We start from the raw sequence: 57671 nt of genomic DNA, 5'->3' as shown, positions 1-57671 counted from the left end.
CTGAGGCTTATCCGTCACGAGAAGCGAGAGCTCCGCATCCCACTTCTCTTCTCTCATGCGTTTGGCAATGGCCTCGAAGTTCGATCCGTTTCCTGAAGCAAATACCGCAAACTTTTTCATGAAAGAGCCGCACCGCCGAAAGAAATGCCTTCGCCCCGCTTGACCCGGCCGATCAAATAAGCCTTCTCGCCCTGAGCTTCAAGCGTGTCGATAACGTCTGTCAAGTCCTCTTCTTTAACGGCAAGGACAAAACCGATGCCCATATTAAAGACATTGAACATTTCTTCTTCTTTCAGCTTGCCGTGCTCCTGCAGAAACGGAAAAATCGGCGGGATCGGCCATGATCCGTGATCAATTTCCGCGCTCAATCCGTCCGGCAGCATCCGCGGGATGTTCTCGATGAATCCTCCGCCTGTCACATGCGCCATGCCGTCCACCTTACCGCTTTTCACCGCCTTGAGCACCGGCTTCACATATATTCTCGTCGGTTCCAGCAATTCTTCTCCGAGAGGACGCGCAAACGGTTCATAGACAGTATCCAAATCAAGTCCGCCGTCATCAAGAAGCACTTTTCTCACTAGGGAAAATCCGTTGCTGTGAAGGCCGCTTGAAGTAAGTCCGATTAAGAGATGCCCCTCTTCAATATGTTCACCGGTGACGATTTCGTCTTTTTCCGCGACGCCGACTGAAAAGCCCGCAATATCGTATTCATCAGCCGTATACAGCCCCGGCATTTCCGCCGTCTCACCGCCGATAAGCGCTGATCCTGACTGCTCGCATCCGTCCGCCACGCCCTGAACGATCTGCTCAATTTTCACCGGATCAGCCTTGCCGACCGCCAAATAATCAAGGAAAAACAGCGGCTCCGCTCCTTGGGCAAGCACATCGTTTACACACATCGCGACCGCATCGACGCCGATCGTGTCATGCTTATCCATTGAAAATGCGAGTTTCAATTTGGTGCCGACACCGTCTGTTCCGGAAATTAAAACAGGCTTTTGATACGGAAGCTCTGACAGATCAAACATTCCGCCAAAACCGCCCAGGCTTCCCATAACGCCGAGCCTTTTCGTGCGCTCCACGTGTTTTTTCATTCGTTTGACGGCTTCGTATCCGGCTTCGATGTCAACTCCGGCATTTTTATAAGCATCAGACATCCCTATCACTCCTTGTCAATTCGTTTCTCCTTAAAAGGCAGAAAGAGAAAGGCAGCCTGAATTCCCGCTGCCTTTATGTCATTTTCACATTTTATTTTGTCAGCACCGCTTCTTTTACGTGAGGAAGCACTGTATCCTGATAAATTTCCGTCGGATATTTGCCCGTAAAACAAGCGAGGCATTGTCCGCAATTGGTGTCTTCAAATTTTCGGCCGACTCCTTTTAACAATCCGTCTACACTTAAGAAAGAAAGCGTGTCAGCACCGATGATCTGGCGGATTTCTTCCACAGAATGAGAGGAAGCGATCAGCTCCTCATGGGTTGATGTGTCGATGCCGTAGAAGCACGGATGAGCGATCGGCGGTGAACTGATCTTGACGTGCACCTCTGTCGCTCCCGCTTCTCTGAGCATTGTGACAATCCGGCGGCTTGTCGTCCCGCGCACGATGGAATCATCAACCATGACGACCCGTTTTCCTTCGACAACACCGCGGACGGCGGACAGCTTCATTCTGACACCTTGCTCACGGAGAGCCTGTGACGGCTGGATAAACGTTCTGCCGACATAACGATTTTTAATGAGACCGAGTTCGTACGGGATGCCCGTTGCCTCGGCATAGCCGATGGCTGCAGAAATACTGGAATCCGGCACGCCTGTGACGACATCCGCTTCAACCGCGGACTCCTGGGCAAGCATTTTTCCGAGGTTTTTCCGGGCGCTGTGCACGTTAATGCCGTCGATATTGCTGTCAGGTCTTGAGAAATAAATGTACTCCATGCTGCAGATGGAACGGTTGATATTCATGGAGAAACGCTCTGATTTCATGCCTTCATCATTGATGATCAGCATTTCGCCCGGCTCTACCTCGCGAAGGTATGTCGCACCGACCACATCGAATGCGCACGTTTCTGAAGCGACGACGTAAGCATCACCCAACATGCCGATTGACAGCGGTCTGAGTCCGTTCGGGTCAAGCGCTACGATCATTTCTGTTTCAGTCATGATTAAAAAGGCATAAGCGCCTTTCAGCATGGACAGCGAATTTTTGATTTGATCCTTCAGCGAAAAGTGTCCGCTGCGTTTAATCAGATGAGCCAGCACCTCCGTATCGGAGGAAGTCTGAAAGATGCTCCCTTGGTTTTCAAGCTGCTGCTTCAACTGTGTGGCGTTGACCAAGTTGCCGTTATGGGCGAGCGCGAGGCTGCCGTTGTTTTGCGAACGGAACAGGAGCGGCTGAACATTTTCATATCCGCCTCCGCCAGCCGTCGCATAACGGACGTGCCCGATCGCGCCTTTTCCCTTCACTTTGCTCAGTTCGCCGTTTTGAAAAACCTCGGTAATAAGCCCCTGTCCTTTATGCGCCGTCAGTTTTTCACCGTCAGTTGCGACAATTCCCGCGCCTTCCTGTCCCCTGTGCTGGAGGCTGTGCAGGCCGTAATACGTGATCTGCGGAGCTTCTTCATGTCCCCAGATGCCAAACACACCGCATTCTTCATTCAGGCCTTTGATTTCAGCAAGCATGGAATAGCTCCTTTCCACGCGCGCTCAAGTTCTTTCGTTTGCGCGTGAACCAATTGTTGTCCGTCCTGGTTTTGAATCGCCAGAAGTCCGTCAGCCGTTACCTCGCCGATATGAACCGCATCGGCCGCAGCCGCTTCAAACGCCGCTTGGTGTTCTTTTTTCACCGAAACGACGAAGCGGGATTGAGATTCAGAGAATAATAATGCCGCTTCCCCTTCTACAGTCACGTTGGCGCCAAGGTTTTCCGTCGTCATGACGCTTTCTGCAATCGCTACGCCTAAGCCGCCTTCTGATACGTCATGCGCTGATTGAACGAAGCCTTTTTTAATCGCGTCAAGCAATGCTTTTTGGCGTGACAGCTCTATATCAAGATCGATTTGCGGCGCTTTGCCGTAAATGCGGCCTTCTGTCATTTTTTGCAGTTCGCTTCCGGCAAACTCAGGTTTTGTTTCGCCGATCACGTATACAAGATCCCCCGCTTGTTTGAAATGCTGTGTCGTAATATGAGCGGTATCTTCAATTAAGCCGACCATGCCGATAACAGGCGTCGGGTAGATCGCCGTTCCGTTCGATTCATTATAAAGTGATACGTTTCCGCCGATGACGGGTGTGCTGAGAACATTGCACGCCTCGCTGATGCCGTCGGCCGCTTTTTCGATCTGCCAGAAAATTTCAGGTTTTTCCGGGTTTCCGAAATTCAGATTATCCGTGACCGCAAGCGGTTCGGCGCCGGAGCATACGATGTTGCGCGCCGCTTCGGCAACGGCGATTTTTCCGCCTTCTTCTGGATCAAGATATAAATAACGGGCGTTACAATCCGTCGTCATCGCCAGCGCTTTTTTCGTGCCGCGGATTCTGAGCACTCCCGCGTCAGAGCCCGGAGCGACCACCGTATTTGTGCGCACCATGTAGTCATATTGATCGTACACCCACTCTTTGCTGGCGATTGTCGGCTGCTGCAGCAGGGCAAAAAGCGTCTCTGTCGCATCTTTTACTTCAGGCGCGGGAACTTCCGTTTCCTGAAACTCGCGGTAGTACGCGGGTTCTGCTGACGGCTTGTGGTATACAGGTGCTTCTTCCGCCAGCGCGTCGACCGGAAGCTCGCAAACAACCTCTCCGTTATGGCGGAGGCGGAGCATTTTATCATCCGTAACATGACCTACGGAAACCGCTTCAAGATCATATTTATCAAAAATATCGACAATTTCCTGTTCACGTCCGCGTTCAATGACGAGAAGCATGCGTTCCTGAGACTCAGAAAGCATCATTTCGTAAGCGGTCATACCTGTTTCCCGCTGTGGAATGAGATCAAGGTTCATTTCAATGCCTGAGCCGGCTTTGCTTGCCATTTCAGCACTCGAACTTGTCAGACCGGCCGCCCCCATATCCTGAATGCCGACTAAGGCGTCGCATTGGATGACTTCAAGGCATGCTTCCAAGAGAAGTTTTTCCATGAAAGGATCGCCGACCTGCACCGCGGAACGTTTTTCTTCAGATGAATCTGACATTTCTTCCGATGCGAAAGTAGCGCCGTGTATGCCGTCGCGGCCCGTTTTAGCGCCGACGTACATGACCGTGTTGCCGACACCTTTCGCCTGGCCTTTTTTAATATCTTTATGATCAATTAAGCCGACGCACATTGCATTGACAAGCGGATTGCCCTCATAGCTTGCGTCAAACTGCACTTCTCCGCCGACCGTCGGAATTCCGATACAGTTTCCGTATCCCGCGATTCCCGCCACTACTTCTTCAAACAAGTACTTCACACGAGGTGAAGTGAGCTCACCAAATCGAAGAGAGTTTAATACAGCTATCGGACGGGCGCCCATTGAGAAAACGTCACGGATGATGCCGCCCACTCCCGTCGCAGCACCTTGGTATGGCTCAATCGCTGACGGATGGTTATGAGATTCAATTTTGAACACGACCGCCTGATTGTCACCGATGTCAACGATTCCCGCGCCTTCTCCGGGACCCTGCAGCACGCGTTCGCCGCTAGTCGGGAATTTACGTAAAACCGGTTTTGAGTTTTTATAGCTGCAGTGCTCTGACCACATGACGGAAAAAATCCCGATTTCCGTGTAGTTCGGCAATCTTCCGATAATAGATTCAATGAGTGCGAACTCGTCATCACTGACACCCATTTGCTGATAGAGTTTCTCTTCTTTTATTTGTTCTTTACTTGGTTCAAGCAGTAGCGACATGAGTTTCCCTCCAATTTTTCACGATAGACCGGAACAATGTAAGACCGTCTGCGCTGCCGAGCAGTTCATCGACTGCGCGCTCAGGGTGAGGCATCATGCCTAATACGTTGCCTTTCTCATTCACGACGCCGGCAATGCCGCTGACGCTTCCGTTAATATCGCCGCCGTATGTGAAGGCGATTTGATTGTTTTCTTTTAATCTTTCAAGCGTTTCGTCATCACAGTAGAAATTGCCTTCGCCGTGGGCAACCGGAATCGTAATCGATTGTCCTTTTTCATAGGAAGATGTGAATAACGTGCCGCCGTTCTGCACGATTAATTCAACCGGTCGGCAGATGAACTTTAAATCTTTGTTGCGTCTCATCGCGCCGGGCAGAAGTCCGAGCTCCTGCAGAATCTGGAATCCGTTGCAGACGCCGAGAACCGGTTTTCCTTCGGCAGCCGCTTTTTTCACAGCCGGCATGATGTTTGCGAATCTGGCGATGGCGCCGCATCTCAAGTAGTCGCCGTATGAAAACCCGCCGGGGATGAGCACGCCGTCAAATCCGTCAAGGCTTGTTTCCTCGTGCCAGACATACTCGACTTCTTCGCCGAGTTCGTCTTTTACGGCGTGGAACATATCAATATCACAGTTGGAGCCGGGTAACACAATCACCGCAAATTTCACTGTGCGACAACCTCCTCAACTTCATATCGGTAGTCTTCAATGACTGTATTGGCAAGAAGCTTTTCACACATTTCTTTCACGAGCGCGTCAAGATCGCGGTCAGATTTTTCAATCGTCAGCTCCATGTATTTTCCGATGCGCACATCCTGCACTTCATTGTAGGTCATACTGTGCAATGCATGCTGCACCGCGCTTCCTTGAGGATCGAGCACACTTTCTTTTAAGCTGACATAAACTTTCACTTTATACATTATGAAATGCCTCCCAGTCTTTTGAAAATCTCTTCATATGCGTCGGTTAAGCTTCCCAGGTTCCGTCTGAACAAATCTTTATCGAGCTTTTCGTTTGTGTCTTTGTCCCACAGACGGCACGTGTCAGGAGAAATTTCATCCGCTAAAAGAACCCGTCCCTCTGCGTCTAAGCCGAATTCCAGCTTAAAATCTATTAATCTGACGCCGCAGTCTTCAAAAATATGCTGCAGCTCTTGATTCACCTGTTTTGTAATCGATTTGATCGTTTCCACCTGCTCAGGAGCCGCCGCTTTTAAAAGCCAGATATGATCTTCTGTGATGAGCGGATCGCCCAGTGCGTCATCTTTATAGTAAAATTCGATAATCGGCTGCGGAAGCTTAGTTCCTTCCGGGATGCCGAGACGTTTCGACATGCTTCCGGCGGCAACGTTTCTGACCACGACTTCAAGCGGAATGATGCTCACTTTTTTGATAAGCTGCTCTGATTCTGAAACACGCTCCACAAAGTGGTTGTCAATTCCTTCGGCGTGCAGATGTTTGAAAATCAGGCTTGAAATTTCATTGTTCAGACGGCCCTTTCCGCTGATCTCCGCTTTTTTCTCACCGTTAAAGGCTGTTGCGGAATCCTTGTAGACCACGCAGAGAATCTGTTCGTCTTCAGTTTGATAAATCCGTTTCGCTTTTCCTTCATAAAGAAGATTATTGTTCACAATATTCACGGAAGGCCTCCTAACCCGAATGTTGGGAATATTCAATCTATGGCGGCTGAAGAAGCCGCCTCCGGCTGGCTTCTTCTATAAACCTAAACGCTCAAAGATCAAGTCGACGTTTTTCAAATGATAATTGTAGTCAAAGCAATCGGCAATCTGTTCCGGTGTGAGACGGGACGTGATTTTTTCCTCCGCTTCGACAAGCTGGCGGAACGGCACTTGTTTTTCCCACGCTTCCATCGCTTTCGGCTGAACCGTGTCATATGCTTCTTCACGAGGCAGACCCGTGTCGATTAAAGCAAGCAGCACGCGCTGAGAATAGATCAAACCGAGTGTGCGGTCCATGTTGCGTTTCATATTTTCCGGGAATACCGTTAAGTTTTTGACGATATTGCTGAATCGGTTCAGCATGTAATTCAGCGCGATTGTCGCGTCAGGAAGAATGATGCGCTCAGCTGATGAATGAGAAATATCACGCTCATGCCATAACGGTACATTTTCGTATGCCGTCAGCATGTACCCGCGGATCACGCGCGCCATGCCCGTCATATTTTCCGACCCGATCGGATTCCGTTTATGAGGCATAGCCGATGAGCCTTTTTGTCCTTTTGCAAAAAACTCTTCCACTTCACGTGTTTCACTCTTTTGCAGACCGCGGATTTCCACTGCGAATTTTTCAATGCTCGTCGCGATCAAAGCCAGTGCCGCCATGTAATCCGCATGACGGTCGCGCTGTAATGTCTGAGTGGAAATCGGCGCCGCTTTCAGGCCGAGTTTTTCACAGACATACTGCTCTACGAACGGATCAATATTTGCATATGTGCCGACCGCGCCGGAAAGCTTCCCGACTTCGATCCCTTCTTTTGCCTGCTTGAAACGTTCAAGGTTGCGTTTCATTTCTTCGTGCCAAAGCGCGAGTTTCAGGCCGAATGTCGTCGGTTCCGCGTGTACGCCATGCGTGCGGCCCATCATGACCGTGTATTTATGTTCTTTCGCTTTTTCTTTTATAATGTCAACAAATCTCTCAATGTCCTTGAGCAAGATCTCATTCGCCTGTTTTAATAGATAGGAAAGAGCGGTATCCACGACATCTGTTGACGTCAGGCCGTAGTGAACCCATTTTCTTTCTTCGCCTAATGATTCTGAAACCGCGCGGGTGAATGCAACGACGTCATGGCGCGTATCCTGCTCGATTTCCAAAATGCGGTTGATGTCGAAAGACGCGTTTTCGCGCATGACTTTGACGTCTTCTTTCGGAATGACGCCAAGCTCAGCCCAGGCTTCACAGGCTAAAATCTCGACTTCCAGCCATGCCTGGTATCTGTTTTCGTCCGTCCAGATCGCGGACATTTCAGGTCTTGAATAACGTTCGATCATTATGCTCGTCCTCCGTCTCTTTTCATCCATATGTTCGTGATGTCCTGAATCCATGTTTCATCAGGCTTCCGCAAAAATGTCATATGCCCCATTTTGCGGCCTTTTTTAATCTCATGTTTTCCGTACAGGTACAGTTTGGCTTCCTTTAAAAGCTCCGTATGCTCCTCCGCAAGCTTCACTTCATCACCGAGCAGATTCACCATCATTCCCGGTTTGAGAAGATCGGTTCTGCCGAGAGGAAGTCCGCAGACCGCTCTGATGTGCTGTTCGAATTGGCTCGTTTCACAAAGGTCGAGCGTATAATGCCCTGAATTGTGAGGACGCGGCGCCAGTTCATTAATCAAAAGGTCTCCGTCTTCCGTGACGAACATTTCCACCGCAAGCGGCCCGACAAGTTCCAATTTCTCCGCGAGCTGAACGGCAAGCGCCTCTGCCCGCTTCTGAACCGTTTCCTCCGCTCTCGCGGGCACGATGCTTTGGAACAGAATATTATTTTTGTGGATATTTTCAGCAGCCGGAAAGGTTGAAATCTCACCGTGCACCGATCTCGTCACGATAACGGAAAGCTCCATCCGGAACGATACCCAGCTTTCAAGTATGCACGTGCCGTTTTCTAACAGCGCAGCCGCTTCATCTGTCTGTCCTTCTTCCTTAATGACAAATTGGCCTTTGCCGTCATATCCGCCGCGGCATGTTTTCAGCACCGCCGGGAGCCCCAGTGCCTGAACGGCTTCCTCAAGCTCCCGTCCGCTGTTTACGATACGATAAGGCGCGACTTGACAGCCTGCTGACTGGATCGCCTTTTTTTCCGTTTCCCTGTTCTGGGTGATGAGCAGCAGCTCGCTTCCCTGGGGAAGATATGCATGTTCTTTGAGCCAGTTAAGCGCCTCGTAATCGATATTTTCAAATTCGTAGGTAATGATGTCACTGACTCCGGCCAATTTATGAATCGCTTCACGGTCGTTGTACTGGGCGGTAATCTCAATATCGGCGATCTGTCCGCATGGCGAGTCTTTCACGGGATCGACGACAGCGACTTTATAGCCCATCTGTTTTGCGGCGACAGCCATCATTTTTCCGAGCTGTCCGCCTCCGATAATGCCGATGACGGCGCCGGGAAAAATCGTTTTTTTATCAGACAAGCTGATCACTGCTTTCCAGCACCGTTTGTTTTGTCGCATTTCTTCTCGCCTCTAGTTTATCCGCAATGTCATCGTCAAATGCCGACAAAATTTGCGCGGCTAACAGACCCGCGTTCACTGCGCCCGCTTTCCCGATCGCCGTCGTCGCGACCGGCACGCCGCCTGGCATCTGTACGATAGACAGAAGAGAATCAAGCCCGTTAAGCGATTTTGTCTGAACCGGTACGCCGATCACCGGCAGCGTCGTTTTGGCCGCCGTCATTCCCGGCAGATGCGCCGCTCCCCCGGCTCCGGCAATAATGACTTTTAAGCCCCTGTCTCTGGCGCTTTCTGCATATTCAAACATCAAATCAGGCGTCCGGTGCGCGGATACCACCTGTTTTTCATAAGGAATGTGAAGTTCGTCAAGTATGTCGCATGCATGTTTCATTGTCTCCCAATCGGAGGTGCTTCCCATGATGATTCCTGCTAGCGGCTGCATTCTGTTCCCACCTTCTCATGCTTTGTTTTTCAGAAAAAAAAGCCCGGCTTATATTGCAACTATGAGGAAGCAATACAAACCGGGCATGGCGCGCGTATCGTCAGTCGTTCGCTTCTGCGATATCCATGTCAGCTGTTTATCACTTTCCTGCATAGTCCGGCCGTTTACGGCAGCCGGGTAGAAACTTATGGGCCATATTCCCAAGATTATATGAGGTCGTGTTTTGATTTCATGTTTATCTTAACAACGGACTTGGATAATGTCAACGACATTATCGAACGATATAAAAATTCTTTCTTTTAATGTTCGTGTTTAGATCAATTTCCCTTCAAATACGATTTTTTTCCCGCAAGGAACGACTTGAATTGATCCATTTTCTTTCTTTTCTGTAAAGATCGGCTCTTCCATCCGCCGGACGGGCATATAACCCTCTTCCTTCATTAAAGTGAGAATGGTGTCAATCGTTTCATCTTCCGTTACTTCAAACCGTTTCTTTTTTGGCTTTGTCATTCCTTAATTCTCCTCTTCTTCACTGCTTTCACCCAGAATCCGCCGTGGATCGTTTTCGGCTCAAAGGCGATGATAAACGCTTTTTCATCAAGCGTTTTAATCGTATCATAAAGCTGAAGCTCATATTTGCGCGGCGTCAGAATCTGCATGGCGGTCCGGTCTCCTTCAAGTCCGCCCGCAACCCAGCTTGTAACCCCGTATCCTTTTTCCCGGAGCTGTTTCGGCAGGTCCAGATCGAGCTCCTTCGTAATGACGTTGACTGTAATATAGCCGAGCGCCAGTTTTTCCTCAATTTTCATTCCCACTATGACGCCGAGGCCGTAGCCGAGCGCATAGGCAATGACGTTTTGAATTTGATTCAGATTGCCAAGCACGAGACTCAGGCCGGTCACATACACAAGGATTTCAATCGTACTGATGCCTGCGGCGAAATAGCGCTGTCCCTTTAATGTCAGAATCATCCTGATCGTAAAGAAAGAGACATATATAATGTTAATGATGAGAATAATGAGAACCATACCTATACTGTTGGATAAAATCGTCTGCATCACTGATTCCCCTCCTCTGATACTTTGAAAAGCATCAATCCTTCAATTAAGGATAGTTTACCCTCTTTTCATCATTTTCAAAAGAAAAAAAAGCCCGCCCCGCAAGGCAGACTTTCAAGCTCTTATCAGTGAAGCTCGGCTTTTTTCAATCGTTTGACGGCTTCATATTCCTTCTCAAGTTCACTCAGCGTGTACCCGGACAGTTCCTGAACATGGTCTTGATAAAACCCTGAGCGGATCAGTTTTGTCCTCAGGTGCTGTTTTTTCCGATTAATGGCTTCTCGCAACAACGGGGCCATCTTCATCATCCCTTTCCGAATCATAAAGAGTAGTGCCGCTTTCGAATTGCTGTTGCTCTCATCATATCTCGGCCGGGTCCTCAAAACAATACGCTTCATTAGAAAAATTTGTAAACATTGTGAAAGACAAATTTCGACTTATAAAGGGATCAGCGAAGCAGTAAAGTACTCTGAAATAAGCGGCCATGTCACAGCCGTAAAAACGAGCATGATGATAACCGCCGCGGAAATACAGTACATCACGTCAGCCGCAGGCTTTTCAGCCGATTTGTATAGAATCTGCACAAACTGCACCATCGCCGAGGCGGCCAGAAACAAGGTCAGCGCCGTAAACACCACGGTGATGACCGGCAGATTCAATATCGCGAAAATCATCCACACGATAGAGCTGGCGACAGCCGGAACCAAAAGCGATCCGACCCCCGCGGCCGCATCCCGCATCGTGATTTTCTGTTTCATCATATAACGTGATACAAGCCAGACCGCGCCGGCCGCAGCGGCAAAAAAGACGAGCGTATACACGAGAACGACGGTAAAGCCGTCAAAAAACGTATGATGCCGCTCCCCGTATCCGAGAGGCCTTTGCTGGCTTGCCCTCAGCTGAAACCAATTTCCGATTGAGAAAAAGATACTGAATACAAGCATTGAAATAAGAGCATATTTAAAGCGGGAAAAGCCGTCTTCCCCAACGACCTTCACCGGTGATGTCAAAATGCGCAGCGCGAAACGGCAATAACGTTTGACCGCGGCCCATGCAGAAGCGAGTTTTTCCGTAAAAGCCGGAGCCGGGCGCCGTTCTTTTTCTTTTTTCTTTTGCTTTTGATAACGTCCCGCATTTCTGGACATTCTCGACAGCGGCTCTTCATCAGTCCCCTGATGCTGTTTTTCTTCTTCCAACGTTTCTTTTCTTTCTTCCGTCATGTCAGCAACTCCTATCAAAAAAATACGGCGGAATTTGTTAAACAAGAAAATAAAACACTTATATAAGGTACCGAAGCGTCCTTAAACAGTCAAGCGGTTTTCTTCACCCGGACACCCACATGACGTTTTATAGTATGTATTGGTTTTACGGAATAGGACAAAAACAAAAAACCGGCTTAACTCAGCCGGTTTTTCCGTTATTTCAAGAAGATGAAATACAGGATAAAGATGACGAACAGCCCGTACATAATCGGGTGAACGCTTTTTCCTTTTCCTTTGCAGATCATTGTAATCGGGTAGAATATAAAACCGATCGCAATCCCCGTCGCAATGCTGTACGTCAGCGGCATCATAATCATTGTTAAAAATGCCGGAACAGCCACCTCGAATTTATCCCAGGCGATCTTACCGAGCGGCGCCACCATCAGCGCGCCGACAATAATTAAAGCCGGAGCCGTCACATTCGTGGTGACAACTGACAGAAGCGGCGAGAAAAACATCGCCAGCAAAAAGAGAATGCCCGTCACAACAGCCGCGAAGCCGGAGCGCGCCCCCGCCGCAACGCCTGAGCTGGATTCAACATAAGAAGTCGTTGTAGACGTACCGAGTACGGCTCCGATAACGATTGATGTTGAATCCGCCAGAAGCGCTCTTCCCGCACGCGGAAGTTTGTTTTCCTTCATCAGCCCGGCCTGTGTCGCTACAGCCACCAGCGTTCCGGCCGTATCGAAAAACCCGACGAACAGGAACGTTAAAATGACAATCAGCATTTGGACGGAGAAGATATCCGGAAGATGCATCCACGCCTGTCCGAAAGTCGGCGCAAGACTCGGCACGCTGCCGACAATGTGCGTCGGAACCGGAATCAGTCCGCAGACCATGCCGGCAACCGCCGTCAGAAGCATTCCGATAAATACGCCGCCGTTTACGCGAAGCACCATCAGAATGACCGTCACAATAACACCGAAAACCGTCAGCAGCACAGGGCCGCTGTGAATATTGCCGATAGACACCAAAGTCGATGAGTTCGCTTCAATAATGCCCGAACCCTGCAAACCGACAAATGTGATAAACAAACCGATACCCGCGCCGACCGCCAATTTCAGCTCAGGCGGAATCGCATTAATGATTTTTTCCCGCAGTCCCGTCAGCGAAAGCGCCACGAAGATAATTCCGGAAATCAAGACGCCGGAAAGCGCAGCCTGCCATGAAATCCCCATGCCGAGTACGACAGAGAAAGCAAAAAACGCATTTAATCCCATACCCGGCGCAATCGCGATCGGATACTTTGCAATGAGCCCCATTAAAATACAGCCGGCCGCAGACGCCAAGGCTGTAGCGGTGAACACCGCGCCCTGATCAATTTTTAATGCTTCGGGAAATCCTTTCACACCGTTTAAAGACAATGTCAGCGGATTGACGAACAGAATGTACGCCATTGACAAAAAGGTCGTTAAACCGCCGATGATTTCATTACGATAGCTTGTCCCCAGCTCATCAAACTGAAAAAATTGCTTCAAGCCAATTGCCTCCTTCATTCTCTCCCATTTATTCTGCCCGTTATCCGCCAAATAAAAAACGCCCCAAATACATTTGGGACGCTTGACTACATACGTTCAGTCTGAATAAATAAGAATGGATTATTTATATCAAACGATTGAGATTGATCCGTAGTCAAGCCATTTACGGTAGCTTGGTAGAAACTTGCGGGCCATATCCCCGCCATTATACGATATCTGCATATTTGATTTCTGAGTCTATTGTATCAATTCAATTTTGAAAACTCAATAAAAAAAACGAACAATCCCGTTAAAAAAATTTGGTTTATTCGTTAATTGACCAAAAATGGAAGACGGCAAAAGCCGCCTTCCCTACATCATTTTCCGTCTGCAGGCCGGACCGGCACCGAGAATGTAATCTTGCCGTCACCTGCTAAAGTGTTCATGAACGTTCGATTGACATACAAAGCGTATGAATCGAATGAGAAATCGCGCAATGAATAGTCTTTATCTGATGAATCATCTAATTCAAAAACAGATTCCATTTCACCCGTTTTAAGGTTCGTGACTTTCGCCTTATTCCCTTTCAGATAATAGCCTTTTTCATACTCATTAAGCGATGGCCAGGTTTTCATTTTTTTCGTATTGCCGAGACCGATTGACTCACCGACATTCATCAACTGATCTTTATCTGCTTTGCTATAATTAATTCCTGTGAATTGATAATCGACGATCACCCGTCTGCCTTGCTGTTTGATCTTTTTGATGGTGATGCCGACATGATGATGTTTCGTTTTATAACTGACGGGCAGTTTTGTTTTCAGAGGCACGATTTCTCCAGGCTCTGATTCTGATTTTACATCGCCCGTTATGAAAAGTGTTTTCGCTTTCGGGTCTATCGGTTTGCTGAATTGTGTTTGGCCGCGTACTCTTTTCCCGCCGCCGGGAAGGTTCTTCCTGTTGCCAAGTTCAATAGCCGCTAACGTCATTTCATAATGGTTTCCTGCATCATCCGTTGCTTCGTCAATCGAGATGGCATCATTTTTAGCTGCATTTTGAAAGTCGACTGAATACAGGAGAGCCGATCCCGTCGTTCCGTTTTCCGCCCGGATATCGAAAAAGCGGTATAACCCGTTTACATTCACAGCTTTCGTTCCTTCAAGAGAAACGGACTTTTGTTTTTTAATCGGGAGTGTAAAGCGCCAGTTTCCGGGAATATCCTTGATTTGTGTAATGACAAGCGGAAGCTTATCACCGTCTTTCATCTTTGGGTCGTCCGCAAAAAAGCGAAGCTGCCCCCCGTACTGCCCGTCTTTCATTTTTTTCATGCCCTGACTGTCATAATCCAAAGATAATATATTCCGACTGTCTTTATAATCTACTTCAAAAGGAATATCCTCCTCATCAGATTTCAAATTGTCAACGGTAAAATTGTAAACGAGCTGTCCGCTGTCGTAATACACACTTTTCACTGTCACCGTGATTCCGCGCGATTCCGCTTTCTCGTTCAGTTTTGTCACCAAATTGCTTTTAAACAGCGCAGAACCTGCCTTATCCTGAAATACCCTGTAAATCTGCCCGGCAACAGGGATGTTTCCCATAGCCGTATTAACGGAGGGCATGAATAAGCCTGAGGACAGATACAGAATAAACAAAGCAGCAGCAACCACGAGTCCGTTTATCACTTTTCGTCCCCATCTCCGTCTGACGGCGCCTTCTTTTCCGGCACGGACAGCGGCGCTATGTATCACGTTTTTCAATTCAGCTTTCGGCACGTCAATGTCCTGATACAATTGCTTCATTTGATGCTTTTCCATATATGTTTATCCTCCTTTTCCAGCTCCTGCTTCAATGCTTTTCTCGCCCTGTGCAGATGCGTTTTTACAGTGCCTTCCGCCATACCGGTCTGTTCAGCGATCATAGCAATCGAGAAATCTTGAAAATAATAAAGCTGAATGGTCAGCTGTATATGTTCGTCAAGGGTTTCCATGGCATTCCGAAGATCTATGTATTCTTCAATGTTCTTATTCTCCGCGCGCGTATCGTGTTGCGGCTCAAACGGAATGACGTCTCCGTGCTTTTTCCTCATCGCAAAAATCGTATGAAGCAAAATCCGGATCAGCCACGTTTTAAAATATTTCGGCTCCTTCAGCTGCGCGATATGAAGAAAAGCCTTGTAAGCCGTTTCCTGAACAGCGTCCAGTGTATCTTCCTTGTGATGCAAATAGAGATAAGCTGTTTTATATAAAGTCTCCTGATGAGCTGTGATCAGTTTTTCAAAGGCTGCGGCATCACCTTTTTTCGCCTTTTTGATCAATCGTTCTTCTTTCACCTTATCCACCTCCTATGCTGTTAGATATGAATCGGGGCAAAACGGTTTCAAAAAGATGAAAAAAAACGCCTCTTTTTTAAAAGAGACGTTTTTTTATCTTCATTTATTCCCACTCAATCGTTGCAGGCGGCTTGCTCGTAATGTCATACACGACGCGGTTGATGTGTTTCACTTCATTGACGATCCGTGTCGAAATCACTTCAAGCACATCCCAAGGGATACGCGCCCAGTCAGATGTCATGCCGTCAATTGATGTTACGGCACGGATACCGATTGTGTAATCATACGTTCTCGCATCTCCCATGACGCCTACGCTGCGGATATCAGGAAGAACCGTGAAGTACTGCCAGATGTCGCGCTCTAGGCCGTGGTTCGCCACTTCTTCACGAAGAATCGCGTCTGATTCACGAACGATCTCAAGTTTTTCTTCCGTTACTTCACCAAGTACGCGGATGCCAAGTCCAGGGCCCGGGAACGGCTGACGCCATACGATATCATCCGGAAGGCCGAGCTCTGTGCCGAGCGCGCGCACTTCGTCTTTGAAAAGGGTGTTCAGCGGCTCGATCAGTTCAAACTGCATATCTTCAGGAAGTCCGCCGACATTGTGATGCGATTTGATCGTTTGGGCCGTTGCAGTACCGCTCTCGATAATATCCGTGTAAAGCGTTCCTTGCGCAAGGTAATCGATGCCTTTCAGCTTGTCCGCTTCATCATCAAACACGTAAATGAATTCGTTACCGATGATTTTGCGTTTTTGCTCAGGATCAGAAACACCTTTCAGCTTGTTTAAGAATCTGTCTTTCGCATCAACTTTAATGACATTCATATTAAAGCCTTCGCTGAACGTTTTCATGACGCCTTCAGCTTCGCCTTTACGAAGCAGGCCGTGATCGACGAAAATACAAGTCAGCTGGTCGCCGATCGCTTTATGAATTAAAGCAGCCACAACAGAGGAATCAACACCGCCGCTTAGCGCGCATAGAACCTGCTTGTCTCCGACTGTTTCACGGATTTTTTGCATTTCGATTTCGATAAAGTTTTCCATTGACCATTTGCCTTCACAATCGCAAACGCCGAATACAAAGTTTTTCAGAAGATCATTGCCGTATTCAGAGTGGCGCACTTCCGGGTGGAACTGAACGCCGTACCAATTCTTGTCCGCTTTGCTCATCGCTGAATTCGGGCAGTGATGGCTTGTTGCGTCAACAGTGAAGCCTTCAGGAACTTCTACAACCAAATCGCCGTGGCTCATCCACACAACCTGTTCTTCCGGAAGATCTTTGAACAAGTCAGGAGTTCCTTGAATCTGAATGTTCGCTTTTCCGTATTCGCGCTGGCTTGCCGCCTCGACTTTCCCTCCGAGGTAATGAGTCATCAGCTGCATGCCGTAGCAGATGCCCAATACAGGAATATCGAGTTCAAAGATTTTTTCATCACAGCGGAAAGATCCTTCATCATATACACTGTTCGGTCCGCCTGAAAGGATAATTCCTTTTGGATTCATTTCTTTGATTTCCTCAGCTGTCAACGTATGGGGGTGCAGCTCGCTATATACGCCAAATTCACGGATCCGGCGGGTAATCAGCTGGTTATACTGACTGCCGAAATCAAGAACAAGAATCATTTCATTCACTAACTTCGTCATGGTTGTCACCTAATCTCCTCTAAGTTTTTGACACAGAAAAAACGGAGGACAAACGTTCAGCCCTCTGTCGCGCAAGACTTGTACGGAAGCCCGGCTTTTTAACGCTCCCGGGCTCCCATTTAACATTCATTTATTCTAACAACAGGACGATATGCGGTCAAGACTATCTTGTTTTAATTATATTTTCCCACAACTGTCCCGATTCATCCCAAAGCTTTGCGGCATTATCCCTGCGGTATAAGGCCCGCTCATAGCGCAGCGTCAGCTCGGACATGTCGTTTGTATGGTGCGCCTCGTCAATCCTCGCAGCAAAATCGCGCAGTGTTTCTCCGTCTCCCCTGCTGAATCCTTTTCGTTTCAGCTGGCGGAGCAGCGCGGCATATGCGTCGAAAAAGACGTCTTCATCCGTTCGCCGCTTCAATCTGGCTGCTGTAACGTGCGGAATCCAGCGCGCCCGGAGAAGCCAGGCGAGTGCCGCCGCGGCTGAAATCACGATGACGATGGCTGCATACGGCCATAGCTGTGCCGCGGTTTTGTTGCGGATCACAGGCTGCGGTGCCGCGCTGTGATCCCGCTTTTTCGGCTTTTCCTCTTTTTCCGGCTTTGTTTCCTGACGCTGCTTGTCAGACGGTTCATCCGAATTTCCCGCTGAGCCTCCGCTGTCTTTTGCCGCGGTATGATTTTGCTCTGACGTAAACTCCGTCGGATTGGTGAAGCCTTTTGTCGGCTCAAACGTCACCCAGCCCTGATCGGGAAAATACACTTCTACCCACGAATGGGCGTTGTTGTTTGTGACTTCATAAATGTGGCCGTTATGGTCGCCTGCCCCTTTATATTCGCCGGATGTATAGCCCTTCACCCAACGGGCGGGGATTCCCGCAGAGCGGAGCAGCACAGCCATTGCCGATGAAAAGTTATCACAATATCCTCTTTTCGTTTCAAACAGAAATTGATCGACATAATCCTGATTGTGCTCCGGAACCGCGACATCCTGTGTATTATACGAAAATGCGGAAGATCCGAGATAATCCTCGATCGCCTTCGCTTTATCGAACATATTATGATGATCCCGCGTCAGTCTGTCCGCAAGCTGTCTCACTCTTTTCGGAAGGCTGTCGGGGACCTGTAAATACCGGTCATTGAATTGATTCTGCTCACGGTATCGTTTCACTTTCACTTTTCTGAGATCATTCAGCTTAAAGACGGGCGCCTGAAAAGTCACCGTGTACCGTCCCATATTGCGGATGTTGCCCACTTGTTCACTGACCGGCGTAATTTGCTCGGTGTTTCCGTTCATTTCAAGCTGAATCGAGTGCTTCGGTTTAATATTGGAGACGCCGATCGGATACATGACGTGATTATAGAGATAATTCTCATCAATGGACACCTGTGCCGTATACCGTCTCGTCTGCACACTCCGGTCAAACCATATATCTTCCACGTTGCCGCCGTTCAGTTTATAGGACATGCCCTGATCGGTCTCCACCCAGCCTTTCCCCGTGTATGTATCCTTCGTTTCCACCCGGAAGTACGCCCGTTCTTTTCCGTTCCATGTGAAAACCGGCGTATCATCCTGCTGAAAAGGGCCGCCCAATGTTTCATCATGATTGCCGTAGCCGATTTTGCTTTCGGCGGCGGGCACTTCTTTGTGGTTTGTTATTTTTTTAAGAAACGGCACGGGGTCCGGCCAGTTCGGGTCTGATTTCGGAGCCGCCAGACCGAACACGACGGAAGCGCAGATAAACAGCATCAGCGGCAGAAACCATTTGAGTATCAATCTTTTTTTAAACGCTATGTGTTCCGTAAGCCGGATGCGCTCCATATACAAAAGCCCCATCATCAAAAAGCCGATAAAGACGATCCGGATGACGGCGTACGCGGCATCATAAGGAGTAAACGTATCAAGCACGGTGATATACGCCACCGTCATGATAAAAAAGAATAATATTTTCCGCTGATAGATCACCCAGTAATGCAGCAAATACACGAGCAGCCATAAAAGTACAAAAAACAGCAATGTGCGGAATGACGGATTCATATCATTCCATCTTCCGGTCCCGATGTGGCGGGCATTTTGCATGACGTCCCGCAAAAAAGAAACGAGCCATTCCGGCTGAAAAACCGAACCTTTATAAAACAGGATGTGAATACTGATCAACGTAAACAGAATGCAGGACGGCACGGTGACGTACCACCTCATCCGGAAGAATGACAGCAGAAATGCCAAACCGATAAAAACGATGAAAAAACCGGTATGTTTTGTATCTGTAAAATTGTGCAGCGGCCTGAGCCATTCCCATAACAATAAAAAAGCGAGAAAATAAAACAGCAGCAGACTCAGCCTGCTTCCCTGGTTCTCGTCATGCGGCATGGCGCGCCACCTCTCTTTCTAAACAACATGGGACACCCGTTTGTCCCTGATCATTTGCACCTTAATATTTTTTTGAGCGAAGATGAGAGCGAGTTTCCGTTCTTTCTCCGAAAGCGCGGCATTCGTTTCTTTCGCCAAAAACACCGTCATGTCAGCACGGCCGGGCTCAGCCTGTTTGAGAAGGTCTTCTGTAAGACTGCCCGTCACGACGGCAATGGAAGCTTTGCGGACGCGCGGATCCGCCAGCTCTTTTCCTAAACGCCCGCCTGCATCGGCTTCTTCCGATTCTGAAGCTGATGCCAGGTAACGCAGCATCTTTCTGAAATGCCGGTCTCCCTCCCGGACGGGAAATACGGTCCGGTCGCTCCCCAATGAAATAAATCCTGCGGGAGAGCCCTTCACAAGCGCCGTGTAAAGCAGGGATGCCGAAGCTGATACCGCGGCTTCAAACGATGGGGACGGCCTGCAGTCCAAAAGGAGAACCATATTCACACTCTGCAGCGGGTCAAATTCCTTCGTCATCAGCTCATTTCGCCGCGCCGATGTTTTCCAGTCAAGTGCGGAAAACCGGTCGCCCGGCTGATAATTTCTGACGCTCGCAGCCATTGCGGAGCGGTGTACCTGAAACGGAGCGCCGGCAGCCGCACCCTCTTCTCCGGAGGCAGCCTGCGGCTTATAGTGAACAGACCCGTACGCCGGGAAAACCAGAACCGTATCCGTAACGGAAAACGACGCCGTCTTGTCCAAAAGCCCGAGAACATCTCCCGTCCGCACTCTTATCGTATGTAAATGATGCTCTCCGCGCGGCACCTGCGGCAGCTCATATTGTAACGTCAGCTTCCTTTGAAACCACGGAAACACGAGCTGTTTCGCACTGCGCCTCTCGCCAAGCGTTTCCGGCATCACATCTTCAATGACCATATATGTCAGCGGAAACGGCAGGCGCCTCGTCAGCCTGATGGTGACAGACAGCCTGTCGCCTGAGGTTAACTGGGCAGAGGACACGTCACGCGTCACCTGAAACGCCCGCAGCGGGTACACAGCGACCAGCCCGGCGTAAACGGTAAACGGCAAAAACGCATAAAATAAAAACCAGCTCACAAATCCGCCCTGAAACATGGCATAAGAAAAGACAGCCGCCGTCAGTACGGCCAACATAAGCAGCTTCCAGCCATATAGAAGCCAATGCATCTTCTTTCTCATTAGCGGACCGACATCCTTTGAACGGGGACTTTTTCCGTTTGCATGATGTCTTCTATAACCGCTTCCGGCGTCACATCGTTAAATTTCGCCTCGGCGGTCAGGATCATTCTGTGCGGCAGCGTATACGGAGCCAAATACTGGACGTCATCAGGAATGACGTAATCGCGGTCATGAAGCAGCGCGTACGCCTGCGCGGCTTTCATTAATGAGATTGAACCGCGCGGACTTACGCCCAGATGTACGGACGGATGCCGGCGGGTATGCTGAGTAATGCCGACGATATACGCTTTAATTCCATCATCCACCCGCACCTGCTCCAATTTTTGCTGAAGGCTGATAAACTGTTCTTTAGAAATGACGGGCTCGATTGTTTCAAGCGGATTGCGCCCTTCCTGCAAAGACAGAACTTGAAGCTCTTCCTCGGCAGTCGGATAGCCCATGCGCAGCTTAAATAAAAACCGGTCAAGCTGGGCTTCGGGAAGCGGATACGTTCCTTCATATTCAACCGGGTTTTGTGTGGCCATGACGAAAAACGGCTCAGCCAGCCGCATTGTCTTTCCGTCAATCGTGACATTCCCTTCCTCCATTGCCTCAAGCAGGGAAGACTGCGTTTTCGGAGAGGTTCTGTTAATTTCATCAGCCAGCACGATATTCCCCATGATCGGTCCAGGGCGGTATTCAAATTCCATCGTTTTCGTATTATAAATAGAGACACCCGTCACATCTGACGGCAGAAGATCCGGCGTGAACTGAATCCTCTTAAAGTCAGCTCCGATCAGCTTGGCCAAAGCGCGGACCATCATCGTTTTTCCGACTCCCGGCACGTCTTCCAGCAGCACATGCCCTTTTGCGAGAATGGCGGCCAGACTGAGTATGGCGATATCCCGTTTTCCTATGATGATGTTTTCAATATGCTCAACGGCTTTCTCCAGCAGCGGATGCAGCTCTTCTTTATAAGCCATTCTTCTCCTCCTAGTCATCTCTCAAATTTCAATTATCGTAACCTAACTTTACCACAAAATATAAACAGTATAAAAAAACGTTTCCAGCGAATTGTTTCCAGTCTGAAAAAGGAAAAAGCTCCCTTTAGAAAGGAAGCTTTATTTCAGCTGGAGAGGCTCCATATGAACGTGTGAATGGTCAATGGCATGTTCCTCTTTCATCTTGCGTTCTACCTCATTTGCGATCTCATGACTCTCTTTAATGTTCAGATCTGACGGCACTTCAATGACGACATCAATATGAACGGAGCTGCCCAGATATCTCGCTTTAATATCTTTTAAACGGCTGACGCCCGCAATCTGTTCAATCGTCTTTTTATAATCAGAAATATGTTTGACATCAAAACCGTCAGTCAGCGAATGAGAGGATTCCTTAAAAATATCCCACGCGGTTTTGCAGATGATCAGCCCGATGATAAACGCGGTAACCGTATCCACCCAAGCCAAATGGAACTGTGAAGCAAAAATTCCGATAAACGTGCCGATACTGACGAGCGCATCTGATTTATTATCAGCAGCCGCAGCTGAAAGCGCCTGGCTGTTTACCTTTTTCGCAAGCCCTTTCGTATAGCGGTAGACCATCAGCATCACGACCGCGCTCCCCGCGGCCGTCCAGGCGGCTATCATATCCGGTGTTTCCTCTTTAACGGAAAAAATAGATTGCGCGGCGCTGAACAGCACTTGCATTCCGACAAGCATCATAATAATGGAAGCGATGAGTGACGCGACGGTCTCTGCCCGAAAATGGCCGTAAGGATGATCTTCGTCAGGAGGTTTCTGAGAGATGCGCAAACCGATGAAAACAGCCGCAGATGCCGCGATATCAGTCGTATTATTTAAACCGTCGGCCTGAAGCGCTTCTGAGTGAAACAAATAACCGATCACAAGCTTCACAGCCGACAATGCCGCATATGCGCCAATACTGACAATCGCTCCGGTTTCGCCTTTTTTCAATTCATGATATCTCTCCACTGAAAATCCTCCTTCCCGTTCAATTTTTCCTTCATTATCATACAAAGCGAAGATACAGTGGGTCTATAGAAACATGATTCACTTTCCACAGAAAAATAGTAAGCATAGAACATTTATGCGCCCAGGAAACTTATTTTTATTCACAAAACCCCTCTCATCCCAATCGTATCAAGGATTCTCGCCAACCCATGTTCATGGAATTATTTTCAAACCCATTAAAACACAGAAATAACAGAAAATTATTTCTTTTCCTTCCGGCACTTTCTGCTGTACGGACGAGAAAAAATGTCATATTTTCTTACATCATTTTCAACTGCCTGTGGCATTTATGATAGAATAATACTTGTCGGAATATTCAGCATAAACAAACCAAAAGGAGGCAAAGAATGAATCAGCCTAACTCTTTATCAAAGGGATTAAAAACCCGGCATATGACTATGATTTCAATTGCCGGCGTGATCGGCGCCGGATTATTTGTCGGAAGCGGATCAGTCATTCATTCCACCGGACCCGGAGCGATTGTCTCCTACGCTTTAGCAGGATTATTAGTGATTTTTATTATGAGAATGCTGGGGGAAATGTCCTCCGTCAACCCGACAAGCGGTTCGTTTTCACAGTACGCGCATGACGCCATCGGTCCTTGGGCCGGTTTTACGATCGGATGGCTGTATTGGTTTTTCTGGGTCATCGTCATTGCCATTGAAGCCATTGCAGGCGCCGGAATCATACAGTACTGGTTCCCGGGCATTCCGTTATGGCTGACGAGTCTGCTTCTGACCGTGCTGTTAACACTGACGAATATTTATTCAGTTAAATCGTTCGGCGAATTTGAATACTGGCTTTCCTTAGTGAAGGTAGCGACGATCGTTGTCTTCTTAATCGCGGGATTTGCGTTCATTTTCGGAATCGTCCCCGGCAGCAAACCGGTCGGGCTGGAAAATCTGGCGGGCAGCGGCGGATTTTTCCCTAAAGGTCCAAGTTCCGTTCTGCTCGGCATCGTCGTTGTCATTTTTTCTTTCATGGGATCTGAAATCGTCGCAATCGCAGCGGGAGAAACGTCAAATCCGGTCGAATCCGTCACGAAGGCGACCCGCTCAGTCGTTTGGCGGATCATTATTTTTTACGTCGGTTCCATTGCGGTTGTGGTCACACTGCTGCCGTGGGATTCAGCCAATATTTTGGAAAGCCCCTTCGTTGCCGTTTTGAGCCATATCGGGGTTCCCGCAGCCGCTCAAATCATGAATTTCATCGTCCTGACAGCCGTTCTGTCCTGCCTGAACTCCGGGCTTTATACGACGTCACGGATGCTGTATTCACTGGCAGAGCGAAATGAAGCGCCGCGGCGTTTTATGAAACTGAGTAAAAGAGGCGTACCGGTTCAAGCCATTATCGCCGGCACCTTTTTCTCCTATATTGCCGTTGTTATGAACTACTTTTCTCCCGACTCCGTATTTTTGTTCCTGGTCAATTCATCAGGGGCGATCGCACTGCTCGTCTATCTCGTCATCGCCGTCTCACATCTGAGAATGAGAAAGAAAATCGAACGGACAAACCCTGAATCTCTTAAAATCAAAATGTGGTTCTATCCGTACTTAACCTACCTGACGATCATCGCCATTTGCGCCATCTTGTTATCTATGCTGTTTATCAGTTCAATGCGGTCTGAATTTCTGCTGACAGGATTTATTACTCTGCTGGTACTTGCCTCCTATGTATTCCGCAAAAAACAAAAACCGAAAGAGAGCGCCTCCGAAAGCCGGATTGCGCAATAACCGCAAACACCCCCCTCAAAAAGGGCGGGTGTTTTTTTAACCAACCTGTTCCAGGCAGCATTAACTGTAGTACAGGATTTCAATAAATGATAAGGACAGGATGAAAAATGGCACTAGAAAAATTTGCAGATGAACTGCCGATTATCGAAACACTCCAGCCGCAGAAGAAATCAGACGGCAGCACGTATTATGAAGTCACCATGAAGGAATGCTTTCACAAGCTGCACCGCGATCTCCCGCCGACCCGGCTGTGGGGGTATAACGGTTTATTTCCCGGCCCGACGATCGACGTGAACCAAGATGAAAACGTCTATATTAAATGGATGAATGACCTTCCGGATAAGCATTTTCTGCCCGTGGATCATACCATTCACCATTCAGAAAGCGGCCATCAGGAACCCGATGTCAAAACCGTCGTCCATTTACACGGAGGAGCAACGCCGCCGGACAGCGACGGCTACCCGGAAGCATGGTTCACAAAGGATTTTAAGGAAACGGGTCCTTATTTTGAGAGAGAGGTATACCATTATCCAAACAAACAGCGCGGGGCTCTGTTATGGTATCACGATCACGCCATGGCGATTACGAGGCTCAATGTGTACGCCGGGCTTGCCGGGATGTATATCATCCGCGAGCGAAAAGAAAAGCAGCTGAAGCTTCCCTCCGGAGAGTACGACGTACCGCTTATGATTTTGGACCGCACGTTAAATGACGACGGTTCCTTGTCTTATCCGAGCGGGCCTGCTACCCCTTCTGAAACGCTGCCCGACCCTTCCATCGTCCCGTTTTTTTGCGGAAATACCATTCTCGTCAATGGTAAAGCGTGGCCGTATATGGAAGTTGAACCGCGGACATATCGTTTCCGCATCCTTAATGCCTCCAATACGAGAACATTTTCTCTCTCGCTCAATAACGGCGGGAAGTTTATCCAAATCGGTTCTGACGGCGGGTTGCTTCCCCGCTCTGTCAAAACACAATCTATCAGCTTAGCCCCGGCAGAGCGGTATGATGTGCTCATCGATTTCTCCGCCTTTGACGGAGAACATATCATTTTAACGAACGGCACCGGCTGCGGGGGCGACGCCGATCCGGATACAGACGCCAATGTGATGCAATTCCGCGTCACAAAAGCGCTGAAGGGAGCAGACACAAGCCGGAAGCCTAAATATCTTTCAACAATGCCTAATGTGACATCAAAGAGAATACACAATATCAGGACGCTTAAACTTACAAATACGCAAGACAAATACGGCCGGCCCGTTTTGACGCTGAATAACAAGCGATGGCATGATCCTGTGACAGAAGCGCCGAAGCTCGGCACAACGGAAATCTGGTCGATTATTAATCCGATGGGGGGAACCCATCCGATACACTTGCACCTTGTTTCCTTCCAAATCCTTGACCGGCGTCCTTTTGACTTAGAGCGTTATAACAAATTCGGCGACATTGTGTATACAGGCCCCGCCGTCCCGCCTCCTCCAAGTGAGAAAGGCTGGAAAGATACCGTGCAGGCGCACTCGGGAGAGGTCATCAGAATCGCGGCGACCTTCGCTCCTTACAGCGGACGCTACGTATGGCACTGCCATATTTTAGAACATGAAGATTACGACATGATGAGACCGATGGACGTCACGGATAAGCAGTAAACAAATATCACCCCTTTTAGAGAAGGGGCTTTTTTATTTATCCAAAAAGAAAAAATAAGAAGACACTTATTTGCATATACTGTAATAACAGGAAGACGATGCACCCTCATTGGAAATCTGGATAGAAAAAGGAATTAGGAGATTAGGGAAAAGTATGAGACAATGAAGGAGTGCACGAAAATTCATAAGGGAAGAAGTGACTTTATGTCTTACTACAACAAACGTAATCAGGAACCGCTGCCTAAAGAAGATGTCAGTACGTGGGAATGCACAAAAGAGGACTGTATCGGCTGGAGCAGAAAGAATTTTGCCGGCAGTGATACCCCGACTTGCCCCCTTTGCGGCAGTAAAATGATCGACGGCGTCCGTTCGTTGGTAAATCTCCAAAACAATAATCAAACGGCATCAAGTTAGACCTCCCTTTTACGAGTCTCAACATAGAGAAGGCCTCCATGTCTCATGAGAGGCCTTTGCGTTATTATGTCCTTTTATGATGCAAAAGAGCAATGAACATGAAAAACGATCGGCAGCAGAACGATCTGAAGGAAATGGCAAAACGGCGGAAAATGAACCTTGCCGCACAGTCATTCATCGAAACGCTTCATTTTGCCGTTCCGATTCTCCGTTTTTTCAAATGGCTCGCCTCAGCCGCAGCCAGCTTTGTTCATTAAAAAACACCCAGCGGGCGCTGAGTGTTTTTTTCATGATTGGATGACGGAAAAACTGTTGATAATGCCGTTGTCATTTTCCCAGACTTTTTCGCATTTTTTCGTATCCAAATGATAAGCATAAATGGTCCGGACCTTCGCATTCCGCCCCGTTTCATCCTTCAGACGCTTAGCGCCTTTTGCTTCCGCCATGAAATAAATGATGCTGCCGTCTTTAGAAAACTGAGGCTGGGCATCAATCAGCGGAGCGAAGTCCTTCCCGTTTGAGATAATCGTTTCATCTTTTTTCGTTTTGACATTCATCAGACGGATGGACGCTTTTTGTTCCGTCCCTTTTTGTGTATAAGATGTAAAGACAAGGTTCTTTCCGTCCGGTGACACCGCCACGTCGCTGATAAACTGCTCAAGATTTGTCAGATCCTGAAGGTGTTCGCCCGCTCCTGCTGCAAACCGGATATTCGTCGGTTCAGGGTCAATCCCCTTCTCATTTGCCTCATCCGTTTTTTGATAATCCTCTTTTACAGAATAATGCAGAAGCGCAAAATCGTTTTGGCTGCGGTTATAAAAGAAGCTGCTCACACTGTCGTCTTTCTCATCGGCGGCGGGATACAGATTTTCATAACGTTTCGTTTTCAAATCAAAAGATGCGAGACGGAAAATATCTTCATCCGCTTTTCCGAGACGGAAATAAATGTGCGTCAGATCCTTTGATAAAAACAGACTGTCAGCGCTTGCCGTTCCTTTATAAAGCACCGTCTTCTGTTTCGTCTTCAGATCAAGCTTATAGAGACGCATCTCATTTTGGTCATTATTCCCGACAAAATAGAGCACCTGATGGGCGTCATCCAGCGCAAACGCCGGATATGCCGAAAGCTTTTCCTCGTACAGCACGCGGCCGTCCTCGTAATATTTCGTCATCAGATCTTTGTCTGTAATGGAAACAAGCAGCTTGTCATGGCCGCCGGAGACAACGGCTTTCCCGCCGCCGTCGCTTTTTCCTTTAATCAGTAAAACGGACGCGATGACCGCCGCCGCCAAAACGGCAGCCAGCAACATCCAGATCCATCGTTTCTTCTTCATTATCAATCTCTCCGTCAATCAGAAAAAGCAAGAATCAGTGTCCTTGCTTTTTAAGATGGTCTATTTTAATAGCTGTAGTGTCCGGATACTCTTCCTTTGCTTAATGGATATCCGAGCGCTTTGAACGCTTTCGGGCTGACATCCAATACGGCATTCGGCAGACGGCCTACATCATTTTTGTATACGGTGATAACCTTTTTCGGTTTTGCTTTCGCATAAGCTCTGATTTTCGTTCCGTTTCTCGGAACGTCAAATCCTAATTTTGTCGCACAATCCCAGTGTCCCAGTTTTTTACCGGAAGATCCTTTTTTACCGACTCCATTATACCATGTAATATTTCCGTTCACTTTTTTAGCACTTGCATCAGAAGAGAAACTGATCGCTCCCAGCGTGCTTCCTGCTAAAATCAATAAGGCTAAGAATAACTTCTTCAAGCTTTCGTCCTCCTGATTCTTTATTCTAGGCAAAATTATACACCAAGAAGACGATTATAATATTTCAATCACTTTACATGTTCATTACAACGTGATGAGACATGCACATAACGACGGCACAATTACCTGTTCTATATAATTCCATGGTAAATTATACTACAAAATTTAATTCATTAGCGTTATAATATTCATAGAGTATTTCTGCATTCAATATGGACTTTTTATAAGGCCTATTGATAGTTGCATAATATGATATATTTTGAGAAATCAGGCTTTAGGAAGCAGGCACTTTATTCCTTTTAACCGTGGTTCATATTGATCATGTACCTATACTCGTTTCAATCAGACTAGGAGTGATAATCAATGAAAGCGGCAAGATGGCACAATCAAAAAGACATTCGAATCGAAAACATTGATGAACCTAAAGCAGAACCGGGTAAAGTCAAAATTAAAGTCAAATGGTGCGGGATTTGCGGAAGCGACCTTCATGAATATTTGGGAGGCCCGATCTTTATTCCGGTCGGCAAACCTCATCCGTTAACAAACGAAATGGCGCCCGTCACGATGGGTCACGAATTCTCAGGAGAAGTCGTTGAAGTGGGCGAAGGCGTCAAAAATTACAGCGTCGGCGACCGTGTCGTCGTGGAACCGATTTTTGCCACACACGGACATCAGGGAGCCTATAACCTTGATGAACAAATGGGATTCTTAGGCTTAGCTGGAGGCGGCGGCGGATTTTCTGAATATGTATCCGTTGACGAAGAATTGCTGTTTAAGCTTCCTGAAGAGCTTTCTTACGAACAGGGCGCGCTTGTTGAGCCGTCAGCGGTAGCGCTTTACGCCGTCCGCCAAAGCAAATTAAAAGCGGGCGACAAGGCGGCAGTTTTTGGCTGCGGACCGATCGGGCTGCTTGTGATTGAAGCCCTGAAAGCGGCCGGCGCCACAGATATTTACGCAGTTGAACTTTCACCGGAACGTCAGGAAAAAGCGAAAGAACTCGGCGCTATCATCATTGATCCGTCAAAAACGGACGATGTCGTTGAAGAAATCGCTAAACGCACAAACGGCGGCGTTGATGTTTCTTATGAAGTAACAGGCGTTCCTGTCGTTCTCCGCCAGGCGATCCAGTCAACAAACATTGCCGGTGAAACGGTTATCGTCAGCATCTGGGAAAAAGGAGCGGAAATTCATCCGAACGATATCGTCATCAAAGAACGGACCGTAAAAGGCATTATCGGATACCGTGACATCTTCCCTTCCGTTCTTGCACTGATGAAAGAGGGGTACTTCTCAGCAGATAAGCTCGTCACGAAAAAAATCGTGCTCGACGATCTGATTGAAGAAGGCTTCGGTGCTTTAATCAAAGAGAAAAACCAAGTGAAAATCTTAGTCAAACCGAACTAAACCGTTCAGCTGAATATCAACACATCCGAAAAAGAGCCGTTCCGGCTCTTTTTTTCATCTCATCGTCTTTCCTTCCTTTTCCTTTTAAAAATGATCCCCTCTGCGCAAACTATTTTTCACCCTGTCCCGTCTATCCTTAGGCAGCAGCCTATGATACGTATTTTTTAAAAAGGAGCCCTTTGAAGCAATGAAGAACGAAACAGCCAAAGCGTCGCTTGTGACGTGCATAACTGAGCGCAAGGAAGACTTTTACCGGCTGGCGTACAGTTACGTAAAGAACAAGGATGACGCGTTAGATATTGTTCAGGAATCAATTCAAAAAGCGCTGACATCGGTCGAATCCGTCAAAAACCCCGATGTGATCAAAAGCTGGTTTTATAAAATTTTAGTGCGCACGGCCATTGATTTTCTCCGCAAACAGAAAAAACTGAAAGTGATGGATGATGAAACGATCGAGTTTTTAAGCCGAGGAAAGGAAGATCACTACAAGGACACAGACCTTCACGAAGCGCTTGATGACCTGCCGCATCAATATAAAACCATTATCATTCTGCGTTTCTTTGAAGACCTGAAATTAGAAGAAATCGCGGACATCACGGGGGAAAACATCAACACCGTCAAAACACGCCTTTACAGGGGGCTGAAGCTCATGCGCATTCAGCTGACGAAGGAGGATCTTTCTTAATGGAAAAGAGATTAGAACAATTAAGAGAAGAGTATAAAAGTGTGCCCATTCCTAAGGAACTGGACAGCATTGTCGAAAAAGCCCTTCAGCAGAAACCGAAGAAAAAACGAATCGTGATGTGGCCGACATCCGCGGCAGTCGCTGCGGCCGTCTTATTTACCGCCGTTGTCAATATCAACCCGGATGCCGCACAAGCCATGTCTAAAATCCCCGTCATCGGCAAAGTCGTCCAAGCCATCACATTCACGGAGATGAAGGAAGAAAAGAACCAATCAAGCATTGATGTGAAAACGCCCGCTCTGTCCGGCCTTTCCGATCATAAACTCGAAGACAGCATCAACCGGCATTATATGAAAGAAAGCAAAGAGCTGTATCAGGAATTTATGAAGGCGACCTCAAAAAGCAAAAAAGGCCACCTCAGTATTTACAGCGATTATGAAACCGTTACTGACACAGCGGATTTGATCTCAATCCGCCGTGATATCGAAAAAACGCAAGCTTCCTCTTATACGCAAAGCCGTTACATCACGATTGATAAAAAGAATGAGGCCGTGCTTACGTTAAAGAGCTTATTTAAAGATGACCGTTATATTAAAGTCATCAGCGAAAATATTAAAGAACAAATGAAAAAACAGATGAAAGAAGATCCGAATAAAATATACTGGGTCGAAGATAATGATATGTCGGAGCCTTTTAAAGCCATCCGCGCCGACCAGAATTTTTATATTACAGATAAGCACAAACTTGTCATCTCATTTGATGAATACGAAGCGGCACCCGGATATATGGGCGTTACAGAGTTTACAATACCGACCTCCGTCATCTCCAAGCTGCTTGTCGGAGACCGCTACATCAGATAAAGAAAGAAAAAAATCCATGATATCCGCAGATCATGGATTTTTTCTTTCGTCCCGCAACAGCCAAGATGCACAAGGGACCCTTTTCATATATCAGACGCCGGACGGGGGCTGAAAAGTTTAAGAAAATCACAGCATTTCATTCATTTTTTCTGAAACAAAATCCCCTTCCGAATGCGTCTAATTAACGGAACAAATGGAAGACTGTACAGAAATCTGCCATAGCCATCCGCAAAACAGCGAGAATTTCCGCACACATTATTGGAGGAATACCATGTCAGACAAGTCACTGCATCACCGCTATATTCCCGGACTGGATGGACTTCGCGCCTTTGCCGTCCTCGCAGTTATCGCATATCATCTGAATTTTAACTGGGCCGACGGCGGTTTCATTGGTGTTGATATCTTTTTTGTTTTATCGGGGTATTTAATTACATCTATTATATTGCCTGCCCAAGGCAATGCCATCACCCTTGATTTGCGTGATTTTTGGGTGCGCCGGATCAGGCGGCTTCTGCCGGCGGCTTATCTCATGATTATCACGACGGTCATTTGGGTCGTATTGTTTAACAGCGAGCTCCTGCATACCGTACGCGGGGATGCGGTCTCCTCACTTTTTTACATAAGCAATTGGTGGTTTATCTTTCATCAGCTTTCTTATTTCGACAGCTTCGGCTCCCCTTCGCCATTAAAAAACCTTTGGTCGCTGGCGATTGAAGAACAGTTTTATATCATATGGCCCTTCCTGCTGCTTGCGGGAATGTACATATGTAAAACACGGGCCCGGCTTGCGGCCGCGGTCATGTTCCTCGCGTTATGTTCGGCAGTCGTAATGAGTATGATGTATGTGCCCGGCGGAGATCCGAGCCGCGTTTATTACGGGACGGATACCCGCTCATTTGAATTGCTGATCGGCTGCGCTTTAGCTTTAGTGTGGCCGATGAAACGATTATCTTCCAAACGGCTGCCGAGCAGCATGAAACACCTGCTTCACGGGACGGAGCTTGCCGCTTTTGCCGCGCTGCTGCTTTGCGTCTTTTACACGGATGAATATGAACCCTTCCTGTACAAGGGCGGCATGCTTTTGATCAGCATCACCGCAGCGGTTCTTGTCGCATGTTTATGCCATCCGAGCAGCTTTTTGGGACATGTTCTTTCATGGAAGCCGCTTCGCTGGATCGGAACGAGATCATACGGAATCTATCTTTGGCATTACCCGGTTTTCGTACTGAGCACACCCGTGCAGGAAATCGGAAATCCGGTTTATTGGCACTGCGCCGTCAGAATCGGCGCCACTTTCATTCTTGCCGAGCTGTCTTACCATTTCATTGAACAGCCGATCCGCACTGCGGGCTTCCGGCCATTTTTACGCCGCGTGTTTCTGAACCGCTTTTTGGAATGGAAGACGTCCTCTGTCATCAGCAGAATGTCGCTCGGCCTCATTCTTGCCGCCATTCTCGTATTTGCGGGCGGGCTGTCAGGAATAGCCGAAGAGAAAAAACAGCCGCAATGGACGTACGCGCAAAATGATCAGCAAGAAACCGCCGCCTCTTCGCACAAGACGGCCGATCACGATCAACCGGCAAAAGAAGATGACAGCAAGAAAAAACACGGCGGCGAAAAAACGGATACCGCGTCAGACAAAAACAAGAAAGAACCAACAGACAAATCAAATACAAAGAAAAATGAAGAGAAAAAGGAACGGTCATCTCAAAAAGCGGCTGATTCAAAACAAACACAGCCTCAGCAAGACGTACTGGCCATCGGTGACTCGGTGATGCTGGACATTGCGTCATACCTGCGGCAGTCCCTCCCTCATGTCACCATCGACGGAAAGGTAGGAAGACAAGTCTCTCAAGCACTCCAGCTCACTTCGGAATATGCGTCATTTAATCAGCCGAACAAAGCGGTCATCATCGAGTTAGGGACGAACGGCTATTTCACAAACAGCCAAATTGAATCACTGATCAGCTCCTTTTCAAAAGCCGATATCTATCTTGTCAACACACGTGTGCCGCGGCAGTGGGAAAGCAAAGTAAACGAATCATTGCGCCGGCAGGCCGAGTCACGCAAAAATGTGACGCTTGTCGATTGGCACGCAAAAGCATTGCAGCACCCTGAATACTTCACACCGGACGGCGTCCATCTCATACCTGAGGGATCAAAAGCGCTGACATCCCTCATCGTCCAAACAATGAAATCATGACAAAAAAAGAGGCCCAAAAAAGGCCTCTTTTTCGTATATCGTCAGGCAAGCTTCTGTCCGCAATTCGGGCAAAAATTCGCGCCTTCCGTTTTCGTTCCGCAGTTCGGACAAAATTTCGGCTTAGCCGCTCCTTCCGAGCCGTTCGCCGGTGCCGTCCCCTGATTCTGCTGACTTTGATTTTGCTGCGGCTGGTTCTGCTGATTTTGGTTCATTTGGTTCATCATTTGATTTGCCGCATTCATTCCCATCATCATGCCCGCCATGTCTGAGGCGGCGCCGCTTCCGTTCATTTTGCCGGATGACATTCCGTCCGTCATGGAAATCTGCTGATAGCGGTTCACATCGCCCACCATGCCGTAAGAAGCGTTTTTCGTAATCATATCCTGAACTTCCTGCGGATAGTTAAAGCTCATAATATTGAAGCCCGTAATCGACATGCCGTCTCCGATCAGCTGCATATCAAGATCTTCTTGCATCCCTTTTCCGATTTCAAAGGAATTCGACTGCAGATTGAACATGTCTTTTCCTTCTCTGGTGATCCATTTCATCAAAAGCTGATCGAGAATAGACGTAATCCGGATTTTAATGTCCTCCACTAAATAGCTGTCTTTGACACCCGCAATCTTATCAATCAATCCGATGTAGTCAATGACCTTGAAGTTAAATGTGCCGTTTGCGCGGATCGGCATACCGCCCGGCATACCTGCCGCCGGAATGTTGATAGCGTTTTTTGTACCCCACTTCACGGTGAACTCCTTCGTATTCACAAACAGCACTTCAGCCCGCATGCCGCTGTTAAAGCCAAACTTAAACCCTTTTAGTGTAGATAGAAACGGAATGATTTCTGATTCGATATCATAATCGCCGTCATCACGGAAAATCCCTTCAATCTTCCCGTTGTATAAAAAGATGGCATCCTGTCCCGGCCGGATGATCAGACGGCTGCCTTTTTTAATTTCACGGTTGTTCCATTTATAGAAAACCATGTCATCTCTGAATTCTTCCCATTCCACCACATTTGCTAACTGATTTCTGAAAAAACCCATGTATGCTCAAATCCTTTACATATAATTTAAAAACTTCCCTTGCTTCCGCTGTAACTCGTGCCGCCCCTCGTGACTCCGCCGTCATTGTCATTATCTTTATCAGGCTTTTTTTCTCTTGTAACGTCGGTTCGGATATATGTGTCGTGCTGGCTCAGCACTTCAGACGTATCGTGATCCATATACGTGCTGCCGGTGACGGTGACCTTGCCGCCGGAATTGTACACCATCACAGTGACGGCGATGCCGGCCGCGGCTGCGGCAATAATGAGCTGAAACCACCATGTGAGCAGCAGATTGTCAGACTTGTCGTCCGGGCTTTTCCCCATATCTTTATAAGCCATCTTGATGTAGGTCTGAAACGCCTTTTCATAATGGCCTGCGGAAATATCTGACGAGATCGTATTTCTGATCGTATTCAGCCGGCTGTTATTCAAATACGTCTCCGCCTTTTTATACCCGGAGATAAATACTTCCCGATTTTTCATATCAATGGTCAAAATCGCCGTGTTTCCGCTAAAATGACTGTCATAAAAATCACCGGCGTACTGCTCGATGTCCTTACCGCCCGTTCCGTTTGCGGTAAGAATGATAAAATCGGTATGGCGCTTTGCCCCGAGCTTCCCGGCCAATTCCTCAAGTTTCTTCGTTTCATCCTTCGTTAATAAATGAGCATTGTCATAAATATATTGCTTCTGTTCCGCGGCAGACGCCGATGTATGTAAACCAAAAGACATCATCAGAAAAAGGACGAAACAGAAGAGACACGCTTTTTTTATCGATACTTTCATCAAAAACCGCCTCCTATCATAAGTGAGACGAGTCTTAATGCTAAAAACGCACCGGCGGTTATGCCGCCGAACCACGCGGCCACTTTTCCGGCACTGATCGGCGGTTTGCCGACAACCTTGCCCGTCTGCCCGTTCATCGCAAAAATGTGCTCAGCCCGCTCATAGTCGTAGCTGACCATCCAGACCGGAAGCAGTACGTAAAAGCTGCTGATTTTATCGGTCTGAATCTGCTCATCCGTAATGTCAGCCGTCGTATATCCGGAGAAGGTGGATCTGATATAAGAATCAATATAATGGCTGATTTTATCCTTCGCCCGCGGAAAGAGATCGTCATCGGTATAATTGTACTTTTCCGCTATATATCCCGCTAAATAGGCCGTATTAAACTCCTTCAGCTCACTGTATGAGTAAGGCTCCAATTTGTCCATTAATTCATCACTCATTTTTTCTGAAGCGTCGACCGGAATTTTGAGATAATCAAGATTGATATCGCGGTACGCGTTGTAATACTCGGTCTCCGTCACCCGGTATTCTCCATCATCATAGTGATGCACTCTCGTACAAACGGCATTGACCTGAACCTTGCTGTTTAAATCAAACATCCAAAATGGCACGTACATGCCGGTTATGCTCTTCACCCGATCGGCAGACATAAATCCTTTCGGTGTCAGACGGCCGTTTCGGCACCACTTTTTAAAAGCGCTCATGGCTTCTTCTTTACTGATCGTAAAAGGAATCACCATCGAAGGCGCGAGATTTCCCGATAATCGGTCGGCGAGAACGGCGGCTCCTCCGCAAAACCCGCACGTCGTGGCCGTCGTTTCCGCCTCAGTCATTAATACCGCACCGCAATTCTCACACCGGTACTCGTTCGCCTCATTTTCAGAAAATCTCGTCGTTATATACTCTTTTGGCAGGCTCTCAATCTGATCCTGCCGCCCGCAGCTGTGACATGTCAGCATGCCGGATGAACTGTCAAAGACCATATCATCGCCGCAGTTCGGGCATTTATAAGAAATGATCATTCTGTTTCTCTCACTTTCTCTTTATATCGGACAAAGCTGCAGCCCGCTGTCTATTGATCTTTACTGAAAAGCATTTTCTGCTTGAGCGCCGCCAATTCATCATCGACACTGCTTTGATTGCTGTCATATTTAGCCGTCAGATCGTCAATATCGTCTTTCGGAGACGCGTTCAGCTCAGCCATCGCATTGGCATGATCAAGCGCTTGGTTGACCTTGTCTTCCATTCTGCCGAAAGCTGTCATCGATTGGCCCGCATTTGACACAGAGGACCCCAATTTGTTCATTCTCTCCTGCGTCTTTGCCACAGACCACTTCGCTTTGATGGCATTTCGGCGCGACTCAAGCTCTCCGATATCAGCGACAAGCTTGTCATGCATTTTGCGCATTTGAGACGCGTTGGAAGAAGCGAGCTGATAAGCCGTCTGCAGCTCAGTCAGTCTTGATTCAACAGCCGCTTTCCTTTCCAAAAACGTCCGCGCATCGGATTCATTGCCGGCCTGCAACGCTTTCATCGCATAACTTTCCATCTTTTCGGCATCAGCCTGGCATTCTGTTAACGCTCTTTTCGCCCGCTGTTCCTCAGCCATGACAGAAGCCGTCTCCGCTTTCACTTTTCCTAAATCACTGTTCAGATTCCGCAAATATTGATCAACCATTTTTTCAGGGTTTTCAGCTTTGTCCAGCAGCGCATTGATATTGCTTGACATGATGTCTTTAAATCTTCCTAAAATACTCATTTTTCATTTTCCTCCCAAAATTAAATAGTAACAAGTTCATAGTTATCTATACTGTTTTTTTCGAAAAAAGTTTCATTTTCTCATAAATTTATGTAAAATAGTCTCATTCAGCCCATTTGTGCCGGCGGAAATTCTTTACGACCAGATACAGTGAGAACAAAAAATAAATAAAAAGCGCGATCATCAACCCGCTCACTAACGGGTAATGCTTCGCCGCATACACAAAGAAATCCAGCTGCGAAATCTGTTCCGGACTTGTAATCGTATCCGTCCCATTCAAAAGCTTTGAAAATTTAGCCGTATCATTCCAATCAAACGAATCAGAAACAAGCTCACTCCCCTGATACCAATTGACAGCGGCGAGACAAAGAAAACAAAAAACAGAAAACGCGCATTGCACAATAAGAAAAACATGTTTCATGAAAAACATTCCTCCGCGGTTCAATATCACAGGCCGACACACTATACATGACGGCAGCAGCAGAAACTTGGTTTTACTCAGAACTGATAAAAAAGTTATTGTATGAACTTCACAGCGGTTCAATTTACTGGATGCCTTTCTAAAGTATACCGTATATCGAAAAGGGTTTCAGACCTAAATAAAGAGGATGCTTCCCGAAGTCCGATGACTTTCAAGAAGCATCCTCGATATTTTACAGTGATACTTCAACCTCTTTTAAACTCGGCAAAGCATCGATCGCACCGATTTTGGTGCACACGAGCGCCCCCACCTTATTGGCAAATGAGACAATATCACGCAGCTTCGCAAAATCATCGGCTGCCGTCTGAATCTCATCCGTGCGCGCCAGCTGATACAGCGCCGCGCCGACAAACGCATCTCCCGCTCCCGTTGAGTCTATTGATGTCACCGGAATGCTCGGAATGATGTCAATATCCTTCCCATTTGAAAGAAGGGTCCCGCTTTTCCCGAGTGTCACCGCCACAATACCGGCCCCGAGCTCATGAAGAACCGCAACACCTTCTTTATGATCCTTCGCACCGCTGATGATCTCAAGCTCTTCGTCACTGACTTTCACAAAATCACTTACGGCAACGGCTTTTTTTGCGGTGTTTATAAACTCTGAAACTCTTCCTTTCCATAAATCCTCACGGTAGTTAGGATCGAAGGAAATAAACTGTCCATTATCTTTCGCAATCGACATCAGCCGTAAATAGGCTGAGCAAAACGGATCAGATAACAATGCCGTCGCTGATCCGAAATGAAGGATTTTGGCATCGTTTACCTTTTCCTGATCAATATCATCCAGCGTAAACAAAGCGTCCGCTCCTCTGTTAAACACAAAGTCGCGCTCCCCATTTTGTTTTAATGAAACAAACGCAAGCGTTGTAGGCGCTTTCTCATCCATGACGAGCATAGAGGTATCGACGTGTACGGCGTCCAATGTCTGCTTCAGAAAATACCCGAACGGATCTTTGCCTGTTTTTCCGCTGAAAGCCGCGTCTCCGCCCAGCTTAGCAATGGCTGCCGACACATTCGCCGGTGCGCCGCCGGCACTTTTTAAGAAATTGCGTCCTTCTGTCAAATCAACATCCACATCGGTACAAAAGAAATCAATTAACAATTCTCCAATACAAATAACAGATTGGCTTCCCACATTATCACACTCATTTATCAATTCTCGATTATAGTTTCAGTATAGAGCTTTCTGTCATAAATACAACCGTTTACATAGAATATTTTAAATTTTACATATACTTATCTGGCAGCCCTTTGCTCCAGATCAGACATCATCTGCTGATATTTTTTTTCAGTTAAAGGATAAAAAGAAATAAGAATAATAGACAGCAGAATGAACAATCCCGGAATGAGCGCATTCATATTTTTAATCGCATTCAATGACGAGGCCGTCTGATCGGTATTCGCGGCATATCCGGCGATTCCGAGATAAACGGCCGAAAATGACCCGGCTAACGCAACTCCGAGCTTATTGATGAAACTCATGCTCGAAATCACCACGCCATCAGCCCGGACTCCGGTTTTCCATTCCGCATAATCGACACAATCGGCAACCATTCCCCAAGCAAGCGTATTTAAAGGCGTCGTAAAAAATCCCGAAACGAAAAGCCAAAAGAAAATAAGCGGCAGCGAAGAATACGATGTAAACTGAAGGCCCGCATAAGAAATCAGCGATAGCGCCGCCGTGATGATCATAACCTGCTTCCGGCCCCGCTTCTCAGAAAAGAAAGGAATAAACAGATTGCTGATCAGCGCTGCGCCGAAAAACAACACGGTTCCTAAAAACACAAATTCCTTATGGCTGACGTTATACGTAAAATAGTACACCATCGTACTGAGCTTAATGTTAAACCCAATCGCAAACGCCAAAAATGCAGAAACCAAAATGAGCAAAGGCTTGTTTCGAAACAAAACAGACAACGTCTTTTTCATTCCTTGTTTTTTTCTTTTTTCAGGCTGAATCCGCTCCCGTACAGTAAAGAAACTGAACAGATTCAATGCGATGCTCACCGCCGCATAGATAAGCGCCGTCATCTGGAATCCAAACGCCTGATCTTTCCCGCCGATCAGATCTGCAAGCGGTGTCGCACAGGAAATCGATAACAGAATTCCGATATAAACCAAAATCATCCGGGTCGTCGTCAGAACCGTCCGTTCCTCCACGGAATTCGTCATCCGCCCCGTTAAGCTGTTGACCGGAATCGTCTGCATGCTGAAGGACATCCCAAGCAGAATATAAGTGATGTACGCATAAACCATATTCCCCGTCTCGCCGAAATGAGGGGTCGTGAAGCATAAGAACGTAAATAGCGCAAAAGGAAACGCCACCCACAAAAGATACGGCCTTGCCTTTCCCCATCTTGTATTCGTCTTGTCTAAAATCACGCCCATAATCGGGTCAAAAACAGCGTCCAGCACCCTTACGATAAGAAACAAAGCTGCGATGACCGCAGGCTTAATGCCGCCGACGTCTGTATAGTAGAATAACAAGTATGCGTTTACAAACTGAAAGATAATATTGTACGACATATCGCCGAATCCGTAGCCGATCCGTTCCATCCAGGACAGGCCGCGATATTTCGTCTTTACTGCCGCTGCTTTTTCTGTTTCAATCATCATTTCCCACCCCAAGAATCCGTTTTCATTTTTGATAAGCAAGAGGGAGAATGCCAAGATCCTCCCCGTTCACTCAGCGATTTGGATACACCATCACTTTTAAGCATTCATTTTTGTATTGAAAGGCCCGTTCCATCGCCTCTTGCGTCTTCTCCAGCGGATATTGGTCCGTTACAAGATGCTTCGTGTCCACTATGCCGGAAGCGAGAAATTCAATTCCCTTCGGATACGTATTCGCATAACGGAAGATTCCGTATATATCAATCTCGTTATCTGCAATAAACGGCACATTGAGCGGAATCTCGTTCTGAGAAGGCAAACCGACAATCGCCAGTTTTCCGCCCCGGCGCACGGAAGCCAGTGCGGATTGCAATGCCGCCGGATTCCCCGCTGTTTCCCAGGCAGCATCAACGCCTCTGCCATTCGTGATCGTTTTGATTTCTTCACCGGCATCCTGTTCCCGGACATTGATGACATGAGTCGCTCCCATTTTTTTCGCAGCTTCTAACCGCAGCGGCTCCAAGTCGGTCACAATGATTGTGCCTGCCCCGTATGCTTTCGCTGCCGCAACGGCCATTAATCCTACAGGCCCCATTCCCATAATCGCAATTGTTGATCCGGGCTGAAGCTTTGTTCTCGCGGCCGCATGAATGCCGACAGAAAACGGTTCGATCAAAGCCGCATCTTCATAGGATAGTGAATCCGGAATCGAGAAAACAAAGTCCTGACGCATTTTGATATATTGGACAAACGCGCCGTCAACCGGCGGTGTCGCCAAAAACTGTACATCCGGGCAAAGATTATAACGCCCCTCCTTACACGCCTCACAGCGTCCGCATGTGACACCGGGTTCGACGGCGACACGGTCTCCCACCTTGAATTGATCGACAGACGATCCGACGGCGGCAATTTCTCCCGCGCATTCATGACCGAGGATAAATGGTTTTTCCACTACATAATTGCCTATTCTGCCATTTGTATAGTAATGCAGATCAGATCCGCAAATTCCGACAGCCATCACCTTAATCAACACTTCATCATGATTGATTTCAGGCACGGGCAATGTTTCGATTTTGATTTCTCTCGTGTTGTGCATAACCGCCGCTTTCATGTTTTGAGGCACTGTGTGAGTCATTTGGCAAAATCCTTTCTCTGCTTTGAAATGTAAGTGCATACATTTTTGTTTTCTCTGTTACTGCCCCTATTTTATCTGCTTTTCAAGACGTACAACAGCCTTTCCTGCTGTATAAAAGGACAGCGGCACTGTACTTTTTATTTTTTCATATACAAAAAACACTGAATTGATAAAATAGTACTAATAGGAGGTGCAGGCTAATGGCTGAACTTGAAAACCGGACACAATTTGCAGAACTGCTGGCACCTGCCGTCAAATCGCTGAAACTTCATCCTGATTTCAAAATTAAAAGGACAAAGAACGTAAAATCCGGACAGTCTTATATAGATCAAATCGCACTCCGAATAGGCGTTTCCTCTAACACGATCAAAAGCTGGATCGGACAGATGGGCGCAAACTACATTCCCGGACGAATTGATGACGGAAAGCTGTTCGGCATGATCTGGATCATTATAGAAAAGACTGATATGGATGCTGAATGGCTGACCGGCCTTCTGGAAACCACAACCATTCCCGTCATCAAACCCGCATTGCCCGTTTGGACGGCGTCTTGTCTAAAAAAAGCAAAAATACTCCGGAAAGACGGATCATTCGGAGCGCCGAGTGATGAAGATGTTGAAAAAGCAGTAAAGCGGCTGTTTCATGACAGACCAAGCCACGAAACGAATGCGCTTACAAGAAAATCCGTCACGCATAACTTACCGTCACGCCGGACCGGGAACTTTATCGGACGCGGCTTTGATATGGAAGCAATCCGGCAATGGATGCTGTCTCCGTCACCGGTCTGTTTACTCACCGGCTGGGCCGGCATGGGAAAAACAACGATCGCTCTTGAAGCAGCCTACCTTTGTGCCGGCGGTTCACCAGATTGGCCGGCATTCAACAGCATCATCTGGATCAGCGCTGACTGGAAAGGATTGAGCTTCAGCGATTTTTTAAACACGATCGCCTATCAGCTCGGACGCACCGAACAAATCGACAAATCAATCAACGAAAAACGGTTCGTCGTCCGCAATGCATTAGCCGCTCATTCAAATGAAACACCGGTATTGCTGATCGTTGACAGCATTGATACAGCGGAACGTGACATTCACGAATTTATCATCGGCCTTCCGCAAGGCGTAAAAGTCCTCCTTACGGCACGTGAAAATGTAAAACAGACATACCGGGACGGCTTCGGAGAACTGGCGGCCATCCAGCTGAGCGGTCTTGAACAAACGGATGCCCTTGATTTTTTTCATCAAGAAGTGCATCGCTGTCTGCAAACATGCAATCTCCCGCATAAACGGGAAAAGCTGGAGCAGCTGTTGGAGCTATCGCCTGACCTTAAGAATGAATTCGTCTCGGCAGCCGCCGGCAACCCGAAGGCCATGGCACTGAGCATTGCATACATGTCAGACGACGACATCCCCGCTCCCCAGCTCATTCAAGAGCTTAAACAAGCGGGTTACTCATTATTGGAATTGTTTGAGGTTCTCTTTGGCCGCACATGGGACAGATGTCATGAAGACACACGAAAACTATGGCAGACGCTTTGCTTTTTCGCTAAACCCCCTGACGAAAAAAGCTTGGCTCAAGCGGCCGGATTAGACGCCCGCCGTTTTCATTACGCGATTGAGCAAATGCGGTCATATGCTTTAATACAGCCGGAACGAAGCGAAGGAAGAATTCAATATTCAGCCCATCAAACTGTTGTCGCTTACGGAGAACAGCACTTATCCGAAAATCATGATTTTGCAAAAGAAGCCCGAAGCCGCTGGGCGCATTATTATATGGATTATGCGGAAACCCATATAAAACGGGAACAGCCGAATTCCATCTATTGGAGCTACCTGCTGGGACGGAATTTAGAGCAAATGAAAAAGGAATGGCCGAATATCCTGAAGGTCATCGAATGGTCGAGCGAAACCGGACAACATGAAATCCTGATCAAACTCATCATCCGTATCAGCCATTTTCTAAGCAGAATCAGCCTGCCCCTGCGAATCGAATACGGATTAAAAGCTGCCGATGCCGCCCATCAATCAGGCGAACACACACGGGAAGCTTACTTTCGGATCGACACGGCAGGCTGGGCGCTGATGGAAGTCAACGATTCAGACGAAGCTCTCAGGCAAATAGAAGCCGGCCTGAAGATACTCGAACAATCAGGCGCGCCGGATCACGATGACTTGAAAGTATGGGGAATCGCCCTGCAAGCAAGGCTGCTGTTAAAAATCGGAGAACCGGACAAAGCGGCAGCAATGCTGGACGGCATCAAAGATCAGCCCGTCTCGCCCATTATCCGGCACAGGGTTCTTCTGGTCCGCGGCGACCTGAGTTTCGCCCGCTCTCACTACGAAGAAGCCATCACATTATACGAAGCGGCAAACACCACCAGCGCCGCATACGGCGGCGAAAAAACGATAGAAGCCTATTTTAACCTGGGCATGGCTTACGTCAAGTGTGATCAACTCGAAAAAGCGGAAAAAGCCTTTGAACAAATGCTCTATGACAAACACAACGCCAATCAAGTTGAACTGATTTACTATCATTACGGAATGGCACAGCTGTTGTATCGAAAAGGAGAAACTACGAAAGCGATAGAAGCTAATCAAAAGGCGATTCGTCTGATTGATTCGTGGGAGCCTGGGATTGGGATTCGGGGTGAGGTGGAGCAAATGGATATTCTCATTTAAAAGACAAATACATTGCGGCTAGCGGTAAGAGCTTTGAAAAACACTCATGACCTTGTTGTTTTTAAAGATAAAAAGGTATCTTTATCAGTACAGTAAATTGATTAAGATACCTTGATTGAAAAATTAATTTTTCACAGAAAACAAATTTCTAAAGTTAAACTTTTTAACAACAAGAGGTTAATACTTATACAGCCGTATTAATGCTGTACTGTAATATAATGTTTTAGTTCACCTGACCAATATCTTCCTCCCCAATCCTGTCCAACTTGCACATCATACTTACCTGCAGGAAGATTTTTCGTTGAAAAACTCACACGAAAATTACGTGAACCAATACTATGCGAAATATCTTTTCTGGCAAATACTTTACCTTTATTATTTAAGATAATTACTGAAAAGCCATTATCTAAATCCCTAGCCAAAGTACCCGTAACTACAATGGAAGTAGCACTTTTCGTATATGTATTAGCATCTGTTTTAAATTTGATTGTACCTTTCGAATCCATAGCTAAGGCTTCTGACCCACCTGCGAAAATAGCAACTCCCAAAAGTACTGCTGTAAACAGGGTCATTACTAACTTTTTCATCTTTAGAATTCCTCTTTTCTTTTTAATATTTTAAATCCAAAATTATAATAACATATTTTCCTAAAAAAAACAGAGGTTTTTCCATATCTTTCTTCCGAGAAATGAATAAGTATGATAGAAATTTATAATATTAATGCAAATTTAAGATTTTTGTGAAATGAAGCTTAAAATTTGAAGTATAGTATCATCTATAAAACCTTTGCCAAGGTGTCCTTCCAAGCGCCCAATGGATATGGGGTAGAAAACACAATGTGAATAACAGCATGATAAGTTCCTCATGTTTCCCCTTTCTCTTTCCTTCCATACTATTAAACAAGACTATTCTAATACCCTTGAACTGCATTTAAAATTGGTTTAGTGTTATTATTTAATAAAGATCTGTGCAATGAAAACTCTTTCTGTCCGATATACCCTTAAGTATTCCTAATCAACATTATGCTGGTGAGTTCAAATATTTCTTAATTCAAACTCTAGTTCTTCTGCTCTTTTTCAAGATCCAAACAAGTAATGCAATAAAAACGACGTTAATTAAAAACGCAGAAATAACATAAGTTTCATCTGAAACGCCAATATACTTCCCTTTCGATTCTAAGAGATTCCTTACTTGCTTACTCCATAAAGAACCATTCAGCGAACTATCGTCTGCTCCAAATGTAATTTGTGCTGTTTCCTTATTGCTGCTTGTAATATTAACACCATAAAATACTGTATACCTATTGTTATAAAAGATAGGCATATAAGAATAGTCAGAAACTAAAGGCTTTACCTTTTTGGCAGGTAATGCTACGTACAAAATCGCAGAATAATTACCTACCCCTGTTTCAAATTGCTCTGCTTTAATAAACTTCGTGTTTGAAGGTAGATCAATATTATAAAAATGCTCAAAAATTTGAATATCTTCTTCCGAAAAATCTGTTAATTGGTAGTAATGCGGATCAATAATACATTTATGAAAATACCATCCATTAAACAATAATAAACAGGCACTTATTAAAATTATTAATACTGCCTTATATATAATCTTTAACTGTATCACAATGATGTGCGCCCCCTCATAATGTGCATTACTTTTGGGAAGAATTAATTATTCAGATTTTATTTTTCTTTAAGGCAATCTGCAAATGCTTGTGCAATTGTTTGACCATCCTCTTGGGTATAATTATTAACAGTAAAATGATGTTTAAATTTCAGATAGACAGGATTGTTGGTGTTTAAATAGCACTCTGCATCCTTAGTAACTGCTTTAAATGAATTATTAAATCTGTTTTTGGAAAATTGAGAGTATCTTGTACTATAGCCGATGCTAACTTAAATAAATTAGCATCATTCATTCGTAATTTGAGATGAATGATAGAAATAAAAAAAGCCCCTCACAAATTCATTGAACTTGTGAGAGACCTCGTATGGCATTACATCTGGCAACCCCTTATGTCCAAACAGGGATCATAATTTTTTACATCATGCCGCCCATACCGCCCATGCCGCCCATGTCAGGCATTCCTGCGCCGCCGGCGTTTTCTTCCGGTTTGTCAGCGACAACGGCTTCAGTTGTTAAGAGCATTGCTGCTACAGAAGCTGCGTTTTGCAGAGCAGAACGTGTCACTTTTGTCGGGTCAACGATACCTTTTTCGATCATGTTTACCCATTCGCCAGTTGCAGCGTTGAAGCCTACGCCGATTTTTTCGTTTTTCAGGCGCTCAACGATGACAGATCCTTCAAGACCAGCATTGTGCGCGATTTGACGGATCGGCTCTTCAAGCGCGCGAAGCACGATGTTGATACCTGTTTGCGCATCGCCTTCAGCTTCCACTGCAGCGACTTTGTTGTATACGTTGACTAGCGCTGTACCACCGCCGGATACGATGCCTTCTTCAACAGCTGCGCGAGTGGAGTTGAGTGCGTCTTCGATGCGAAGTTTACGCTCTTTCAGCTCAGTTTCAGTCGCAGCGCCGACTTTGATGACAGCTACGCCGCCAGCAAGTTTCGCAAGACGCTCTTGTAATTTTTCTCTGTCGAATTCAGAAGTTGTTTCTTCCACTTGAGCGCGGATTTGGTTGACGCGTGCAGCGATTTTTTCAGTGTCGCCGGCGCCTTCTACGATTGTTGTGTTTTCTTTCGTTACCACAACTTTAGAAGCGCGTCCCAATTGTCCGATTTCAGTAGATTTCAGATCAAGGCCTAAGTCTTCTGTGATTACTTCTCCGCCAGTAAGAACAGAGATGTCTTCAAGCATTGCTTTACGGCGGTCACCGAAGCCAGGAGCTTTAACGGCAACAGCGTTGAATGTGCCGCGAAGTTTGTTGACAACGAGTGTAGCAAGAGCTTCACCTTCAACATCTTCAGCGATCAGAAGCAATGGTTTGCCTTGCTGTACAACTTGCTCAAGCACAGGAAGGATTTCTTGAATGTTTGTGATTTTTTTGTCTGTGATTAAGATGTATGGATTATCGAGAACCGCTTCCATCTTATCAGAGTCAGTCACCATGTAAGGAGACGCATATCCGCGGTCGAATTGCATACCTTCCACAACTTCAAGCTCAGTTGTGAATCCTTTAGACTCTTCGATTGTGATGACGCCGTCGTTTCCTACGCGCTCCATTGCTTCAGCGATAAGGCTTCCGACTTCCTCATCAGCAGCAGAGATCGCAGCAACCTGAGCGATAGACTCTTTGCCTTCGATCGGCTTAGAAATTTCTTTTAAGTTTTCGATTGCTACAGTCACGGCTTGTTCCATACCTTTACGCACGCCGACAGGGTTAGCCCCCGCAGTTACGTTTTTAAGGCCTTCGCGGATCATAGCCTGCGCAAGTACAGTCGCAGTCGTCGTACCGTCACCGGCAACGTCGTTTGTTTTGCTGGCTACTTCAGCTACAAGCTTCGCACCCATGTTTTCAAACGCATCTTCAAGTTCAATTTCTTTTGCGATTGTCACACCGTCATTTGTAATTAACGGAGAACCGAATTTTTTCTCCAGAACCACGTTGCGTCCTTTTGGCCCTAAAGTTACTTTTACAGCGTCAGCAAGCGCATCGACACCGCGAAGCATAGCGCGGCGTGCTTCTTCACTAAACTTAATATCTTTTGCCATGTTAACGAAACCTCCTCGAATTTTTAAAAATATTTATTTGCTTAGCCGATTACAGCTAAAATGTCGCTTTCACGTAAGATTAAGTATTCAGTACCTTCGTATTTCACTTCAGTACCGGCGTATTTTGAGAAGATAATGCGGTCGCCCTCTTTTACTTCTAAAGCAACGCGCTCTCCGCTTTCCAACACGCGACCTGAACCGGCTGCCACGATTTTGCCTTCTTGCGGCTTTTCTTTTGCAGAATCCGGTAATACGATTCCGCTGGCAGTTTTTTCTTCAGATTCTACGAGTTCAATGACAACGCGATCACCTAATGGCTTTAACAATGTAATAACCTCCTCAATAGTATGAATATGTAATTTTAGCACTCAGCTCTAAAGAGTGCTAACACAGTTATTATAATAAAGAATCTCACTTCCAATTTCAAGTCATAAGAATAAAAAATTTTCACGCTTACATGATTCTCTCTCGCACTGATTTTCTCCTTTTTTCACGTCAAGTTCACTTGTGTTACAATAAGAACAAATAAGTTGATTTTATAGGATAAAGGAGTACATATCATTTGAGAAAACAGTATTGGTATATCATTTTGACATATGTTATCATGCAGCTTTCCGCATTGATCGGCATTCCTTTAATGTACAAATTCGGCTATGCGGGCGGGCACCCTACGAATGCGAATCTCACCATGGCTCAGGGGATTTATTCCGTCGTAAGCTTTTTTATCTGCCTGATTATCGTTCTCTTGATTTTGAGAACCGCGCCGAAGCAGACATTAAGAAACGGGAAGAAAGCATCCGCCGGCATGTCCGTTCTCTGGGCGGTCGCGGGAATATGGCTCGCTTTATTTTCTCAGGGAATCGCCGGGATGATTGAGCAGTATGTCTTTCATGTGGGCAGCGGTTCCGAAAACACGAAAGCCATTCTCAACATTATTAAAGCCATGCCGCTCATGATTATCGTTTCTTCTATCGTCGGGCCGATTCTTGAAGAAATCATTTTCCGGAAGATCATTTTCGGTGTATTATATGAAAAAACGAATTTCTTTATCGCCGGACTGATCAGTTCCGTCATTTTCGGCATTGTGCATCAAGACCTCACGCACCTGCTGCTGTATACGGCCATGGGCTTTACCTTTGCGTTCTTGTATGTGCAGACGAAACGGATTATTGTGCCGATATTCGCCCATGTCATGATGAATACCATTGTCGTGGTCATGCAGCTCGGCCCCGCCCAAAAATATATTGAACAGCATAGTGAGCAAATGCAATTAATTATTGGAGGATTGTTTGTATGAGGAACCCAATGACTTGGGGCTTGATTTATTTCGCAGTCGGCTGTATCTTTACGTATTTGGCCGCAAGCTCTCCGGGAAGCATGTGGTCTTTTTATTCCATACTGCTGATGGTTTTCGCCGCTTATAATATCAGCATCTCGTTTAAAATGTTCGCCTTCTCATTTAAAGTGAAAAAAAATCAAAAATAAAAGAAAAGCCATTTCTCATCATTGAGAAATGGCTTTTTTTATGCTGATACGTCCTGATCGGATTCACTGCTGGTCTGCCTTTTCCGATACGCCGCTTTTGAAATCAGGATACTGATCTCGTATAAAATGCAAAGCGGAATGGTAATCATCAAGTGAGACAGCAGCTCAGGCGGCGCAATCATCGCGGCGATCACAAGCAGCACAAAATACGCGTACTTCCTGATCTTCGATAAAAACATCGGCGTGATAACACCGAGTCTCGTTAAAAACATGATCAGCACCGGCATCTGAAACAGCAGTCCGAACGGAATCGTCAGCTGCAGCAGAAAATGAAAGTACTCGGTGATCCCGATCACCTGGTTGACATCGAGGTCATTCGAAACCCGCTTCATAAAATCAACGACCAGCGGAAATAAAATATAATAAGAAAACGACACACCGCCGACAAACAGCACGATCGAAATCGGAATATAGCTGAGTGTTACTTTGCGCTCCTTCTCATACAGACCCGGGCTGACAAACGCCCAAATCTGATAGAGAATAATCGGCGAAGTCAAAATGATGCCGATGATAAACGCGAACTGCAAAAAGATAAACAGCGGATCCGTCAGGTTAAAAGCATTAAGGGTGAGCTCTTTTACTTCATCGGCTTTTTGAAGATACACAATGATAGGTTTTGCCAGAAAAAAGCCGGCAATAAAGAAAACCGTAAAGGATAACGCCACAATCAGCAATCGTTTCCGAAGTTCGGCAATATGCTCCACAAGCGTCATTTGATTCACTCTCATACGCGTCATCCTATCTTACTGTTCTTCTTTCTTTTTTTCCTCTTCTTCACCGGCTAATCCCTTAGTAGCGTTCTTAAATTCACGAAGCGTGTCCCCCGCCGCTTTTCCTAATTCGGGAAGCTTCTTCGGACCGAAAATAATCACCGCCACCACACCGATAACCGCCAGGCTTCCAGGACCGATCATGTGCAGCTCCTCCTTTCGCTATTCAATTTCTTCCAAAACAGAATAATGCTTCAAGAAATAAACCAATGATTGAAGCTCTACAGCTAAATCTATATGATGAATTCGAATGTGATCCGGCACATTCAAACGGGCCGGCGTAAAGTTAAGGATCCCCTTGATTCCGAGCGACACGAGCCGGTCGGTGATTGACTGGGCGGCAACCGCAGGAACGGTAAGAATCGCCACGGGTTCATCCTTAATGTGAAGCTCTAAATCATTAAGATCAAAGACAGGCACACCGCCTACCTCAGTTCCTATTTTACTCTGATTCACATCAAAAGCCATAGATATTTTTGTGTTATTATTTTTTGTGAAATTATAGTGAAGAAACGCCGTCCCTAAATTCCCGACACCGATCAAAATGACGTTCGTCGTTTCATCCTGATCCAGTGTTTTTCTGAAAAATGACAGCAGGTAATCCACATTATAGCCGTATCCTTTTTTGCCGAGCGCCCCGAAATAGGAAAAATCCCGGCGGATCGTGGCCGAATCGACTTTTACCGCGTCGCTCAGTTCAGCTGATGAAACGCGCTGTTTTCCTGACGCGTGTAAATTCTTTAAAAAGCGATAATAAAGCGGCAGCCGTTTTGCCGTCGCCTGTGGAATTTTTGATTGATCCTTGTTCATGATTGGTCCTCCACTTTATACTCAGATGCATCTCTTTTAAAATCACCGTTTTTGCCTCCTGTCTTTTCCATGAGGCAGGTCGGGCCGATGACCATTCCTTTATCCAGCGCCTTGCACATGTCATAAACGGTCAAAGCGCAGACTGAAGCGGAAGTTAGCGCTTCCATTTCCACACCTGTACTCCCTTTCGTTTTTACGCTTGCCTGTATATGAAGAACGGCTTCGGAATCCTTTTCCTCCCAGCCGAATGAAATGTCGACGCTGCTTAAAGAAAGCGGGTGGCACATCGGGATAATCGCTGACGTCTGCTTTGCGGCCATAATTCCTGCCACCTGTGCGACAGCCAGCACGTCTCCTTTTCCGATCTCGCGGTTTTTGATTCTGCTGTACACGTCATGCTTCATGTGTACGCTGGATATCGCAGCGGCAGTACGGACTGTTGAAGATTTATCGCTTATATCCACCATGCGGGCACGGCCTTCTTCATTAAAATGAGAAAATCCATTCATATTTAAACTCTCCTTACTTCTGATCATACACTATTTTCTCCCTGATGTCTTATCCTATAATGTTCCAATTCTGATGTATTGTTTGCTGACAGCAGGTTGATAAGCTACACTTAACTTATTATAACAGAGGTGAAATAATATGATGATCTTACAAATTAATCAGCTATCCAAATCTTTTGGCGCTGATCCTATTTTAAACAATATAAAGCTTGAAGTCAGATCTCGGGATCGCATCGCCATAGTAGGCAGAAACGGAGCCGGCAAATCAACTCTCCTTAAAATTATCGCAGGTCACCTTTCATATGAAAAGGGTGAATTAATCAAACCGAAAGAATTAACGATGGGATATCTCGCCCAGCACACAGGCTTGGAATCCCAGCTTACCATAAAAGAAGAACTGCTGAGCGTTTTTGATTTCCTGAAAGCAATGGAAAAAGAGATGCGCTCTATTGAAGAAAAGATGGCCACGGCCGCCCCCGCGGAGCTTGAGACGCTGATGAAAACCTATGACAGGCTTCAGCAGGATTTCAAGGATAAAGGCGGCTATCAATATGAAGCGGATGTCCGATCTATCCTTCACGGCCTCGGCTTCGGAAAATTTGACGATTCCGTGAAAGTGCAAAGCCTGAGCGGCGGTCAGAAAACAAGGCTTGCGCTCGGAAAGCTGCTGCTGACCCAGCCTGATCTGCTTATTCTGGATGAACCGACGAACCATCTCGACATCGATACGCTTACATGGCTTGAGCATTATTTACAGGGATATTCAGGCGCCATTCTGATCGTTTCCCACGACAGATACTTTCTTGATAAAGTCGTCAGCCAAGTGTACGAGGTCTCACGGACAGAAAGCAAAAAATACCTCGGCAACTACAGCGCCTATTTAGAACAAAAAGCTGAGCAGTATGAGAAAGACCTGAAGCTGTATGAAAAACAGCAGGACGAAATCGCCAAGCTTCAAGATTTTGTCGACCGCAATCTGGCCAGAGCTTCTACAACGAAAAGAGCCCAAAGCAGAAGAAAACAGCTTGAACGGATGGACGTCATGGCAAAGCCGCTCGGGGATGAAAAATCAGCCGCCTTCCGTTTTGACATTACAAAACAGAGCGGAAACGACGTCCTGCGCGTACAGGATGTTTCCATCAGCTATGACGGCCAGCCGCCGCTCTTGAAAAACCTGACCTTCGGCATTACAAGAGGCGAAAGCGCCGCCCTCGTCGGACCGAACGGAATCGGCAAATCAACCTTGCTGAAAACCATTATGAACACGCTCAGCCCCGAATCCGGATCGATCACGTACGGTTCCAATGTCACAATCGGCTATTATGATCAGGAGCAGGCTGAACTGACCTCGTCCAAACGCGTGCTGGACGAGCTGTGGGATGAATATCCGGACATGCCGGAAAAAGAGATCAGGACATGCCTCGGCAACTTCCTGTTCAGCGGAGACGATGTCCTGAAACCTGTCCGTTCTCTAAGCGGCGGTGAGAAAGCAAGAGTCGCGCTTGCCAAGCTGATGCTGCAAAAAGCAAACTTTCTCATCCTTGATGAACCGACAAACCACCTTGATCTGGACAGTAAAGAAGTGCTGGAAAACGCCCTGATCGACTACCCGGGAACACTGTTATTTGTATCGCATGACCGCTACTTTATTAACAGGATCGCCACAAGGGTGCTGGAGCTGTCTCCGGATCATGCAGAAGAATATTTGGGTGACTATGACTATTACACCGAGAAAAAAGCCCAGCAGCTGGAACTGGAAGAAATGAAGCGGCAGGAAAAGGAGCAGGCTCAGCCTGCCGGCAAGGTCAAACAGGATACGAAAAGAACTTACGAGGAAGAAAAAGAATGGAAGAAGAAAGAACGGCAGCGCCTGAGACGCATTGAAGAAATTGAAGCTGCCGTCTCATCCGCCGAAGAGAAAATCAGCGCCAATGAGGAGCTGCTGTGCGATCCTGACGTGTATCAGGATCATGAAAAGGTACAGACCATTCACGCGGAGAATGAAGCTCTGAATCAAGAGCTCGAAAACTTATTAGCAGAATGGGAGGAACTCTCCTCAGAAGAATAGAAAACGTCAAGCACCTCTTTAAGGGGTGCTTTTTTATCCACAGCTATCTTCCTTGTCAGCCATGTAAGTAAGCGTTTTATACACACTATCCACAAAATTTTCTGACTTTATCCACTTTACTAACAACTTGCAGCCCCTTATCCAGCCTGGATTTCTGAACGTATTCACAATCCTGTGGATATGTTCGAATTATCTGTTAATAAGTAAAAAAAAGCCTCACGTTTTACAACGTGAGACGATCAAAGGATGTTAATTCCAAACCGGGCTGTCCGTTCATATCATATGAGCCCCGAATCCCCTTTTCAAAAGCAACGGTTCCGGCAGCCGCAATCATCGCTGCATTGTCCGTACATAAGGAAAGCGGCGGGATGACAAGCTCGGGATCTCCCGAATGACTGAATTCCTGCTGCAGTGCGGCTCTCAGCCCTTTGTTAGCGGCTACGCCCCCTGCCAGCAGCACTTGTTTAACCCCGTATTCTTTCGCGGCCTTAGAGGTTTTTGCCGTCAGTACATCAATGACACTCTGCTGAAAGCTTGCGGCAAGATCCTCAGGAGGAATCACCTCATTTTTTTGCGAGGCGTTATGAAGCGTGTTAATCACGGCTGACTTCAGGCCGCTGAAGCTGAAATTGTAAGACCCTTCTTCCAGCCACGCACGCGGAAGCGGAATGGAATCCGTTCCCACAGCAGCCAGCTTATCAATCTGCGGCCCTCCCGGATAAGGAAGCCCCATCGTTCTTGCCACTTTGTCGTAAGCTTCGCCTGCGGCATCATCCAGCGTTTCACCGATAACCTCGAATGAACCGTGCTCTTTCATATAAACCAATTCCGTATGTCCGCCTGACACAACCAAAGCAAGCGCCGGGAATTGAAGCTCTCCTATCAGCCTGTTTGCATAAATATGGCCCGCGATGTGATGGACGCCGACTAGCGGTATTTGATGGGCAAAGCTTAACGCCTTTGCCGCATTGACTCCGATTAACAGGGCTCCGACAAGTCCGGGTCCTTCCGTTACGGCAATCGCATCAAGGTCATCAAAGCCCATCTCCGCTTTTAAAAGAGCTTCCTCAATCACAAGGGTAATCTGCTCCACATGATGTCTGGACGCTATTTCAGGCACGACCCCGCCGAAACGTTTATGGCTTTCAATTTGAGAAGCGACAACGTTTGAAATAATTTCATTCCCGTTTTTTACAACCGAGGCCGCTGTTTCATCACAGCTTGTTTCGATTCCTAATACATAAATATCTTGTTTTTCACTCATGTAATGTCACCCACATTAATAACGCATCTTCTCCGTTATCTGTATAGTATTGTTTTCTGATTCCTCCGGCCTGAAGACCGAATTTTTTATATAAGGATTGGGCGGGATGATTTGAGACCCTGACTTCGAGAGAGAGCCTTCTTGCCTTTTTTTCTCTGCACAATTCTATCGCAGAGCGAAACAGCGCTTCTCCCAATGATTGGCCCCGATATTCCGGCTTAATGGCTATGTTCGTAATCTGCGCGTCATCTATAATAATCCAGATTCCGCAATACCCCGCCAGACAGCCGTCCTTTTCAATGACAAGGTAGTGGGCATACGGATTTTCCAAAAGCTCATGATAAAATGAATCCTTCGTCCACGGAGAAGTAAAGGATGCTGTTTCAATTTCATAAATTTGATCAATATCTTCCGGACGCATGCTTCGAATCGCCGTTTTCGTTTTCATCCCTATCACCCTATTTTTGAGATTCCATCCATTTCGCTTCAGCCTCTGCCAGACGCAAATAATCCGGAACAAGGCTGTGGACATCCGCTTCCTCTTTTTCCAAGCCTAAAAACGCCAGCTCTGACGGCCGCGGATTATGCTGTGCAGCCGTTCCAATCACTGCTTGAGATGTCAATTCATGCAGAATGGTTTCTTCATGAATGGCTGTATCGTGCCCTAAAAATAAAACCGGAGACGCTTTTTCTTTCAGCATGCCGAGCCAATCAGTCAAAAGGACATTCTGATCAGGAAGAACGGATTGTAATCGGCCGTCCTGATATTCATAAAGTCCCGTATATACCTGTCCGCGCCGGGCATCAAATAACGGGCAGATCAGTCCTTGAAAGTGCCGTCCGTTAGCCGCCAGCACCTCCAGACTCGAGACAGCGGAAACCGGAAGCTTCAGCGACCATGCCAATGTTTTTGCCAGCGTCACACCGATTCTGACACCTGTGTACGAACCCGGTCCTTTCGCCACCGCTATTTTCGTAAGGTCCTGCGGTGTTAGGCCGCAATCCTTCAGCAATGAATTGACAGCAGGCATGGCCCGCACGGAATGATTCTTTTTTAAATATGTAATATACTCCGCCATCACCGTTTTGTCACGAACGAGCGCGGCACCCAACGTGTAATTTGACGTATCAATTGCCAGTATTGTCATGTTTATTTATCTCCTCACAAAGCGTTTCATACCGTGTTCCGCAAGCCGTAAAGGTAATGTCCCTTGCCTCATCACCGGCTCTTGTGATAACGATCTGCAGCCGTTCAGCAGGCAGCTGATCCTGAATTAAATGAGCCCATTCAATTAAGCAGACGCCTTGTCCCTCAAAATATTCTTCAAGCCCTAAGTCTTCGCTTTCATCCTCCATACGATACACATCCATATGATATAGAGGAAGCGAACCGTCATGGTATTCTTTTATAATTGTAAAAGTCGGGCTGTTTACCACCCTCGTGATTCCCAGTCCTTCGGCAAAACCCTTTGTAAAAGTCGTTTTTCCCGCGCCTAAGTCGCCTTCCAGTGTCAAAATGTCTCCCGGCTTTGCCAAAGAAGCGGCAAGCTTGGCTACGGCTTTCGTTTCTTCGGGGTTTTTCGTTCTCCATTGTAATGTCTTCAAAGTGAGTCACCCGTCTTATTTAAAATGATTGTATCCTTTTTTCTCAAGGACGATTTGTCTCTGATCATTGGCTGTCAAAAGAACACATGCTTCCTTCCGTTCAGATACCGCTCCTATCTTCGCAATCGGAATGCCCGATTGAGTGCAGTAATCAAGCAGAGAGGTCCACTCTTGCTGAGAAACCGTTCCAACCAATTCAAAATCTTCACCGCCGAATAACACCCATTTCTTCCACTCAGAATTTGCCTCGGGCAAATCCGGATGCACCGGCAGAAGTTGTTCTTCAATTTCTATCGTAACTGAACTTGCCCCAGCTATTTCATGCAGCTCACTAGCCAATCCGTCACTGATATCATTCAGAGCCGCGCGCTGAAGCTGAGAGCAGAAGCGGCCGACCTGAACTCTCGGAACGGGCCGTTTATGTTTTTGGATAAAATAATCAGTCGTATGAAAAGCAGAAGGGAGTGTTTCTCCCAACAAAAGAGACAGTCCTGCTGCAGACGAACCGATATCCCCTGTAACAAACACAACATCTCCGGGTCTTGCCGAGCTTCGCAGACAAGCGCAATCCTTCTCAACTTCTCCGATGACAGTAACGGTAATTACGGCTTGACCGGAAGCGGAGACGGTATCTCCCCCGATCAAATCCATTTGATATAGTTTCGCCAGTTCCGCCATTCCTTCATACATTGCCTGGACGTCAGCTTTCTGCCAGCAAGAAGGAACCGCTAGAGACACCAAATAAAACTTCGGAATGCCTCCCATCGCCGCAACGTCACTAATGTTAACAGCAAGCGCCTTATAACCGATATCATGAGGAGAGGAATACTCTAATTTAAAATGGACATTCTCCACCATTGTATCAAGGCAGACAATTTGCTGCATATGGGGTGATGCTGTATAAACCGCACCATCATCACCGATCCCTACATCGACGGAAGAATGATAATGCGAATGCGGCGTAATACTGTGAATCAAATCAAACTCATCCATATATCTCCCGTCTCCCTTTCTGACGCTCTTGTGAAATACAGCTCTTTCTAGTGTATCGGATTATGTTTCAATATCCAAGACTTTAACGATATAAAAGAAAGCTTGGTTAGATACCAAGCTGCCAGCATTTAAAAGAAAACACAAAAAAAACGAAAACATGATCGTTTCGTTTACAATAAAAATGGCGGTCCGGACGGGACTCGAACCCGCGACCTCCTGCGTGACAGGCAGGCATTCTAACCAACTGAACTACCGGACCATTTATTTTTTGGTTGCGGGGGCAGGATTTGAACCTGCGACCTTCGGGTTATGAGCCCGACGAGCTACCGAACTGCTCCACCCCGCGATGATAAAATTTTAGAAAA

At 46.8% G+C, this 57671-nt stretch carries 57 protein-coding genes, 2 tRNA genes and 2 riboswitches (1 of these 61 running past the window's edge); of the genes, 12 read left to right on the top strand and 47 right to left on the bottom strand.

The window, feature by feature from the left end; genetic code table 11:
* The 22 genes from purN to NQS30_RS17945 form a co-directional block, all read right to left on the bottom strand.
* Nucleotides 1–120, bottom strand: partial view of a phosphoribosylglycinamide formyltransferase gene (purN, locus tag NQS30_RS18050; RefSeq protein WP_007408902.1) — the 5' portion only. Its footprint begins 468 nt before the window's first position; only the first 120 of its 588 coding nucleotides appear in the window; its start codon is at nucleotides 118–120; its stop codon lies beyond the left edge, outside the window.
* Nucleotides 117–1157, bottom strand: a complete 1041-nt coding sequence (gene purM / locus NQS30_RS18045) for a phosphoribosylformylglycinamidine cyclo-ligase (RefSeq protein ID WP_015239317.1) — start codon at nucleotides 1155–1157, stop codon at nucleotides 117–119. Before purM ends, purN begins: the two co-directional genes overlap by 4 nt.
* Nucleotides 1158–1248: 91 nt before the next feature.
* A complete protein-coding gene (gene purF, locus NQS30_RS18040; RefSeq protein ID WP_069007124.1) occupies nucleotides 1249–2679 on the bottom strand; it encodes an amidophosphoribosyltransferase in 1431 nt (476 codons plus the stop codon).
* Entirely contained in the window at nucleotides 2655–4883 is a 2229-nt protein-coding gene (purL, locus tag NQS30_RS18035; protein ID WP_069007123.1) for a phosphoribosylformylglycinamidine synthase subunit PurL, read from the bottom strand. Before purL ends, purF begins: the two co-directional genes overlap by 25 nt.
* Nucleotides 4867–5550 carry a phosphoribosylformylglycinamidine synthase subunit PurQ gene (purQ, locus tag NQS30_RS18030; RefSeq protein WP_007408898.1) on the bottom strand — a complete coding sequence of 228 codons (684 nt, stop codon included), beginning with the start codon at nucleotides 5548–5550 and terminating at the stop codon, nucleotides 4867–4869. The genes purL and purQ overlap by 17 nt, the downstream gene beginning before the upstream one ends.
* The gene (purS, locus tag NQS30_RS18025; protein ID WP_003155758.1) at nucleotides 5547–5801 is read right to left on the bottom strand and encodes a phosphoribosylformylglycinamidine synthase subunit PurS; all 255 of its coding nucleotides are present in this window, start codon (nucleotides 5799–5801) and stop codon (nucleotides 5547–5549) included. Before purS ends, purQ begins: the two co-directional genes overlap by 4 nt.
* Nucleotides 5801–6520: a phosphoribosylaminoimidazolesuccinocarboxamide synthase gene (gene purC, locus NQS30_RS18020; protein WP_218791511.1), complete on the bottom strand. Its 720-nt coding sequence runs from the start codon at nucleotides 6518–6520 to the stop codon at nucleotides 5801–5803. Before purC ends, purS begins: the two co-directional genes overlap by 1 nt.
* Before the next feature lie 75 nt (nucleotides 6521–6595).
* The gene (purB, locus tag NQS30_RS18015; protein WP_007408896.1) at nucleotides 6596–7888 is read right to left on the bottom strand and encodes an adenylosuccinate lyase; all 1293 of its coding nucleotides are present in this window, start codon (nucleotides 7886–7888) and stop codon (nucleotides 6596–6598) included.
* Complete coding sequence (gene purK / locus NQS30_RS18010; protein WP_094032606.1) at nucleotides 7888–9069, bottom strand: 5-(carboxyamino)imidazole ribonucleotide synthase; 1182 nt, start codon at nucleotides 9067–9069, stop codon at nucleotides 7888–7890. Before purK ends, purB begins: the two co-directional genes overlap by 1 nt.
* On the bottom strand, nucleotides 9023–9511 hold the full coding sequence (purE, locus tag NQS30_RS18005) for a 5-(carboxyamino)imidazole ribonucleotide mutase (protein WP_007609846.1): 489 nt from the start codon (nucleotides 9509–9511) through the stop codon (nucleotides 9023–9025). Before purE ends, purK begins: the two co-directional genes overlap by 47 nt.
* A gap of 132 nt (nucleotides 9512–9643) precedes the next feature.
* A riboswitch (purine riboswitch) is annotated at nucleotides 9644–9745 on the bottom strand.
* A 78-nt stretch (nucleotides 9746–9823) separates the two neighbouring features.
* A complete protein-coding gene (locus NQS30_RS18000; protein WP_007609843.1) occupies nucleotides 9824–10021 on the bottom strand; it encodes an NETI motif-containing protein in 198 nt (65 codons plus the stop codon).
* Nucleotides 10018–10572, bottom strand: coding sequence for a DUF2179 domain-containing protein (locus NQS30_RS17995; protein ID WP_014469850.1), 555 nt, complete (start codon nucleotides 10570–10572; stop codon nucleotides 10018–10020). Before NQS30_RS17995 ends, NQS30_RS18000 begins: the two co-directional genes overlap by 4 nt.
* Nucleotides 10573–10694: 122 nt before the next feature.
* Nucleotides 10695–10868 (bottom strand): Fur-regulated basic protein FbpA, encoded by a 174-nt coding sequence (locus NQS30_RS17990; protein ID WP_003155777.1) that lies wholly within the window; start codon nucleotides 10866–10868, stop codon nucleotides 10695–10697.
* Nucleotides 10869–11006: 138 nt separating this feature from the next.
* Nucleotides 11007–11789 carry a hypothetical protein gene (locus NQS30_RS17985; RefSeq protein ID WP_043021037.1) on the bottom strand — a complete coding sequence of 261 codons (783 nt, stop codon included), beginning with the start codon at nucleotides 11787–11789 and terminating at the stop codon, nucleotides 11007–11009.
* 197 nt (nucleotides 11790–11986) lie between these two features.
* Nucleotides 11987–13309, bottom strand: coding sequence for an NCS2 family permease (locus NQS30_RS17980; protein ID WP_007408891.1), 1323 nt, complete (start codon nucleotides 13307–13309; stop codon nucleotides 11987–11989).
* Between the two features lie 131 nt (nucleotides 13310–13440).
* Nucleotides 13441–13542: riboswitch (purine riboswitch) on the bottom strand.
* Between the two features lie 123 nt (nucleotides 13543–13665).
* Entirely contained in the window at nucleotides 13666–15105 is a 1440-nt protein-coding gene (locus NQS30_RS17975) for a DUF4179 domain-containing protein (RefSeq protein WP_163114066.1), read from the bottom strand.
* Nucleotides 15087–15620 (bottom strand): sigma-70 family RNA polymerase sigma factor, encoded by a 534-nt coding sequence (locus tag NQS30_RS17970; RefSeq protein ID WP_052827137.1) that lies wholly within the window; start codon nucleotides 15618–15620, stop codon nucleotides 15087–15089. The genes NQS30_RS17975 and NQS30_RS17970 overlap by 19 nt, the downstream gene beginning before the upstream one ends.
* A gap of 103 nt (nucleotides 15621–15723) precedes the next feature.
* On the bottom strand, nucleotides 15724–17265 hold the full coding sequence (gene guaA / locus NQS30_RS17965) for a glutamine-hydrolyzing GMP synthase (protein ID WP_007408887.1): 1542 nt from the start codon (nucleotides 17263–17265) through the stop codon (nucleotides 15724–15726).
* Nucleotides 17266–17428: 163 nt separating this feature from the next.
* Nucleotides 17429–19636 (bottom strand): DUF4129 domain-containing transglutaminase family protein, encoded by a 2208-nt coding sequence (locus NQS30_RS17960; RefSeq protein ID WP_218791510.1) that lies wholly within the window; start codon nucleotides 19634–19636, stop codon nucleotides 17429–17431.
* Between the two features lie 18 nt (nucleotides 19637–19654).
* Nucleotides 19655–20839 carry a DUF58 domain-containing protein gene (locus tag NQS30_RS17955; RefSeq protein WP_160222897.1) on the bottom strand — a complete coding sequence of 395 codons (1185 nt, stop codon included), beginning with the start codon at nucleotides 20837–20839 and terminating at the stop codon, nucleotides 19655–19657.
* Complete coding sequence (locus tag NQS30_RS17950) at nucleotides 20839–21801, bottom strand: AAA family ATPase (RefSeq protein ID WP_007408884.1); 963 nt, start codon at nucleotides 21799–21801, stop codon at nucleotides 20839–20841. The genes NQS30_RS17955 and NQS30_RS17950 overlap by 1 nt, the downstream gene beginning before the upstream one ends.
* Nucleotides 21802–21939: 138 nt before the next feature.
* Nucleotides 21940–22812: a cation diffusion facilitator family transporter gene (locus NQS30_RS17945; RefSeq protein ID WP_025284364.1), complete on the bottom strand. Its 873-nt coding sequence runs from the start codon at nucleotides 22810–22812 to the stop codon at nucleotides 21940–21942.
* Nucleotides 22813–23198: 386 nt separating this feature from the next.
* Between NQS30_RS17945 and gabP the strand changes: the two genes are divergently transcribed.
* The 4 genes from gabP to NQS30_RS17925 all read left to right on the top strand — a co-directional run bounded on the left by gabP (nucleotide 23199) and on the right by NQS30_RS17925 (nucleotide 26901).
* Nucleotides 23199–24584 (top strand): GABA permease, encoded by a 1386-nt coding sequence (gabP, locus tag NQS30_RS17940; RefSeq protein ID WP_007408881.1) that lies wholly within the window; start codon nucleotides 23199–23201, stop codon nucleotides 24582–24584.
* Nucleotides 24585–24691: 107 nt separating this feature from the next.
* Nucleotides 24692–26230 carry an outer spore coat copper-dependent laccase CotA gene (gene cotA, locus NQS30_RS17935; protein ID WP_025284363.1) on the top strand — a complete coding sequence of 513 codons (1539 nt, stop codon included), beginning with the start codon at nucleotides 24692–24694 and terminating at the stop codon, nucleotides 26228–26230.
* A 204-nt stretch (nucleotides 26231–26434) separates the two neighbouring features.
* The gene (locus NQS30_RS17930; protein WP_007408879.1) at nucleotides 26435–26644 is read left to right on the top strand and encodes a cold-shock protein; all 210 of its coding nucleotides are present in this window, start codon (nucleotides 26435–26437) and stop codon (nucleotides 26642–26644) included.
* 98 nt (nucleotides 26645–26742) lie between these two features.
* A complete protein-coding gene (locus NQS30_RS17925) occupies nucleotides 26743–26901 on the top strand; it encodes a hypothetical protein (RefSeq protein WP_012116985.1) in 159 nt (52 codons plus the stop codon).
* 30 nt (nucleotides 26902–26931) lie between these two features.
* Here NQS30_RS17925 and NQS30_RS17920 read toward each other — a convergent pair whose 3' ends face one another.
* Both NQS30_RS17920 and NQS30_RS17915 read right to left on the bottom strand, forming a co-directional pair.
* On the bottom strand, nucleotides 26932–27978 hold the full coding sequence (locus NQS30_RS17920; RefSeq protein WP_020955436.1) for a TolB family protein: 1047 nt from the start codon (nucleotides 27976–27978) through the stop codon (nucleotides 26932–26934).
* 65 nt (nucleotides 27979–28043) lie between these two features.
* Nucleotides 28044–28412, bottom strand: coding sequence for a septal ring lytic transglycosylase RlpA family protein (locus tag NQS30_RS17915; RefSeq protein ID WP_003155798.1), 369 nt, complete (start codon nucleotides 28410–28412; stop codon nucleotides 28044–28046).
* A gap of 363 nt (nucleotides 28413–28775) precedes the next feature.
* On the opposite strand from NQS30_RS17915, the gene NQS30_RS17910 reads away from it, so the two are divergent.
* From NQS30_RS17910 to NQS30_RS17895, 4 genes are all read left to right on the top strand, one after another.
* Nucleotides 28776–29816, top strand: a complete 1041-nt coding sequence (locus tag NQS30_RS17910; protein WP_007408876.1) for a 2,3-butanediol dehydrogenase — start codon at nucleotides 28776–28778, stop codon at nucleotides 29814–29816.
* 187 nt (nucleotides 29817–30003) lie between these two features.
* Nucleotides 30004–30501 carry an RNA polymerase sigma factor SigV gene (locus NQS30_RS17905; RefSeq protein WP_003155802.1) on the top strand — a complete coding sequence of 166 codons (498 nt, stop codon included), beginning with the start codon at nucleotides 30004–30006 and terminating at the stop codon, nucleotides 30499–30501.
* Nucleotides 30501–31361, top strand: coding sequence for an anti-sigma-V factor RsiV (rsiV, locus tag NQS30_RS17900; protein WP_015416955.1), 861 nt, complete (start codon nucleotides 30501–30503; stop codon nucleotides 31359–31361). Before NQS30_RS17905 ends, rsiV begins: the two co-directional genes overlap by 1 nt.
* 271 nt (nucleotides 31362–31632) lie before the next feature.
* Nucleotides 31633–33564 (top strand): acyltransferase family protein, encoded by a 1932-nt coding sequence (locus NQS30_RS17895; protein WP_218791509.1) that lies wholly within the window; start codon nucleotides 31633–31635, stop codon nucleotides 33562–33564.
* A 41-nt stretch (nucleotides 33565–33605) separates the two neighbouring features.
* On the opposite strand, the gene NQS30_RS17890 is transcribed toward NQS30_RS17895, so the two are convergent.
* The 8 genes from NQS30_RS17890 to gutB form a co-directional block, all read right to left on the bottom strand.
* On the bottom strand, nucleotides 33606–34610 hold the full coding sequence (locus NQS30_RS17890; protein WP_136396175.1) for an SPFH domain-containing protein: 1005 nt from the start codon (nucleotides 34608–34610) through the stop codon (nucleotides 33606–33608).
* 26 nt (nucleotides 34611–34636) lie between these two features.
* Entirely contained in the window at nucleotides 34637–35398 is a 762-nt protein-coding gene (locus NQS30_RS17885) for a TPM domain-containing protein (protein ID WP_076425566.1), read from the bottom strand.
* On the bottom strand, nucleotides 35398–36423 hold the full coding sequence (locus NQS30_RS17880) for a TFIIB-type zinc ribbon-containing protein (RefSeq protein ID WP_007609808.1): 1026 nt from the start codon (nucleotides 36421–36423) through the stop codon (nucleotides 35398–35400). Before NQS30_RS17880 ends, NQS30_RS17885 begins: the two co-directional genes overlap by 1 nt.
* Nucleotides 36424–36473: 50 nt before the next feature.
* Nucleotides 36474–37160: a PspA/IM30 family protein gene (locus NQS30_RS17875; protein ID WP_218791508.1), complete on the bottom strand. Its 687-nt coding sequence runs from the start codon at nucleotides 37158–37160 to the stop codon at nucleotides 36474–36476.
* A 103-nt stretch (nucleotides 37161–37263) separates the two neighbouring features.
* Nucleotides 37264–37581 (bottom strand): YjdJ family protein, encoded by a 318-nt coding sequence (locus NQS30_RS17870; RefSeq protein WP_151280945.1) that lies wholly within the window; start codon nucleotides 37579–37581, stop codon nucleotides 37264–37266.
* Between the two features lie 232 nt (nucleotides 37582–37813).
* On the bottom strand, nucleotides 37814–38776 hold the full coding sequence (locus tag NQS30_RS17865) for a carbohydrate kinase family protein (RefSeq protein WP_160242600.1): 963 nt from the start codon (nucleotides 38774–38776) through the stop codon (nucleotides 37814–37816).
* A 101-nt stretch (nucleotides 38777–38877) separates the two neighbouring features.
* Nucleotides 38878–40254 (bottom strand): MFS transporter, encoded by a 1377-nt coding sequence (locus tag NQS30_RS17860; protein WP_218791756.1) that lies wholly within the window; start codon nucleotides 40252–40254, stop codon nucleotides 38878–38880.
* A 73-nt stretch (nucleotides 40255–40327) separates the two neighbouring features.
* Nucleotides 40328–41389 carry a sorbitol dehydrogenase gene (gene gutB, locus NQS30_RS17855; RefSeq protein WP_085341788.1) on the bottom strand — a complete coding sequence of 354 codons (1062 nt, stop codon included), beginning with the start codon at nucleotides 41387–41389 and terminating at the stop codon, nucleotides 40328–40330.
* A gap of 200 nt (nucleotides 41390–41589) precedes the next feature.
* Here gutB and NQS30_RS17850 point away from each other — a divergent pair, with 200 nt between their 5' ends.
* Nucleotides 41590–44067 (top strand): tetratricopeptide repeat protein, encoded by a 2478-nt coding sequence (locus NQS30_RS17850; protein ID WP_218791507.1) that lies wholly within the window; start codon nucleotides 41590–41592, stop codon nucleotides 44065–44067.
* 197 nt (nucleotides 44068–44264) lie between these two features.
* Here NQS30_RS17850 and NQS30_RS17845 read toward each other — a convergent pair whose 3' ends face one another.
* The 4 genes from NQS30_RS17845 to groES all read right to left on the bottom strand — a co-directional run bounded on the left by NQS30_RS17845 (nucleotide 44265) and on the right by groES (nucleotide 48068).
* Nucleotides 44265–44654 carry a hypothetical protein gene (locus NQS30_RS17845; RefSeq protein ID WP_025284353.1) on the bottom strand — a complete coding sequence of 130 codons (390 nt, stop codon included), beginning with the start codon at nucleotides 44652–44654 and terminating at the stop codon, nucleotides 44265–44267.
* 463 nt (nucleotides 44655–45117) lie between these two features.
* Nucleotides 45118–45690 (bottom strand): hypothetical protein, encoded by a 573-nt coding sequence (locus tag NQS30_RS17840; RefSeq protein ID WP_015239293.1) that lies wholly within the window; start codon nucleotides 45688–45690, stop codon nucleotides 45118–45120.
* Nucleotides 45691–46107: 417 nt separating this feature from the next.
* Nucleotides 46108–47742, bottom strand: a complete 1635-nt coding sequence (gene groL, locus NQS30_RS17835; protein WP_003155941.1) for a chaperonin GroEL — start codon at nucleotides 47740–47742, stop codon at nucleotides 46108–46110.
* A gap of 41 nt (nucleotides 47743–47783) precedes the next feature.
* Entirely contained in the window at nucleotides 47784–48068 is a 285-nt protein-coding gene (gene groES / locus NQS30_RS17830) for a co-chaperone GroES (RefSeq protein WP_003155970.1), read from the bottom strand.
* A 236-nt stretch (nucleotides 48069–48304) separates the two neighbouring features.
* Here groES and NQS30_RS17825 point away from each other — a divergent pair, with 236 nt between their 5' ends.
* On the top strand, nucleotides 48305–49039 hold the full coding sequence (locus NQS30_RS17825) for a CPBP family intramembrane glutamic endopeptidase (RefSeq protein WP_003155972.1): 735 nt from the start codon (nucleotides 48305–48307) through the stop codon (nucleotides 49037–49039).
* Nucleotides 49036–49227 carry a YdiK family protein gene (locus NQS30_RS17820; RefSeq protein WP_003155975.1) on the top strand — a complete coding sequence of 64 codons (192 nt, stop codon included), beginning with the start codon at nucleotides 49036–49038 and terminating at the stop codon, nucleotides 49225–49227. Before NQS30_RS17825 ends, NQS30_RS17820 begins: the two co-directional genes overlap by 4 nt.
* A 38-nt stretch (nucleotides 49228–49265) precedes the next feature.
* On the opposite strand, the gene tatC is transcribed toward NQS30_RS17820, so the two are convergent.
* From tatC to moaC, 4 genes are read right to left on the bottom strand one after another with little or no spacing between them, the layout of a single operon-like run.
* Nucleotides 49266–50024 (bottom strand): twin-arginine translocase subunit TatC, encoded by a 759-nt coding sequence (tatC, locus tag NQS30_RS17815; protein WP_094032596.1) that lies wholly within the window; start codon nucleotides 50022–50024, stop codon nucleotides 49266–49268.
* Between the two features lie 6 nt (nucleotides 50025–50030).
* Nucleotides 50031–50201, bottom strand: a complete 171-nt coding sequence (locus NQS30_RS17810; RefSeq protein WP_003155981.1) for a twin-arginine translocase TatA/TatE family subunit — start codon at nucleotides 50199–50201, stop codon at nucleotides 50031–50033.
* Nucleotides 50202–50219: 18 nt separating this feature from the next.
* Nucleotides 50220–50867, bottom strand: coding sequence for a redox-sensing transcriptional repressor Rex (locus NQS30_RS17805; RefSeq protein ID WP_003155984.1), 648 nt, complete (start codon nucleotides 50865–50867; stop codon nucleotides 50220–50222).
* The gene (moaC, locus tag NQS30_RS17800) at nucleotides 50864–51376 is read right to left on the bottom strand and encodes a cyclic pyranopterin monophosphate synthase MoaC (RefSeq protein ID WP_003155986.1); all 513 of its coding nucleotides are present in this window, start codon (nucleotides 51374–51376) and stop codon (nucleotides 50864–50866) included. Before moaC ends, NQS30_RS17805 begins: the two co-directional genes overlap by 4 nt.
* Before the next feature lie 139 nt (nucleotides 51377–51515).
* On the opposite strand from moaC, the gene NQS30_RS17795 reads away from it, so the two are divergent.
* Complete coding sequence (locus tag NQS30_RS17795; protein WP_015239290.1) at nucleotides 51516–53444, top strand: ABC-F family ATP-binding cassette domain-containing protein; 1929 nt, start codon at nucleotides 51516–51518, stop codon at nucleotides 53442–53444.
* A 223-nt stretch (nucleotides 53445–53667) separates the two neighbouring features.
* Here NQS30_RS17795 and tsaD read toward each other — a convergent pair whose 3' ends face one another.
* From tsaD to NQS30_RS17760, 7 genes are all read right to left on the bottom strand, one after another.
* The gene (gene tsaD, locus NQS30_RS17790) at nucleotides 53668–54708 is read right to left on the bottom strand and encodes a tRNA (adenosine(37)-N6)-threonylcarbamoyltransferase complex transferase subunit TsaD (RefSeq protein ID WP_015239289.1); all 1041 of its coding nucleotides are present in this window, start codon (nucleotides 54706–54708) and stop codon (nucleotides 53668–53670) included.
* The gene (gene rimI / locus NQS30_RS17785; RefSeq protein WP_003155993.1) at nucleotides 54701–55156 is read right to left on the bottom strand and encodes a ribosomal protein S18-alanine N-acetyltransferase; all 456 of its coding nucleotides are present in this window, start codon (nucleotides 55154–55156) and stop codon (nucleotides 54701–54703) included. The genes tsaD and rimI overlap by 8 nt, the downstream gene beginning before the upstream one ends.
* Nucleotides 55157–55166: 10 nt before the next feature.
* On the bottom strand, nucleotides 55167–55856 hold the full coding sequence (gene tsaB / locus NQS30_RS17780) for a tRNA (adenosine(37)-N6)-threonylcarbamoyltransferase complex dimerization subunit type 1 TsaB (protein WP_007408854.1): 690 nt from the start codon (nucleotides 55854–55856) through the stop codon (nucleotides 55167–55169).
* Nucleotides 55837–56313 (bottom strand): tRNA (adenosine(37)-N6)-threonylcarbamoyltransferase complex ATPase subunit type 1 TsaE, encoded by a 477-nt coding sequence (gene tsaE / locus NQS30_RS17775; protein WP_007408853.1) that lies wholly within the window; start codon nucleotides 56311–56313, stop codon nucleotides 55837–55839. The genes tsaB and tsaE overlap by 20 nt, the downstream gene beginning before the upstream one ends.
* Before the next feature lie 15 nt (nucleotides 56314–56328).
* Nucleotides 56329–57306, bottom strand: coding sequence for a thiamine-phosphate kinase (gene thiL / locus NQS30_RS17770; protein WP_015239288.1), 978 nt, complete (start codon nucleotides 57304–57306; stop codon nucleotides 56329–56331).
* 182 nt (nucleotides 57307–57488) lie between these two features.
* A tRNA-Asp gene (locus NQS30_RS17765) sits at nucleotides 57489–57565 on the bottom strand.
* Between the two features lie 10 nt (nucleotides 57566–57575).
* Nucleotides 57576–57652: transfer RNA gene (locus NQS30_RS17760), tRNA-Met, on the bottom strand.
* Between the last annotated feature and the right edge of the window lie 19 nt (nucleotides 57653–57671).

The sequence above is a fragment of the Bacillus sp. B1(2022) genome (assembly GCF_040259625.1).
Lineage (GTDB): Bacteria > Bacillota > Bacilli > Bacillales > Bacillaceae > Bacillus > Bacillus velezensis.
The sequence above is the reverse complement of the archived record's forward strand: the minus strand, read 5'-3'. Positions and strand labels throughout refer to the sequence as shown.

Excerpts from the sequence above, each read along its gene's own strand:
- NQS30_RS17925 (WP_012116985.1), top strand. The coding sequence starts at position 26,743 with ATGAAAAACGATCGGCAGCAGAACGATCTGAAGGAAATGGCAAAACGG.
- rsiV (WP_015416955.1), top strand. The coding sequence starts at position 30,501 with ATGGAAAAGAGATTAGAACAATTAAGAGAAGAGTATAAAAGTGTGCCC.
- NQS30_RS17890 (WP_136396175.1), bottom strand. The coding sequence starts at position 34,610 with ATGGGTTTTTTCAGAAATCAGTTAGCAAATGTGGTGGAATGGGAAGAA.
- cotA (WP_025284363.1), top strand. The coding sequence starts at position 24,692 with ATGGCACTAGAAAAATTTGCAGATGAACTGCCGATTATCGAAACACTC.
- NQS30_RS17885 (WP_076425566.1), bottom strand. The coding sequence starts at position 35,398 with ATGAAAGTATCGATAAAAAAAGCGTGTCTCTTCTGTTTCGTCCTTTTT.
- NQS30_RS17875 (WP_218791508.1), bottom strand. The coding sequence starts at position 37,160 with ATGAGTATTTTAGGAAGATTTAAAGACATCATGTCAAGCAATATCAAT.
- NQS30_RS17810 (WP_003155981.1), bottom strand. The coding sequence starts at position 50,201 with ATGATCGGTCCTGGAAGCCTGGCGGTTATCGGTGTGGTGGCGGTGATT.
- groL (WP_003155941.1), bottom strand. The coding sequence starts at position 47,742 with ATGGCAAAAGATATTAAGTTTAGTGAAGAAGCACGCCGCGCTATGCTT.
- purM (WP_015239317.1), bottom strand. The coding sequence starts at position 1,157 with ATGTCTGATGCTTATAAAAATGCCGGAGTTGACATCGAAGCCGGATAC.
- NQS30_RS17880 (WP_007609808.1), bottom strand. The coding sequence starts at position 36,423 with ATGATCATTTCTTATAAATGCCCGAACTGCGGCGATGATATGGTCTTT.
- NQS30_RS18000 (WP_007609843.1), bottom strand. The coding sequence starts at position 10,021 with ATGACAAAGCCAAAAAAGAAACGGTTTGAAGTAACGGAAGATGAAACG.
- purF (WP_069007124.1), bottom strand. The coding sequence starts at position 2,679 with ATGCTTGCTGAAATCAAAGGCCTGAATGAAGAATGCGGTGTGTTTGGC.
- NQS30_RS17910 (WP_007408876.1), top strand. The coding sequence starts at position 28,776 with ATGAAAGCGGCAAGATGGCACAATCAAAAAGACATTCGAATCGAAAAC.
- purE (WP_007609846.1), bottom strand. The coding sequence starts at position 9,511 with ATGCAGCCGCTAGCAGGAATCATCATGGGAAGCACCTCCGATTGGGAG.
- NQS30_RS17920 (WP_020955436.1), bottom strand. The coding sequence starts at position 27,978 with ATGAAGAAGAAACGATGGATCTGGATGTTGCTGGCTGCCGTTTTGGCG.
- tsaD (WP_015239289.1), bottom strand. The coding sequence starts at position 54,708 with ATGAGTGAAAAACAAGATATTTATGTATTAGGAATCGAAACAAGCTGT.
- gutB (WP_085341788.1), bottom strand. The coding sequence starts at position 41,389 with ATGACTCACACAGTGCCTCAAAACATGAAAGCGGCGGTTATGCACAAC.
- NQS30_RS17860 (WP_218791756.1), bottom strand. The coding sequence starts at position 40,254 with ATGATTGAAACAGAAAAAGCAGCGGCAGTAAAGACGAAATATCGCGGC.
- guaA (WP_007408887.1), bottom strand. The coding sequence starts at position 17,265 with ATGACGAAGTTAGTGAATGAAATGATTCTTGTTCTTGATTTCGGCAGT.
- NQS30_RS17955 (WP_160222897.1), bottom strand. The coding sequence starts at position 20,839 with ATGAGAAAGAAGATGCATTGGCTTCTATATGGCTGGAAGCTGCTTATG.
- NQS30_RS17950 (WP_007408884.1), bottom strand. The coding sequence starts at position 21,801 with ATGGCTTATAAAGAAGAGCTGCATCCGCTGCTGGAGAAAGCCGTTGAG.
- moaC (WP_003155986.1), bottom strand. The coding sequence starts at position 51,376 with ATGAATGGATTTTCTCATTTTAATGAAGAAGGCCGTGCCCGCATGGTG.
- NQS30_RS17820 (WP_003155975.1), top strand. The coding sequence starts at position 49,036 with ATGAGGAACCCAATGACTTGGGGCTTGATTTATTTCGCAGTCGGCTGT.
- NQS30_RS17805 (WP_003155984.1), bottom strand. The coding sequence starts at position 50,867 with ATGAACAAGGATCAATCAAAAATTCCACAGGCGACGGCAAAACGGCTG.
- purB (WP_007408896.1), bottom strand. The coding sequence starts at position 7,888 with ATGATCGAACGTTATTCAAGACCTGAAATGTCCGCGATCTGGACGGAC.
- purS (WP_003155758.1), bottom strand. The coding sequence starts at position 5,801 with ATGTATAAAGTGAAAGTTTATGTCAGCTTAAAAGAAAGTGTGCTCGAT.
- NQS30_RS17930 (WP_007408879.1), top strand. The coding sequence starts at position 26,435 with ATGTCTTACTACAACAAACGTAATCAGGAACCGCTGCCTAAAGAAGAT.
- NQS30_RS17795 (WP_015239290.1), top strand. The coding sequence starts at position 51,516 with ATGATGATCTTACAAATTAATCAGCTATCCAAATCTTTTGGCGCTGAT.
- NQS30_RS17850 (WP_218791507.1), top strand. The coding sequence starts at position 41,590 with ATGGCTGAACTTGAAAACCGGACACAATTTGCAGAACTGCTGGCACCT.
- NQS30_RS17990 (WP_003155777.1), bottom strand. The coding sequence starts at position 10,868 with ATGGCCCCGTTGTTGCGAGAAGCCATTAATCGGAAAAAACAGCACCTG.
- thiL (WP_015239288.1), bottom strand. The coding sequence starts at position 57,306 with ATGGATGAGTTTGATTTGATTCACAGTATTACGCCGCATTCGCATTAT.
- tsaB (WP_007408854.1), bottom strand. The coding sequence starts at position 55,856 with ATGACAATACTGGCAATTGATACGTCAAATTACACGTTGGGTGCCGCG.
- NQS30_RS17975 (WP_163114066.1), bottom strand. The coding sequence starts at position 15,105 with ATGGAAAAGCATCAAATGAAGCAATTGTATCAGGACATTGACGTGCCG.
- NQS30_RS17870 (WP_151280945.1), bottom strand. The coding sequence starts at position 37,581 with ATGAAACATGTTTTTCTTATTGTGCAATGCGCGTTTTCTGTTTTTTGT.
- NQS30_RS17960 (WP_218791510.1), bottom strand. The coding sequence starts at position 19,636 with ATGCCGCATGACGAGAACCAGGGAAGCAGGCTGAGTCTGCTGCTGTTT.
- purK (WP_094032606.1), bottom strand. The coding sequence starts at position 9,069 with ATGCGACAAAACAAACGGTGCTGGAAAGCAGTGATCAGCTTGTCTGAT.
- gabP (WP_007408881.1), top strand. The coding sequence starts at position 23,199 with ATGAATCAGCCTAACTCTTTATCAAAGGGATTAAAAACCCGGCATATG.
- NQS30_RS17895 (WP_218791509.1), top strand. The coding sequence starts at position 31,633 with ATGTCAGACAAGTCACTGCATCACCGCTATATTCCCGGACTGGATGGA.
- NQS30_RS17985 (WP_043021037.1), bottom strand. The coding sequence starts at position 11,789 with ATGACGGAAGAAAGAAAAGAAACGTTGGAAGAAGAAAAACAGCATCAG.
- purL (WP_069007123.1), bottom strand. The coding sequence starts at position 4,883 with ATGTCGCTACTGCTTGAACCAAGTAAAGAACAAATAAAAGAAGAGAAA.
- NQS30_RS17905 (WP_003155802.1), top strand. The coding sequence starts at position 30,004 with ATGAAGAACGAAACAGCCAAAGCGTCGCTTGTGACGTGCATAACTGAG.
- NQS30_RS17845 (WP_025284353.1), bottom strand. The coding sequence starts at position 44,654 with ATGAAAAAGTTAGTAATGACCCTGTTTACAGCAGTACTTTTGGGAGTT.
- rimI (WP_003155993.1), bottom strand. The coding sequence starts at position 55,156 with ATGAAAACGAAAACGGCGATTCGAAGCATGCGTCCGGAAGATATTGAT.
- tatC (WP_094032596.1), bottom strand. The coding sequence starts at position 50,024 with ATGACGCGTATGAGAGTGAATCAAATGACGCTTGTGGAGCATATTGCC.